The sequence below is a fragment of the Leucobacter komagatae genome (assembly GCF_006716085.1).
Classification (GTDB): domain Bacteria; phylum Actinomycetota; class Actinomycetes; order Actinomycetales; family Microbacteriaceae; genus Leucobacter; species Leucobacter komagatae.
This window is the reverse complement of record NZ_VFON01000001.1, coordinates 57,672-114,740: the sequence shown is the minus strand read 5'-3', so window position 1 is coordinate 114,740 and position 57,069 is coordinate 57,672. Positions and strand designations below refer to the sequence as shown.

At 66.9% G+C, this 57,069-nt stretch carries 50 protein-coding genes and 1 tRNA gene (1 of these 51 cut by a window edge); 22 read left to right on the top strand and 29 right to left on the bottom strand.

The window, feature by feature from the left end; genetic code table 11:
* The first annotated feature begins 167 nt into the window (after positions 1–167).
* Positions 168–1,241, top strand: a complete 1,074-nt coding sequence (locus tag FB468_RS00500) for an alpha/beta hydrolase (protein ID WP_141885619.1) — start codon at positions 168–170, stop codon at positions 1,239–1,241.
* Here the strand turns inward: FB468_RS00500 and FB468_RS00495 are convergent.
* Positions 1,219–2,865: an ATP-binding cassette domain-containing protein gene (locus FB468_RS00495; protein WP_246055663.1), complete on the bottom strand. Its 1,647-nt coding sequence runs from the start codon at positions 2,863–2,865 to the stop codon at positions 1,219–1,221. The genes FB468_RS00500 and FB468_RS00495 overlap by 23 nt on opposite strands.
* Positions 2,862–4,481: an ATP-binding cassette domain-containing protein gene (locus FB468_RS00490; protein WP_141885618.1), complete on the bottom strand. Its 1,620-nt coding sequence runs from the start codon at positions 4,479–4,481 to the stop codon at positions 2,862–2,864. The genes FB468_RS00495 and FB468_RS00490 overlap by 4 nt, the downstream gene beginning before the upstream one ends.
* Positions 4,482–4,533: 52 nt before the next feature.
* Between FB468_RS00490 and FB468_RS00485 the strand changes: the two genes are divergently transcribed.
* Genes FB468_RS00485 through FB468_RS00470 form a run of 4 tightly spaced genes read left to right on the top strand, consistent with a single transcriptional unit; the run spans position 4,534 to position 8,249 of the window.
* Entirely contained in the window at positions 4,534–5,133 is a 600-nt protein-coding gene (locus tag FB468_RS00485) for a TetR/AcrR family transcriptional regulator (protein WP_141885617.1), read from the top strand.
* A gap of 49 nt (positions 5,134–5,182) precedes the next feature.
* A complete protein-coding gene (locus FB468_RS00480; RefSeq protein ID WP_141885616.1) occupies positions 5,183–6,211 on the top strand; it encodes an ABC transporter substrate-binding protein in 1,029 nt (342 codons plus the stop codon).
* On the top strand, positions 6,208–7,218 hold the full coding sequence (locus FB468_RS00475) for a FecCD family ABC transporter permease (RefSeq protein WP_141885615.1): 1,011 nt from the start codon (positions 6,208–6,210) through the stop codon (positions 7,216–7,218). The genes FB468_RS00480 and FB468_RS00475 overlap by 4 nt, the downstream gene beginning before the upstream one ends.
* Complete coding sequence (locus FB468_RS00470; protein WP_141885614.1) at positions 7,215–8,249, top strand: FecCD family ABC transporter permease; 1,035 nt, start codon at positions 7,215–7,217, stop codon at positions 8,247–8,249. The genes FB468_RS00475 and FB468_RS00470 overlap by 4 nt, the downstream gene beginning before the upstream one ends.
* A gap of 21 nt (positions 8,250–8,270) precedes the next feature.
* On the opposite strand, the gene FB468_RS00465 is transcribed toward FB468_RS00470, so the two are convergent.
* The 6 genes from FB468_RS00465 to FB468_RS00440 all read right to left on the bottom strand — a co-directional run bounded on the left by FB468_RS00465 (position 8,271) and on the right by FB468_RS00440 (position 13,938).
* The gene (locus FB468_RS00465) at positions 8,271–9,284 is read right to left on the bottom strand and encodes a VOC family protein (RefSeq protein ID WP_246055661.1); all 1,014 of its coding nucleotides are present in this window, start codon (positions 9,282–9,284) and stop codon (positions 8,271–8,273) included.
* A gap of 59 nt (positions 9,285–9,343) precedes the next feature.
* The gene (locus FB468_RS00460; RefSeq protein ID WP_211359151.1) at positions 9,344–9,949 is read right to left on the bottom strand and encodes a DUF305 domain-containing protein; all 606 of its coding nucleotides are present in this window, start codon (positions 9,947–9,949) and stop codon (positions 9,344–9,346) included.
* Positions 9,950–9,986: 37 nt separating this feature from the next.
* The gene (locus tag FB468_RS00455; protein ID WP_141885612.1) at positions 9,987–10,661 is read right to left on the bottom strand and encodes a thioredoxin-like domain-containing protein; all 675 of its coding nucleotides are present in this window, start codon (positions 10,659–10,661) and stop codon (positions 9,987–9,989) included.
* A gap of 74 nt (positions 10,662–10,735) precedes the next feature.
* Positions 10,736–11,203, bottom strand: coding sequence for a MarR family winged helix-turn-helix transcriptional regulator (locus FB468_RS00450; RefSeq protein WP_246055660.1), 468 nt, complete (start codon positions 11,201–11,203; stop codon positions 10,736–10,738).
* A 134-nt stretch (positions 11,204–11,337) separates the two neighbouring features.
* Positions 11,338–12,255, bottom strand: a complete 918-nt coding sequence (locus FB468_RS00445) for a hypothetical protein (protein ID WP_141885611.1) — start codon at positions 12,253–12,255, stop codon at positions 11,338–11,340.
* A gap of 72 nt (positions 12,256–12,327) precedes the next feature.
* The gene (locus FB468_RS00440) at positions 12,328–13,938 is read right to left on the bottom strand and encodes a helix-turn-helix domain-containing protein (protein WP_141885610.1); all 1,611 of its coding nucleotides are present in this window, start codon (positions 13,936–13,938) and stop codon (positions 12,328–12,330) included.
* A gap of 132 nt (positions 13,939–14,070) precedes the next feature.
* Between FB468_RS00440 and FB468_RS00435 the strand changes: the two genes are divergently transcribed.
* The 7 genes from FB468_RS00435 to FB468_RS00405 all read left to right on the top strand — a co-directional run bounded on the left by FB468_RS00435 (position 14,071) and on the right by FB468_RS00405 (position 22,331).
* Positions 14,071–14,919, top strand: coding sequence for a siderophore-interacting protein (locus tag FB468_RS00435; protein WP_141885609.1), 849 nt, complete (start codon positions 14,071–14,073; stop codon positions 14,917–14,919).
* A 76-nt stretch (positions 14,920–14,995) separates the two neighbouring features.
* The gene (locus FB468_RS00430; RefSeq protein ID WP_141885608.1) at positions 14,996–16,060 is read left to right on the top strand and encodes an ABC transporter substrate-binding protein; all 1,065 of its coding nucleotides are present in this window, start codon (positions 14,996–14,998) and stop codon (positions 16,058–16,060) included.
* Positions 16,061–16,131: 71 nt separating this feature from the next.
* A complete protein-coding gene (locus tag FB468_RS00425; protein WP_141885607.1) occupies positions 16,132–17,184 on the top strand; it encodes a FecCD family ABC transporter permease in 1,053 nt (350 codons plus the stop codon).
* Entirely contained in the window at positions 17,181–18,263 is a 1,083-nt protein-coding gene (locus FB468_RS00420) for a FecCD family ABC transporter permease (RefSeq protein WP_141885606.1), read from the top strand. Before FB468_RS00425 ends, FB468_RS00420 begins: the two co-directional genes overlap by 4 nt.
* Complete coding sequence (locus FB468_RS00415) at positions 18,260–19,135, top strand: ABC transporter ATP-binding protein (RefSeq protein ID WP_141885605.1); 876 nt, start codon at positions 18,260–18,262, stop codon at positions 19,133–19,135. Before FB468_RS00420 ends, FB468_RS00415 begins: the two co-directional genes overlap by 4 nt.
* Positions 19,132–20,739, top strand: coding sequence for an ATP-binding cassette domain-containing protein (locus tag FB468_RS00410; protein ID WP_141885604.1), 1,608 nt, complete (start codon positions 19,132–19,134; stop codon positions 20,737–20,739). The genes FB468_RS00415 and FB468_RS00410 overlap by 4 nt, the downstream gene beginning before the upstream one ends.
* Complete coding sequence (locus tag FB468_RS00405) at positions 20,736–22,331, top strand: ABC transporter ATP-binding protein (RefSeq protein ID WP_141885603.1); 1,596 nt, start codon at positions 20,736–20,738, stop codon at positions 22,329–22,331. Before FB468_RS00410 ends, FB468_RS00405 begins: the two co-directional genes overlap by 4 nt.
* Positions 22,332–22,368: 37 nt before the next feature.
* Here FB468_RS00405 and FB468_RS17030 read toward each other — a convergent pair whose 3' ends face one another.
* The 10 genes from FB468_RS17030 to FB468_RS00360 all read right to left on the bottom strand — a co-directional run bounded on the left by FB468_RS17030 (position 22,369) and on the right by FB468_RS00360 (position 32,433).
* Entirely contained in the window at positions 22,369–22,539 is a 171-nt protein-coding gene (locus tag FB468_RS17030) for a hypothetical protein (RefSeq protein WP_170219588.1), read from the bottom strand.
* Positions 22,540–22,605: 66 nt separating this feature from the next.
* Positions 22,606–22,680 (bottom strand) — tRNA-Gln (locus FB468_RS00400).
* Positions 22,681–22,791: 111 nt separating this feature from the next.
* The gene (locus tag FB468_RS00395; protein WP_141885602.1) at positions 22,792–24,096 is read right to left on the bottom strand and encodes a thymidine phosphorylase; all 1,305 of its coding nucleotides are present in this window, start codon (positions 24,094–24,096) and stop codon (positions 22,792–22,794) included.
* 27 nt (positions 24,097–24,123) lie between these two features.
* Positions 24,124–24,543: a cytidine deaminase gene (locus FB468_RS00390; RefSeq protein WP_141885601.1), complete on the bottom strand. Its 420-nt coding sequence runs from the start codon at positions 24,541–24,543 to the stop codon at positions 24,124–24,126.
* Between the two features lie 5 nt (positions 24,544–24,548).
* The gene (locus FB468_RS00385) at positions 24,549–25,838 is read right to left on the bottom strand and encodes an ABC transporter permease (protein ID WP_141885600.1); all 1,290 of its coding nucleotides are present in this window, start codon (positions 25,836–25,838) and stop codon (positions 24,549–24,551) included.
* Complete coding sequence (locus FB468_RS00380) at positions 25,835–27,091, bottom strand: ABC transporter permease (RefSeq protein ID WP_246055658.1); 1,257 nt, start codon at positions 27,089–27,091, stop codon at positions 25,835–25,837. The genes FB468_RS00385 and FB468_RS00380 overlap by 4 nt, the downstream gene beginning before the upstream one ends.
* A complete protein-coding gene (locus FB468_RS00375) occupies positions 27,088–28,602 on the bottom strand; it encodes an ABC transporter ATP-binding protein (RefSeq protein WP_141885599.1) in 1,515 nt (504 codons plus the stop codon). The genes FB468_RS00380 and FB468_RS00375 overlap by 4 nt, the downstream gene beginning before the upstream one ends.
* 120 nt (positions 28,603–28,722) lie before the next feature.
* On the bottom strand, positions 28,723–29,826 hold the full coding sequence (locus FB468_RS00370) for a BMP family lipoprotein (protein ID WP_141885598.1): 1,104 nt from the start codon (positions 29,824–29,826) through the stop codon (positions 28,723–28,725).
* A 185-nt stretch (positions 29,827–30,011) separates the two neighbouring features.
* Positions 30,012–30,971 carry a Ppx/GppA phosphatase family protein gene (locus FB468_RS00365; protein ID WP_141885597.1) on the bottom strand — a complete coding sequence of 320 codons (960 nt, stop codon included), beginning with the start codon at positions 30,969–30,971 and terminating at the stop codon, positions 30,012–30,014.
* A 10-nt stretch (positions 30,972–30,981) separates the two neighbouring features.
* Positions 30,982–32,433 (bottom strand): PucR family transcriptional regulator, encoded by a 1,452-nt coding sequence (locus FB468_RS00360; RefSeq protein WP_141885596.1) that lies wholly within the window; start codon positions 32,431–32,433, stop codon positions 30,982–30,984.
* A gap of 138 nt (positions 32,434–32,571) precedes the next feature.
* On the opposite strand from FB468_RS00360, the gene FB468_RS00355 reads away from it, so the two are divergent.
* The 4 genes from FB468_RS00355 to FB468_RS00340 all read left to right on the top strand — a co-directional run bounded on the left by FB468_RS00355 (position 32,572) and on the right by FB468_RS00340 (position 36,521).
* Complete coding sequence (locus tag FB468_RS00355; RefSeq protein ID WP_141885595.1) at positions 32,572–33,684, top strand: alcohol dehydrogenase catalytic domain-containing protein; 1,113 nt, start codon at positions 32,572–32,574, stop codon at positions 33,682–33,684.
* A gap of 30 nt (positions 33,685–33,714) precedes the next feature.
* Positions 33,715–35,142 carry an APC family permease gene (locus FB468_RS00350; protein ID WP_141885594.1) on the top strand — a complete coding sequence of 476 codons (1,428 nt, stop codon included), beginning with the start codon at positions 33,715–33,717 and terminating at the stop codon, positions 35,140–35,142.
* Between the two features lie 63 nt (positions 35,143–35,205).
* On the top strand, positions 35,206–35,592 hold the full coding sequence (locus tag FB468_RS00345; RefSeq protein WP_141885593.1) for a GntR family transcriptional regulator: 387 nt from the start codon (positions 35,206–35,208) through the stop codon (positions 35,590–35,592).
* 182 nt (positions 35,593–35,774) lie between these two features.
* The gene (locus tag FB468_RS00340) at positions 35,775–36,521 is read left to right on the top strand and encodes an IclR family transcriptional regulator (RefSeq protein ID WP_170219587.1); all 747 of its coding nucleotides are present in this window, start codon (positions 35,775–35,777) and stop codon (positions 36,519–36,521) included.
* Between the two features lie 312 nt (positions 36,522–36,833).
* Here the strand turns inward: FB468_RS00340 and FB468_RS00335 are convergent, their stop codons facing one another.
* The 5 genes from FB468_RS00335 to FB468_RS00315 all read right to left on the bottom strand — a co-directional run bounded on the left by FB468_RS00335 (position 36,834) and on the right by FB468_RS00315 (position 45,155).
* Positions 36,834–37,352 (bottom strand): GNAT family N-acetyltransferase, encoded by a 519-nt coding sequence (locus FB468_RS00335; RefSeq protein WP_211359053.1) that lies wholly within the window; start codon positions 37,350–37,352, stop codon positions 36,834–36,836.
* A 21-nt stretch (positions 37,353–37,373) separates the two neighbouring features.
* The gene (gene deoC / locus FB468_RS00330; protein ID WP_141885591.1) at positions 37,374–38,063 is read right to left on the bottom strand and encodes a deoxyribose-phosphate aldolase; all 690 of its coding nucleotides are present in this window, start codon (positions 38,061–38,063) and stop codon (positions 37,374–37,376) included.
* Between the two features lie 77 nt (positions 38,064–38,140).
* Positions 38,141–40,723 (bottom strand): DEAD/DEAH box helicase, encoded by a 2,583-nt coding sequence (locus tag FB468_RS00325; RefSeq protein ID WP_141885590.1) that lies wholly within the window; start codon positions 40,721–40,723, stop codon positions 38,141–38,143.
* Positions 40,724–40,767: 44 nt separating this feature from the next.
* On the bottom strand, positions 40,768–43,950 hold the full coding sequence (locus FB468_RS00320; protein ID WP_141885589.1) for an AAA family ATPase: 3,183 nt from the start codon (positions 43,948–43,950) through the stop codon (positions 40,768–40,770).
* Positions 43,947–45,155: an exonuclease SbcCD subunit D gene (locus tag FB468_RS00315; protein WP_141885588.1), complete on the bottom strand. Its 1,209-nt coding sequence runs from the start codon at positions 45,153–45,155 to the stop codon at positions 43,947–43,949. Before FB468_RS00315 ends, FB468_RS00320 begins: the two co-directional genes overlap by 4 nt.
* Before the next feature lie 122 nt (positions 45,156–45,277).
* Here FB468_RS00315 and FB468_RS00310 point away from each other — a divergent pair, with 122 nt between their 5' ends.
* From FB468_RS00310 to FB468_RS00295, 4 genes are all read left to right on the top strand, one after another.
* A complete protein-coding gene (locus tag FB468_RS00310; protein WP_141885587.1) occupies positions 45,278–46,366 on the top strand; it encodes an NADH:flavin oxidoreductase/NADH oxidase in 1,089 nt (362 codons plus the stop codon).
* Positions 46,367–46,369: 3 nt separating this feature from the next.
* Positions 46,370–47,617, top strand: a complete 1,248-nt coding sequence (locus FB468_RS00305; RefSeq protein WP_141885586.1) for a winged helix DNA-binding domain-containing protein — start codon at positions 46,370–46,372, stop codon at positions 47,615–47,617.
* A 225-nt stretch (positions 47,618–47,842) separates the two neighbouring features.
* Positions 47,843–49,579, top strand: coding sequence for a cation:proton antiporter (locus FB468_RS00300; RefSeq protein ID WP_141885585.1), 1,737 nt, complete (start codon positions 47,843–47,845; stop codon positions 49,577–49,579).
* A 262-nt stretch (positions 49,580–49,841) separates the two neighbouring features.
* A complete protein-coding gene (locus FB468_RS00295; protein ID WP_141885584.1) occupies positions 49,842–51,278 on the top strand; it encodes an amino acid permease in 1,437 nt (478 codons plus the stop codon).
* Positions 51,279–51,308: 30 nt separating this feature from the next.
* Here the strand turns inward: FB468_RS00295 and FB468_RS00290 are convergent, their stop codons facing one another.
* Together FB468_RS00290 and FB468_RS00285 are read right to left on the bottom strand one after the other, a co-directional pair.
* Positions 51,309–51,890: an isochorismatase family protein gene (locus FB468_RS00290; protein WP_141885583.1), complete on the bottom strand. Its 582-nt coding sequence runs from the start codon at positions 51,888–51,890 to the stop codon at positions 51,309–51,311.
* Between the two features lie 120 nt (positions 51,891–52,010).
* Positions 52,011–52,493, bottom strand: a complete 483-nt coding sequence (locus tag FB468_RS00285; RefSeq protein ID WP_141885582.1) for an Lrp/AsnC family transcriptional regulator — start codon at positions 52,491–52,493, stop codon at positions 52,011–52,013.
* Between the two features lie 198 nt (positions 52,494–52,691).
* On the opposite strand from FB468_RS00285, the gene ald reads away from it, so the two are divergent.
* Together ald and FB468_RS00275 are read left to right on the top strand one after the other, a co-directional pair.
* A complete protein-coding gene (gene ald, locus FB468_RS00280; RefSeq protein WP_141885581.1) occupies positions 52,692–53,819 on the top strand; it encodes an alanine dehydrogenase in 1,128 nt (375 codons plus the stop codon).
* Between the two features lie 24 nt (positions 53,820–53,843).
* A complete protein-coding gene (locus FB468_RS00275; protein WP_141885580.1) occupies positions 53,844–54,377 on the top strand; it encodes a hypothetical protein in 534 nt (177 codons plus the stop codon).
* 133 nt (positions 54,378–54,510) lie between these two features.
* On the opposite strand, the gene FB468_RS00270 is transcribed toward FB468_RS00275, so the two are convergent.
* From FB468_RS00270 to FB468_RS00255, 4 genes are all read right to left on the bottom strand, one after another.
* Positions 54,511–55,221, bottom strand: coding sequence for a hypothetical protein (locus FB468_RS00270; protein WP_141885579.1), 711 nt, complete (start codon positions 55,219–55,221; stop codon positions 54,511–54,513).
* Positions 55,222–55,256: 35 nt separating this feature from the next.
* Complete coding sequence (locus tag FB468_RS00265; RefSeq protein WP_141885578.1) at positions 55,257–55,964, bottom strand: hypothetical protein; 708 nt, start codon at positions 55,962–55,964, stop codon at positions 55,257–55,259.
* Positions 55,965–55,998: 34 nt separating this feature from the next.
* Positions 55,999–56,610, bottom strand: a complete 612-nt coding sequence (locus FB468_RS00260; protein WP_141885577.1) for a hypothetical protein — start codon at positions 56,608–56,610, stop codon at positions 55,999–56,001.
* A gap of 92 nt (positions 56,611–56,702) precedes the next feature.
* A protein-coding gene (locus FB468_RS00255; protein WP_170219586.1) for an alpha/beta hydrolase crosses the window boundary here: on the bottom strand, positions 56,703–57,069 show its final stretch. The gene runs 1,580 nt beyond the window's last position; the window shows 367 of its 1,947 coding nt (coding positions 1,581–1,947); its start codon lies beyond the right edge, outside the window; its stop codon occupies positions 56,703–56,705.

Sequence of the window (57,069 nt, the reverse complement as noted above, 5' to 3'; positions counted from 1 at the left end):
AAGGTAAGCCTAACTATCATCTGCTGAACTGACAACTAGAAAGTTGATGCCGCGGTGCACCGCCGAGCGCTGCCTCCGTGGCGCTCCGAGCCGGTAGAGTCGAGCCGGGGGCACGCAACGACGCACGCCTCCCTGTCGCCACCGTTGCCGACCCAGGAGTCACCACCATGTCATCACCCGCGTCCCTGCCAGAGCGCCTCACGAGGGGCGCAATCCGCACGCTTGGCAGGCTGCCCGACTGGGCGCAACGGGTGATCGCGGGCAAGCCAGTAGAGGTCGACGGGCAGCGGCTCGCAACCGAGGTGCAGATGGCACTTCGCATCTTGAACAGGCTCCCCGGGAACGACTTCACGCAGCTCCCACTGCCCGAGGCCCGAGCCCAGATCGACGCCGAGGCGCGCATCTTTGGCGGCATTCACAACGTCGCCGAGGTCACGGATTTCTCGATCCCGACGCGCGCAGGAAGCGTCGCCGCTCGGCGCTACGCTCACACGGGAGGCGCGCACACGGGCGACGCGCACACGCAGGCGCGGGGCGAAGGCGGCACCGTGCTCTACTTTCACGGCGGCGGCTGGGTCGTTGGCAGCCTCGAATCGGCCGATTCCGTCTGCCGGTTCATCGCGGCCCAGAGCGGCCTGGAGGTCATCGCCGTCGACTACCGCCTGGCGCCCGAGCACCCGTTCCCCGCGGGGCTGGAGGACGCCATTGACGCGTACCACTGGGCGCGGGCCGAGCGGCCCGGTGCGCGCATCGCGGTCGCCGGGGACAGCGCTGGCGGTAACCTGAGCGCAGCGGTCTGCATCGCGACGCGCGACGCCGAGGCGGGCCCGCCTGACTTCCAGTTGCTGTTCTTCCCCGTCACCGACCTGTCGACGAAGCACCGGTCGTACGAGCTGTTCGGCGAGGGCTACTTCCTCACCGAGGCGCACATGGACTGGTATCGGGCGCACTACCTTCCGACCGAAGGCTCGGCGACCGACCCGCTCGTGTCGCCGCTGCTCGCGAGCGATGACACCCTCACCGGTCTCCCGCCCGCGCACGTCGCCGTGTCGGGGTTCGATGTGCTCCGCGACGAGGGGCTCGCTTACGCGGAGCGCCTGCGAGGGGCCGGGGTCCCGGTGACCGTGCAGCTCGTCGAGGGCCACATTCATGCGTTCGTCAACGCGACGGGGGTGGGCCGACTCAGCTCGCGGGCACTCGCCGAGTCGGTTGACCACCTCACTCGCGGCCTCGCGCCTTAGCCCCTGACACGCCCAGGTTGATCACCCGGTGCGGCTGCCAGATTTCGGGGCGCCGGTGGGTGACGACGAGCAGCGTCTTTTCGCGGCGCACGATCTCGTCGGCTATGAGCTGCTCGGTCGGTTCGTCGAGCGCTGACGTCGCCTCGTCAAGGACGAGCACGGGCGCCTCGCTCAGCAGGGCTCGCGCGATTGCAACGCGCTGACGCTCGCCGCCCGAGAGGCGCTGGCCATGACTGCCGACGTCTTGCCCGAGGCCCCGAGGGTCGCGCCCCAGCACGTCCCCAAGGCGGGCGGCGAAGGCCGCCTCACGCAGCTCCTCGTCAGACGCCGAGGGCCGGCCGATGCGCAGGTTCTCCGCAAGCGTTCCGGTGAAGACGATGGGTTCCTGCGGCACGTAGGCGATGCGCTCCGCAAGCTCACCCGGCGAGAGGGTGCGCACGGGCACACCGTCAAGTAGCACCTCCCCCTGCTCCGCGTCGTCGAACCTGAGCACGAGGCCGAGAAGCGTACTCTTCCCCGATCCGCTCGGACCCGCGATGAGCGCCCGCTCTCCACTGGGCACACTGAGGGTGATATCGGTGAGGGCGGGGGCCTGGCTCACCCGCCGCACCTCGACGCCGCCGGACACGGGCGTGGTGCTCGCTGGCTCGCCCGAGTACGCGGGCAGCACGGGGGCGCCGACAACGTGCCGGTACGCCTCGGTGTGGGCCCGCACCTCAGTGAGCGCAATGCCGACGAGCGCGAGGTCATCGATCGGAGCGCTGGCGCGGCCAACAAGCACGACCAGGGCGAGTGCGAGGGCCGGGGCCTCGAACGCCCCGGTCACACCGAGCGCGACGAGCACCCCGGCGAGGGGCAGCACGCTCGCGAGCTGCGAGATCAACGTCGCCGGGGCCGCCGCGCGATTCGTTTTCGACATTGCATCCTCACCCGAACGCCAGGCCTGCTCGGCTCGCTCGAGGGCCCTCGCGGGCCCGGCCGCCGTTCGGAGCAGCTCGAGGCGTTCCACGAGTTCAAGCGTCGCAGCGGTCGCTTGCCCTTCGGCCGCGTGACGGCTCGCGTCTGCAGCGGCGAGGAATCGCTGAGCGATGACCTGTGCGACCAGCGCGGCTGAGAGCAGTAGCAGCACGAGGCCTGCCATGGCGTATCCACCAACGATCGCGACCGCGGCGACCAGAGCGACGGGAAGGAGAAGCGAGAGCACGAGTGTCTGCAGCAGGTGCGCAGGCACCCCCATGAACGTGGGAACGCTGCGCCCCGCGGCCGTCGTCACGACCGCGCGGTTGGCCGCCGTGAACCACGAAAGCTTGGCGCGGGCAAGAACACGCCCCATCTCGGCGTAGAGGTCACCCGCGAGCCTGGCGCCCGAGAGGTACCCCGCTCGCGACACCACAACCGTCGCGACCATCGCGACGGCGGCGAGGGCGATCACTCGGAACACGGGAAGGCCGTCTCGGATCGCGAGGGCGAGCGCGAGGTAGGCGGCGGCCTCGGCAAGGGCGGCGCCCGCCCAACCGAGGGCCACGCCGCGCACCCGACGCCGCGCGACCGGTGGCATTCCCGCCGCGAAACCGGCCCTCCCGTTGCCCGGTGCCTCGCCCGAAAGGGCCTCGTTCCTGCTCATGCTGCCGCACCTTCCGTGTGGTGTTCGTCTGCGCCGGCGCCCGGCGAAATGTCGACGAGGTTGTCGCTCCTCCGCGCCAGGCCGGGGTCGTGCGTGACGACGATGACCGTTCGCCCGCAGTCGTGCGCGAGCCGCAGCAGCTCGACCCAGATCTTGTCGGCGACGCGCGAATCGAGCGCGCTCGTCGGTTCGTCGAGCAGGATCACGCGCGCCTCGGTGAGAAACGCTCGCGCCAGCGCCAAACGCTGCCGCTCACCGCCGGAAAGCAGCGTCGCGTCGCGGTCGAGGTCGACCTCGAGGTGGGCCCGCTCAAGGGCCGCCCGGCACGCTTCGTCTCGCGCGTCTGGGGCCGAGAGCAGCAGGTTGTCGCGCACCGAGGCGGCGAGCACGGCAACGCCCTGCGGGACCAGGAGAACTGCGCCCTGTCGCCCGGCCTCACTCAGTTCCGCCACGGGAGTGCCTGCGATCGCCGCCTCGCCTGCCGCCACCGGCTGCAGCCCGGCGAACACCCGCAGCACGGTCGTTTTCCCCGCACCGCTTGGCCCCGTGATGGCGGTCAGCGCGTGTGCGGGGGCGCGCAGTGAGAGGTTGGAGAGGAGGGTGTGGCCCGAAGCTCGAACCGTCACCCCCTGCAGCGTGGCACCGGCCGGCCCGGTGGTGGCGTCCACGGCACCGGAGGGCAGCGCGGGCTCGGCGAGCAGCGCGCCCAGGCGCGCCCCAGCGGCTCGCCCCGCCGTGACGAAGTCGAGGCCGTGGCCGAGACGCAGCGCCGGCGTGACGAGGGTGAGGCTCAGCGACAGCATCGCCGCGAGCGTCGCGGTATCGCGCGCGGCGCCGACCGCGTAGGCGATCGCGAGGCTCGCCGGTGCTTGCAAGAGCGCAACGGCGATCGCCGCGGGAGTCGCGACGCGCCGCAGCCAGGCCACCATGCCAGCGGTGAACCTGGCGGTCGAATCGGCGTATGTCGAGAGCGCGCCCGAGGCGTCCCCAAAGCTTCGGAAGACGTGGATGCCACGCGCGTAGTCGTCAACGGCCGAGGTGATCTCCCCCATCACGCGGCCGCGCTCGGCGCCGTGTTTTGCCGACAGGCGGGGCAACACTGCGAGGTACACGACTGCCGCTAGTGCGCCCGGCGCGAGCGCGAGCAGCGCCGCCGGGCCCGCGAGGTGGATGAGCAACGCTACGGCAGCGACCGGCACGGTGACGAGAGTCGCGACTTCTCCGGGAAGGTGGGCGACCATGTGGTGCAGCGCGGCGACGTCGTCGGCCACGAGCCTGCGCAGCGCATCGGGTGGGTACTCGCTCAGCCTGTCAGCTGGGAGCCTGAGCATCCGACCGGCGACTTCTCGCCGCAATCGCGCCTCGAAGCGAGCCTCGGCGGAGTGCGCGAGCCATGAAGCGGCCGCAGTGAGTACCGCCGCAGCGACCCACGCCACGCACACCCGAACGACCCCCGGCGCCGCCGGTTCGGCGACGAGCTGGACGATGCCCCAGGTCGCGGCGAGCGCCGCGAGGCCCGCCAGCGTCGCTGCGAAGACCGCGAGCCCGAGCGCGGGGATGGAGGGGCGGAGCGCGGGAAAGAGCGCGGGATGAACGAGAGGGTGCTTGGTTGCCACGCCTGGAAGTATACGCGTATAGTTAGGCGACCCTAACCTTCATAGGATGAATATGACGACTTTGACTCTCGAACGCATCGTTGACGAAGCGATGGCGATTCTCGCAACCGACGGCGAGGCTGGGCTCGCCATGCGCCAGCTCGCCACCCGGCTCGACGTCACCCCCATGGCGCTCTACCGCTATGTGCGCGATCGCGACGCGCTCCTCGTCGAGCTCGTCGAGCGCGTCTCAGCGGATATCGCTCTCCCCGAGCGCACCGGGAACGCGCGCGAGCACGCGGTGAACCTGGCGCTCGCCCTCCACGACTTCCTGGGGAAACATCCCTGGATGATCCGCCTGATCACGACGGGAAGGCTCGCGAGCCCAGCCGGGTTGCAGTTCTCGGAGGGCTTCCTTACCTGCGCCACCGAGTCCGGCCTCGACCGCACCGGCGCATTCGTGTTCTACCGCTCTATGTTCGCCACGGTGCTCGGTCAGGCGACGATCACGCACGCGAAGTCACAGCACGCGACGACCGGGCTTCCTGAGCGGGCAACCGTCGCGGCACCTCCGCTGGTCTCGGAGCTCTCTGGCGACTGGGCCGCGCTCGATGCCGCTGCGACGCCGGACGCGGTCTTTCGCGCGGTCGCCGCGATCCTCCCACTCACCTAAACGTTTCCTCTCACCACCACACACCTACACCAGTTAGGAAGGCACACCCATGCCCTCACCCATCCGTCGCGCCACATTCGCGGGGCTCGCAGCGCTCGCGGCAGGCGCACTCCTCCTCACCGGCTGCTCATCAAGCGCGGCCCCGGCGGGAGATTCGCAGTCCGCCGAAAGCGGGGCCGCATCGGGCGCGTTCCCCGTCACCATCCACAACGCCTACGGCGACGCGACGATTGACGCGCAGCCCGAGCGAGTCGCAGCTCTCGGCTACGCCGACGTTGCGCTCGCCTCCGCCCTCGGAGCACACGTCGTCGCCGCACCCGAGTCCTTTACCAGCGTCGCGGGGGCAGGCGACGAGAAGAACCTGCCCTACATCGACCCGCTGCCCGAGGACACAACGTGGCTCAACCCGATGAGCATCAACGTCGAGCAGGTCGCGGCCGCCAAGCCAGACGTCATTCTCGCGACCGCCGGGTTCACGCTCGACGAGGCGCTGTACGCGCAACTGAGCGACATCGCTCCGGTCGTCGCGTATGAGACCGCGCTCTACGGCTCGACAAGCGAAGAATCCGCGCTCCGGATCGGGGACGCGCTCGGCAAGACCGAGGACGCCGAGCGTCTCATCACCGAAGCAGACGCCGCCGTGGCTGCAATCAAGCAGGACCTCCCGGGTCTCGAGGGCGGCACGTTCCTCTACGGCCAAGCCAGGGACGGCGTCGTCGTCATGCTCGTCGACGAGGCGAACGTCACCGCGAAGTTCATGCAGCAGCTTGGCCTCGTCGCACTACCGGCAGTCGCCGATCTTGGCGGGCAGGGGTCCGTTCCCGGCGCCATCGACGTGAGCTTCGAGCAGGCGCCGCTGTTCAACGACGCCGGCGTCATGTTCATGACGTTCCAGTCCGACGCGCTACAGGAGAAGTTCGAGCGCGACCCGATCGTATCGAAGCAGCCGATCATGTCAGAGCGCTACGTCCCGGTGGGTCTTGAGGCCGCGACTGCGCTCCAGGATCCGAACATCGCATCGGTGCCGTGGCTGCTTGAGCAGCTCCGCCCGGGGCTCGAACTCATCCCGGCGAAGTGACCGTCGCGCTCCGAGAGGCGCGCCGCACGAGCGCCTCGCGCCTCCTCGGAGCGCAGGCCCTCGCGGCCATCGTTCTCCTCGCGCTCTGCCTGGCAAGCCTGCTCATTGGGTCTCGCACGGTCTCGCCCGCAGCGTTGGTTGAGGCGCTCGCAGGCCGCGGCGGGGACGACCTGAACACCCTTCTCTGGGAGGTACGGCTCCCCCGCACGATCGCGGCGCTCCTCGTCGGGGCGGCCCTCGCCTGGGCGGGCACGCTCATGCATGGCATGACTCGCAACCCCCTCGCAGACCCCGGCCTGCTCGGAGTCAGTTCTGGCGCCGCGTTCGCCGTGACCATCGCGATGACCTGGTTCGGGGTGCGCTCGGCCACAGGAATCGCGGGGAGCGCCGTGGCGGGCGCGGCAATCGTCACCGCCGCGGTCCTCGCACTTGGCCTGCGCGGCGCGGCAAGCGGCACGAAGCTCGTGCTTGCCGGTGTCGCCTTCAGCATGACCGTCTCCGGTGTGCAGTCTGCGGTCACCCTCCTCAACCCGCGCGCGCTCGACGCGATGCGCGCGTGGTCAGCGGGCTCACTCGCGAGCCCCAACACGAGCGTGCTCTGGGAGACGCTGCCGCTCATTGCGTTCGGCGGCATCCTCGCGTTCGCCCTCGCCCGCCCGATCGACGCGCTCGCCCTGGGCGACGACACCGCCAGGGGCCTCGGATCCCACCCGTTCTTTGCCCGAGCGGGCACCGGCGTCGCTGCGGCCTGCCTCGTGGGCGCGGCCACGGCCATCGCTGGGCCAATCGGCTTCATCGGCCTCATGGTGCCCCACTTCATTCGCCCGTTCACCGGCCCGAGCACCGGGCGCATGATCCTTTTCGGCACTCCGGTCGGGGCCGCGCTGCTCCTCACCGCTGACATTCTCGCCCGCACGGTGCTCTGGCCGGGCGAACTGCCCGTCGGCGTCATTGCGGCCGCGCTCGGCGCCCCCGTCATCCTGATCGTGCTGAGGAGGCGCGCATGACCCGCCCAACAACCACTCAGCCCTCCACGCCCGTCGCCGAGGGCACCCTCCCCGCACGCCCGGGGTCGCACTGGCGCTGGGCGGCGGGCGTCGCCCTGCTCGCCGCGGTGTTCCTCGCCGCACTTGCCGCGGGAGATCTCGCGCTCAGCCCGTCCGAGGTGTGGGCCGCGCTCACCGGCACGGCAAACGACTTCACTCAGACCGTGGTGCTCGCGTGGCGCCTCCCCCGCGCGCTCGCGGCCGTTGCGTTTGGTGCGGCGCTCGGCGCGGCCGGCTCGATCTTCCAGACCCTCACCCGCAACCCGCTCGGCAGCCCCGACATCATCGGCTTCAACACGGGCGCGTACACCGGCGTGCTGCTTGCGCTCATCATCATTCCGGCCCCTGGGTTCGCCGCCACCGCGACCGCGGCGCTCCTCGGCGGTCTCGCCGCCGCCGCACTCGTGCTGCTGTTCAGTTCGCGTTCTGGGGTCGGCGGAAACACCTTCGTGCTCGCGGGCATTGCGATGAGCGCGGCGCTCGGCGCGCTGAACACCTGGCTCGTCTACAAGACCGACACCGCGACGGCGACGGCCAGCTCGGTGTGGGCTGCTGGAACACTCGACAACACACGGTGGGAGCTGCTGCAGCCCGTGCTCGGCGCGCTGGCGGTCATCGCAGTGGCAACCGCACTCCTCGTGCCCAAGCTGCGCATCATCGAGCTGGGAGATGACCTTGCGCACGCACTCGGGCTGCGAGTGAGCACAACGAGGCTGCTGCTCGTCGCCTCAGCCGTCGGGCTCACCGCCGTGACCACCGCCGCCGCGGGGCCGATCATGTTCGTCGCGCTCGCGGCGCCACACCTCGCCCGCGCCACGCTGCCACGCACGCACCCGACACTCGCTGCGGCTCTCGCCGGAGCGCTGCTGCTGAGCATCGCCGACTGGCTCGCAGCACACGCGTTTGCCCCGACGCAACTACCCGTCGGGGCCGTCACCGTGAGTCTTGGCGGGGTGTACCTCACGCTCACAATCCTCTTCCGCAAGCACTGACGTGCCGCGCCCGCGGCCGGGCTACTGCGCCCGGGCCACCAGCCGAATCTTGTTGCCCCACGGGTCACGGACCACGGTGCCGCCCTCGACGGCCTCGCGGTCGTAACTCGCGGCATCGATGCGGCCGGCCACCTGCTCGACGTCTGCCGCTGTCGGCAGGGCGATCGTCAGCGCGCCAAGGCCGACCTCGGTGCTGCGCGGGCCAGCGCCTGCGCTCTGCCAGGTGTTCGTCGCAAGGTGGTGGTGGTAGCCACCGGCCGAGTAGAACAGGGCACCCTCGGCCTCCGACACGACGTCAAACCCGAGGGTGTCTGCATAGAACGCGCGCGCGTCTTCGAGGTTTCCCACCTTCAAGTGGATGTGCCCGATGACGGCGGTGCCCGCGGCCTCGCCGTCGAGGTGCTCTTCAATGAACGCGTTCGGGTCGAGCGGCTCGCTGCCCATCTCGACCTGGCCGTTGTTCCACTGCCAGTCCTCGCGGGGGCGGTCGACGTAGAGCTCGACGCCGTTCCCCTCGGGGTCACCGAAATAGAATGCCTGACTCACGAGGTGGTCTGCCGAGCCCTGATAGCTGCCGGGCGCGAGCTGCGCCGTCTGCAGCACCGTCTTCGCGAGCGATGCCTCATCGGCGAAGAGGATCGCCGTGTGGTAGAGCCCGGCGTCCGTTGGCTGCGGAAGGGGCTCGGCCGACCGCTCGAGCCGCATGAGCGGCACCTCCCCCATTCCGAGCGTGACCGCGTCCGGCTGCTGCTCGATGACCGCGAGCCCAACCGCGTTTTGGTAGTAGGCCTGCACGTTCTCGAGGTTTTGGACCTTCAGTTCGGTAACCCCGAGCTCTGTTTCCGCGGGCATTCCGTCTGCCCGCTCAACGGGCACCCCTGCCGCGTCGACGGCGCCCGAAGCACCTGGCGCGACACCGCGACCGCCCAGCACGGCCCACGTCACGCCGCCGGCCACCGCGACGAGCACCACCGCGGCAATCACGATGAGGAGGAGGTTCGGCGAGCGGCGAGCGGGCTGGCTCGTTCGTGTCATGGTGTGAATCCTTCGAGTGCTACGTGGTGTGTGAGAAATGTTGGTGCGGCGCGCTGTCGTCACAGACGCTCGGCGAGCAGGTCTTCCATGAGTTGGATCTCGCTCTGTTGGGCCTTGGTGATGCTGCCCGCGAGGTCGGTGACGACCGGGTAGTCGCTCCGCTCAAGCACGGCATCGGCCATGTCGACGCCTCCCTCGTGGTGCGCGATCATGAGCTGCAAGAACATCCGCTCGGCGGCAACGCCACGAAGGGTTTTCAGTTCGTCGAGTTGCTCTCGTGTCGCCATCCCGGGCATCGCCGCGGGCACCTCGCTCGTCGTCGCGGGTGCCGCGTGCGAGTGCCCCTCGCCCGACGGGAGGGGGCGGTGCATCCAGGTCATCGCCGGTTCGGGCGACGATTGCGGGAGACCCCACGTCGCGAGCCAGCCAAACATTTGCCCGGCCTGTTGCGATTGCGAGGTAGCGATGTCGTACGCAAGGAGGCGAATGTCCGGCGAGTCAGTGAGGTCGCGGACGATCATCGACATCTCGACAGCCTGGTCGTGGTGAATCTGCATGTCTCGGGCGAACCCGGCTTCGGCGCTGCGCGTGGCGGGCGTTGGCTCGGCACCACCGCTCACGCGCCCGATGATCAACGATGCCGCGACGAGCACAAGGGCGAGCATCGTCACAACGAATGCCGTGAGCCCCGCACTGCGGCCGCTATGCGACAAGACCGGGGCCCTGCAGCGCCCCGGAGCACGAGGCGCCGGGCTCTGGCGCATCCGCGGACTTCCAGTACCTGTCGATGAACTGCGTGAGGCGCTCATCGGACACGGTTTCCATCTCGATCTGGGCACCCCACGCCGACGCCATGAAGGGCGCGGGCTGGCCCGGGTAGGGAGAGAGAATCGTGTACTGATCGGGGATGGCGCCCCGCAGCGCTGCGATGTCGTCATCCGTCGCCGTCTTCGGGTCGTAGGTCACCCATACGGCCCCGTGCTCGAGCGCGTGCACCGCGTTCTCGTTCGATTGTGGCTGGTCGTACACCCCACAGTTCAGCCAGATCTGCGAGTGGTCACCGCCAGCGGGAACGGCCATGCCGTAGTTCGCCTCATAGTCGACGGGGACCGGGTCGATGTGCGTCGCAGGCAGGTTCGGGAACTCCTTGAGGCCCGCGATCTCGATGTCCTGAGGCCGCTGAGGTGGCTCTGTTGTGGTCGCGACGAAGGTGATGACGAGCGCGAGCGCCGCCGCACCGCCGACCGCGCCGCTTACCACCGCGATACGCCGGTTGCGCGCTCGCGCGGCCTCCTGCCGCTTGTGGGCTTTCACCCGCTCGGCGCGCGCCTCGGCACGCTGCTCTTTGGTGGTCTTGCGGCCTGTTGGCTCCGACATTCGATCCCCGCTCCAATTTGGTTGTTGCGACAATCATTTATCAGCGGCCTGGGAGAATCCTCCGCGACCGTGAGCTACTTACGGTGCTCGGCGAGGCGCCCACCAATCACCTCGGCGATCTCGCCGAGCGAATCCAGCTGCTCAGGAGTCAACGCATCAATCACGAGGCTGCGGACGAGGTCAATGTGAGCCGGGATCGCGCGGATGAACTCCCTCCGGCCAATTGCGGTGAGTCGGACGTTGGTGGCACGGCGGTCCGCCTCACTCGGCACACGCTCAATGAGCTCCCGTTTCTCCATGCGGGTGCACACGTGGGAGAGGCGCGGCAGCGTCGCAGCGGTCGTCTCCGCAAGCTCAGACATTCGGAGCACCGAATCGGGCGCGACGTACAGCGCCGATAGCACCGTGAACTCGAAATGGGTCATCCGCGAATCCCGCTCGAGCTGGGCGTCGAGCAGGTGCGGCAGCAGCTGCGCCACGCCAATCAGCCCGAGCCACGCTCGAGACTCCCTAGCGTCCATGCGGGGGGCAAAATCTGTCATACCGCCATTTCATCACTTTTGCGCCCGCAAGGCACCGGCCCCGCCGGAGCAACGGCCCAGCAGTTCACAGGCAGCAGTTCACAGGCAGCGACTCACAGGCAGCGACTCACAGGCAGCGACTCACAGGCAGCGGCTCACAGGCAACGGCTCTCCAGCCAAATCGTGAGCATCCCGTCGATGGTGAAGCGGTCATCAACCGAAATGGAGTACATGGCACTGTCACCACTCTTCCGCACGACGGACTCGTCGCGTCTGCCTTCTTCGACGACTTCGGCGTACCCGGCTGCGGCCCAGCTCGCCAGCACCCGCTGCTTCGTACGCCCATGATCATCGCTGGGTATCGTGAAGCCGAGCGTGAGCTGTTCCCCGAGCGACTCAGCCTGGGCGGGGGCACAGCTGCGCCTCTCGATCGGCGGGTGCGCTGCGTCCAACTCTTGGGGTGGAGCGCTCATGCGCACGCTCGTCGTTGCGGGACCATCGAGCCCAGCGAGTGCCGCCTCGATAAGCACACCCATCTCTTGTTCGGCATCGTCGACGGAAAACGCTTCACCGGCGGCGTCCTCCACGCCGTTCGTGTACGACTGCACGCCCGACCCCTTCAAATCCCCCGACTCTGGAACGAGATGCACCGGCCCGATGCGCTCGTGCGTCTGCTCGACGAGTGCGGAAAGCGTGCTCTCCGACGTAAAGTTCAGAGCAATCACAGTTGTCAGCAGCATCGCACCGCTTATAGTTCCGAAGGTCAACCAGATCTTGCTCCGAAGCACGGCAGCAACCGCGGCCATAGCTGCAAGCACCGCAATGACCAACGCCGCCTCGAGCGCTCTCCGCCGCGTCAGCTCGGCGGCATACGCGAGCGCCGAGGTCCACCGCTCAAGGTCGGTCGCGTCATTCGGGTCCCACTGCACCGAGGCGCCCGCAAAGACACCAACAAACACCAGCGACGCGCAGTACCCCAACACGACGACACCGAGAACCACCGCAAGGACAGTCTGCGCCGTGCGCCAGCGCGAACTTCGGCCGCGAGACGGCGTCGTAGAGGGATCAGCCATAACGTTACCCTCCCCCGCGCGCGCCGAGAAAGCAAGGCGGCACAGGCCACACCCGGCTGCGCCCGAGCAAGGTCACGGCACGATCAGAGGCTCGGCGGTCTGCTGCCACCCGCCACGTTGATAGGCCCGTGGAGAGAGCCCGTGTCTGCGCGTGAAGACCCGGCTGAAGCCGGATGCGTGGGCGTACCCGAGCGCCTGCGCCACCTGGGCGACGCTCAGCCCCTCTTCAAGGCGGCGCCGGGCCATTGTCATGCGAATCTGGCTCTGCCACCGGCTGAATCCCATCCCCGTGATCGAGATGATCGCCGAAGCCAGCTGAGCGGGTTCGATCTCGAAGCGGTCTGCCCACTCGCTCAGTCCTCTTCGATCGGCGGGGGCTCTATGCAGTTCGGCCGCGAGCGCCCGAACGTGCGCGGCCTTGGACGAGGTACGCGCCCCCGCGGAGACGCCCGTGACCGCGCTCTGCTGAGCAAACGCCCTCGTGATCGCATGCGGGTCGTGGACTGCGGGGCGAAGGCGCGAGTAGTTGGCCACCATTGTGTGCATGAGACATAGGCCAGCATCGTCAGAGAACCGCTGCACCAGAACATCCGGAGCGTCGGCCCGGTAGTTCACCCCCTGCGACCCAAGGGGCAGCAGGATCGACCCCGCAGGCAGACTGACGCTGTTCGAGAGGCCAGCCGGTAACCAGGCGGCGTCGCCTTCGCGCAGGTTGAACAGTTCGCCCGCGATTTCCACGCGTGCTGACCCTCGATACACCCACACGAGCACGTGGAAATCACTCACTCTGTCCCATGTCTTACTCGAGGGCACGACGGGCGGAACACGTCGCCTGTCGGCATCGGCATGGGTCTCCCCAACCGCATCGGGCAGGGCCAAGTCAATCCCTGTCTCGCTCAGGTCGACACGTTGCCCTCGGCGCTGCGCAAAAGAGCTCGGGGTGACCCCTGTCCGCCGGAGAAAGGCTTTGGTAAACCCTGCGGGAGTGGCGTACCCAACCTGCTGTGCAGTCCACCCGATGTCGTGGCCAATATCGATATACGTCGCAGCTGCCGCGATACGAACTTGGGTTCGCCACTCCGATATTGAGAAACCAGTCTCGCTCGAAAACTGCGCCTGCAGCGTTCGCGCCGAGACGCTCACCCCCGAAGCAAGTGCAGCGACCGAAGCAGAGTCGGCCGGATCCTGCATGAGGCGCAACGCGACACGTGAGGCCTCCGGTGAGCTCGGGCGCGGCGGGAGCGGCACCGATGGCGCCGGCACCGGCGTCCCTCCGGGAGTTGACCCCGGGGAACCGACGACAATGCCCGCGAGCCCCTGAGCGGCGGCCGCGCCACGCAGGTACCCGATACTCCTTGCGAATTGATAGACAAGCCAGTCGTTCCAGTCAGCAGTGAAGTGCGTTCGCGTGGGCACAGCGAGCGCAACATGGGCCCGCCGGGCTGCCGGAAAGATTGGAATAAGCACGCTGTTCGGGGAGCTTCGAATGTCGTACTCCAGGCCCGCCGGCACCCAGATCGCGTCGCCTTGGCTCAGCGCGTAAACGTCAGCCCCGATGGCGACGTGCCCCTCCCCCGCATAGGCCCAGATGAGCGAAGGCTCGCGCGAGTTGCAAACCTTGTCAGCGACCGCCGCGGCGAATTCATTCGATTCGAGCAGCACACAGTGCGTTTCTTGCGACACCGCACCTCCTCAGTATGTGATCTTTGCGCATCAGGATAAATCATCTGATGATTCCAACAATAGCCTTGCTCATTGGCCGGTGAGGTGCACCGGCCCCGGATCAGACCGGAACTCTCCGAGGGAGAACACGCTTTGCCCGTATCCGCCCGAGCGGTACAGCTCATGCCCGTTGGCGTTCGACCGCTCCGGGTCAGCAGGCTCACCGAGGTCACGCCGATGATGCGGCGCATCACGTTCACAGGCGCAGCACTTGACACCCAGACAGACCAGGCCGGGAACCTCACGCCGGCGTTCTCGAGCCCGGGCTTCGACGACGACATCAGGCTACTCTTTCCCTACCCGGGAGAACTGACCCCTGTGTTGCCTGAGATTGAGCACGGGCGAGTCACGTTTGCGCCCGGCCGCCGCCCGATCGCCCGCGCCTATACGGTCCGACGGTTTGACCCCACGACCCGCGAGCTCGACATCGATATCGTGTTGCACGGCACGGGCGTTGCCTCGACGTGGGCGTCGACAGTGTCGGTCGGAGACGTCATGTACGTCGTGGGGCCCGGCAAAACCGTCGAACCTCCGAGCGACGCCGATACTCTCCTCGTCCTCGGCGACGACACCGCGATCCCGGCCGTCGCACGGTTGCTCGAAGAGCTTCCCGATCGGGCAACCGGCGAAGTGCTGCTCAGCGTGCCCGGCGAGGAGTACCGATACGAACTTCAGGCCCCCGCTGGGGTACGTGTTCGCTGGATCTATGCGGACGCACTCGCAGCCCCTTCTAGCAGCCCCCTGCTCACAGCGCTCCAAGGGTTGACGCTGCCGCGCGAGAACCTCGCGGTCTGGGTTGCTGGCGAGCAGGCGGAGGTGCGCGAGATCCGACGCTTCCTTGTAGAGACGTGGGAGTTACCGCGCGCCGCGATCAGTTTCACCGGCTACTGGAAACGCGGGCAGTCAGGCGTCCCGGTGCCTGACGCACCAGACGCGACCTAAGACCCCTCGGGTCTCGTGCAGTCGCCACCCACACAGTCTCGAAATCGCACAACTCACCCACTCACGAAAGGCAATCATGCCCCTGCGAAGAAACGCTCATTCAACCGCCCTCGTCGGGTCGGCGCTCGCCGCGCTGCTCCTGCTCGCCGGGTGCTCGGCGCCGGCTACTTCCAGCTCGAACGACAGCGCCGCAGCCGAGGCTTCGGAGCTCGTACCCGCCGCCGAGGGAACCACCTCATACCCGCTCACCCTCGATACGCCCTACGGCGAGACGGTACTCAAGGAGCGGCCAACACGGATCGCGGCGATCGTGCCAAACGGCATCGATACCGAGCTCCTGCTGTCACTCGGGGTAACTCCCGTGCTCAACTCAAACATGATTACCGAGGGCGGATACCTCGACGCTCACGGCGCGGCTGACCTCAATACCTACGAATACGTGCGGGGCGAGGACGTGCCGATGGAGGCCGTTGCCGCGGCTAAGCCAGATCTCATCGTCACGGTGGGCTGGGTGCCGGGCTTCGGAGGGGTGGAAGACATCTACGATCGGCTCGCGAAAATCGCGCCCGTCCTCACCAGCCCAGCTTCCGATCAGCGCATCGTCCCCTGGCAAGAGTCGATCCGGCTCCTCGGCGAGGCCATCGACCTGAGTGACAGAGCAGAGGCAGTGATCGATGAGCACGAAGCCCTCTTCTCAGGGATCCGAGAGGCACACCCAGAGTTCAGTGGCAAGACGGCGACGTGGGCAATCTACTACGGCCCGGCGACCGGGCTCCAGTACTTCTCGCAGAACGGAGCAGCGCCTGAGCTCTTCCTCACCGATCTTGGGTTCGCGCCAAACCCGGGCGCAGCCGCGTTCGCGAAGGATACGACGGTGAGCGACGAGCTGATCTCACAGATCGATGCAGACGTGCTGGTGCTCGGGCAGAGCGAGGCTACGACCCTCGAGGAAATGGATGAGCGCGTGACCGGCACCGACCTGTTCACCAGTCTCGGGGCGGTGAAGTCTGGCAGGTTCATCCAGCTTCCCCCGAAGACCGACGACGGCGGTGATCTCCTCTGGGCTATCACCAGCGGCGGGCCGATCGGAAACGCGTGGGCGGCCGAACAGCTCGTGCCGCTGCTCGCCGAGAAGTTCTAGCAACTCGTCCAAGCCGGGCGCGGCGCCGCCGAGGCTCCGCGCCCAGTTTGACCCTACTTCCAGGAACCTAGATGATCTCCCCCGTTCACACCGAGAACGAACCGCGCCCACTACGTGTCGTGGGCGCCACGACGCAGCGGCGACTGCTCGGAATCACAGCCCTCATAGCGGCTCTCTGCCTCATGCTGGTACTGAGCATCACCTACGGCGCGAACCCCGTTCCGATCTCGGAGGTTTGGCGAACCGTGTTCGACGCAGACGGGAGCGAAGCCTCCTCAATCGTCTGGACGCTGCGCGCCCCGCGCACGCTCGTTGGGATCGTCGCTGGCATGGCATTCGGTGTCGCCGGCGCGCTCATCCAAGCTATCACCCGGAACCCGCTCGCTGACCCAGGAATTCTCGGCGTGAATGCCGGGGCTGGCTTCGCGATCACCGTCGGCGTCGCCGTGTTTGGGGTGACGGGGATTGCCGGGTATGTCTGGTTTTCATTCGCCGGAGCGGTCCTCGCCACCGTTCTTGTGTACCTCATCGGCGCCTCTGGCCGCGGCAGCGCATCTCCAGTTACTCTCGTCATCGCCGGTGTCGCGCTCGCGGCAGTGCTCACGGCCTTCGCGACGTTCCTCCAGCTCATCAACGAGGAGACCTTCCGCTCATTCCGAAATTGGAGCCTCGGCTCGCTCGCTCGGGTCTCCGTCTCAGACACACTCACTGTGTTGCCGCTGATTCTTCTGGGCTTGGTGCTCGCTGTTGTCATCTCAGGGTCGCTCAACGCTGTCGCGCTCGGAGACGATCAGGCCGCGTCGCTCGGGGCAAACGTCGCACGGACTCGCACGATCGGGCTCGTCAGCGTCACACTCCTCGCAGGGGCCGCGACCGCGCTCACCGGAGGCATCGCGTTCGTCGGGCTCGCGGTGCCGCACCTCGTTCGCTGGTTCACGGGACCGGATCAGCGGTGGATCATCGCTCTCACAGCCCTCGCTTCTCCGGTGCTCGTGCTCGGCGCCGACGTTCTCGGACGAGTCGTTGCGCGCCCCGGCGAGATCGAAGCCGGCGTGATGACCGCGGTTCTCGGCGCCCCCGTTCTCATCGCGCTCGTGCGGCGCAGAAAGGCATCCACACTATGAGCGCGAGTGTCTCCCCAGGCAGAACGCCCATCGACTTCGGCTACAGCTCGCGTCAGACTCGCCTCGGCACGCGACTCTCGCTTCGCTGGAGTGTTCGCAGTGTCGCGGTCAACGCCGCGCTCGTTGCCATCGCTCTCGTTGCTGCGGTGCTCGCGCTCGGCTTCGGTGACTACCCTTTCAGCCCTGCGGAAGTGGTGGCCGCCCTCGCCGGGCAGGGCGACGAGTTCCAGCGCATGATTGTCATCGAGTGGCGTCTTCCCGTCGCCCTCGCTGCGCTCCTCTTCGGCTTACTCCTCGGCATCGGCGGCGCCGTCTTTCAGTCGCTCACGCGCAACCCGCTCGGGTCGCCGGACGTTATTGGGTTTGACACCGGGGCCTACACCGCGGTCGCAATCGCCGTACTCACGCTGGGCACAAAGAACTACTGGGGCGTCGCGTCTGCCGCGTTGATCGGTGGGCTCGCCACGGCTGCGCTCGTGTACCTACTGGCCTATCGGCGAGGCGTACAGGGCTTCAGGCTCATCATTGTGGGTATCGCGGTCTCCGCAATGCTGGGGGCGGTCAATATTTACCTCGTCACCCGAGCAGACATCACCGATTCGATGAGCGTGGGGTTTTGGGCAGCCGGTTCCCTGAGCAGAGTCGGGTGGGAGGGGCTGATCCCCGCTACGATCGGGGGCCTCATCATCGTCGGTCTCATCGCGGTACTCGCCCCCTCGCTGAGGCAGCTTGAGCTCGGCGACGATGCGGCGCTCTCTCAGGGCGTGAACGCCAACCGCGCACGCCCGGCACTCCTCATCACCGGCGTCGCTGCGACAGCGCTGGTGACCGCGGCAGCCGGCCCGATCGGGTTCGTCGCTCTCGCTGCCCCGCAACTGGCCAGACGCCTTGCCGGCACACCGGGAGTCACCGTTGGCGGAGCCGCCTGTATGGGAGCAGCCCTACTCACCTGCGCCCACGCGCTTTCGCTACTCATCGCTGAACTCTACCGGCCTATCCCCGTCGGGTTGATCACGGTCTGCCTTGGCGGCCTCTACCTGATCTGGCTGCTCATCCGAGAAACGAGAAAGTCACTATGACACACACGGCCATTCCCAGCCGCGCAAGCGGCACCCCGGAGCCCCGCCCCGAGCACCGGTTGCGCGCTGAGCACCTGGCGCTCGCCTACGACAAGCGCACAATCGCCGCTGACCTCACCGTCGCGATTCCTGATGGCTCGTTTACGGTGATCATCGGCCCAAACGCGTGCGGAAAGTCAACGCTCCTACGTGGGCTATCGCGCCTGCTCAACCCCGCAGCTGGGCAGGTGATACTCGATGGACGAGACATTCACGGTTACCCCGCGAAGGAAGTCGCCCGGCGCCTTGGGCTCCTCCCTCAGACCTCGATTGCGCCCGACGGTATCCGGGTCGCCGACCTGGTAGCCCGCGGGAGATTCCCCTACCAAAAGCTCATTCGGCAGTGGAGCCCGTCCGACGAAGCCGCGGTCTCAGAGGCGATGAACGCGACCGGCGTGCACGAGCTCTCCGGTCGGCTGCTTGATGAGCTCTCCGGCGGGCAGCGTCAACGGGTGTGGGTTGCCATGGCACTCGCCCAAGAGACTGACGTGCTGCTTCTTGACGAGCCCACTACCTACCTCGACCTCACGCATCAGATCGAGCTCCTTGAACTGTTCACTGACCTTCACCGCTCGGGCCGGACGCTTGTCGCGGTACTCCACGATCTCAACCAAGCCGCACGCTACGCGACCCATCTCATCGCGATGCGAGACGGGGCGATTGTCGCGGAAGGGGCGCCAGCGGCCGTCATCACCGAAGAGCTCGTTGAGCACGTGTTCGACCTGCCGTGCAGGGTGGTCCCAGACCCGGTCGCTGGCACACCGCAGGTTATCCCGCTTGGGCGTGCCCGCGTGAGAGATACACCCGCCGAGCTCGAGGCGGTGAGGTCATGACTGCAGCTAGCGCCGCTGAAGGAATCAGGCGCGAACCATCGGTCTTTGTTGCCCTGACGCGTGGCGCGTGGCAGCTCGCCATCGCGGTGGTCGCCGCTGCCGCGAGCGGACTCGCTATGGTGGGGGCGCTGTGGTGCGTCGTCCGCAGCGTGGGCTCCCCCTCCGCGCCGCTCACTGCGATGGTATGCGGGCTGTGGGTGCTGAGTGCCCTCGGTGCGTCGCTCTCGTCATGGCTGGCACACGAGGGTGAGGCGAGGTTCTCTGCGAGCCTTCGCCGCCAGACCGCGACCCACATCGCCGCCCTGCCGAGCCGCACCCTCTCACGGTACAGCGGAAATGACCTGCGGCGGTTGATCGGAGACGATGTGTCGGCGCTGCATCACATGGTCGCTCATCTCCCTTCCGAGATCGCAACGCTTGCCGTTGTTCCCATCGCGACGATCGCAGCGCTCCTGAGCGTCGCCGGGCCAGTGGCGCTCCTCGCACTCATCCCGGGGCTCCTCGCCGCAGCGCACTTTCTGTTCGTGGTTCCGAGGCTCTCGCGCCGGCACGGCGACCGGAACGCCCGCGTCATGGGCGAGATTGTCACCGCGGTCGACGACTACTCACACGGCATGCAGACCTGTCGAGTGTTCGGCGTGACAAGCGGCGCGGCGGCGAGCTACGCCACTGCCACACGGAACTTCACCGATGGATTCGTGAGTTACGTCCGCAAGGTTGCGACGCTTTCCGCCCTAGCGACCGCGTTCATGCAGGCTGTCGCGACCTACGCAATTGCGTACGCGATCGGCTATGCAGCGGATCCAGAGGCGCTCGCGGCAATGCTCCTGTTCGGGCTTGCGATAGTGACACCCGCGATGCGTCTGGGACACGGCATTGACTACATCCGCACGGGCCGAGAAGCGGCTCACCGGGTGACCGGCCTATTCCACGAGGCCACGGTCCCAGAGAAGCCTGCGGCAGCGCTCGGCTCGAGCGCAGTCGCCGAGCTCGTCGACGTCACGCTACGCGCTGGAGATCGGACAATTGTCGAGGGCTTCTCCCACTCGTTTACTCGCGGAAGAGTGACCGCAATCACCGGGCCAAGCGGCTGCGGAAAGTCAACCCTGCTCCGAGCGATTGCCGGCCTCGACTCACCGGATCGGGGTGAGATCCGCTTCGGAACGAACCCTCTTGGAGCGACCGAGCGTGCGCTGCCGCTACTCATCCCCCAGGGGAGTGACGTTTTGCCCGGCACGATCGCGGAAAATGTGAGCCTTGGGCGTCATGACGCGCAGCAGGGTCAGGGCACGCGAGCGCTCAAACGGGCCCAGTTGACCGCAAGCCCTGACGCGCCCGCTGGCCCGCTGTCAGGCGGAGAACGGCAGCGGGTAAACATTGCGCGGGCGTTCCTCAGCGCTTCACCCCTGATCCTGCTCGACGAGCCAACGAGCGCGCTTGACGCTGCCACGGGCACGGCCGTCATCGACGAGCTCCTGCGCCTCGCACACGACGAGCATCGGGCCATCGTGCTCGTCACCCACGACGCCCGCATCGCACAACTTGCCGACGAGCGGCTCGTCCTCGGCGCCGGTCTCAGCACAGCCATAGGAGAGAACGCATGACTCCCGCACTTCAACGATCCATCCCCGGCCTCCCCGCCGTGGCACAACGAAAAGTGGTCGCGATCTCGGCCGGCTGGGTGCTGGTGGCCCTTGCCGAGGCAGCTGCATACACGACGCTGGGAGCATCGATTGTGAGGCAGCAGGGCCCAACATGGGTCCTGGTCACTGCGGCTGTCGCGATCGCTGTCACCGTGTTGGTCTCGCGAAGCGGGTACATCACCGGCGCGAGCCTGGCAGCAGACCTCTACCGCACGGTCGGCGAGGTACTCTCTCAGGCGAAGCTCTCGTGGTTCACCGACCCGAACCGAGCCCTCGCCGGTGATGTTGCCGGCCGAACCATCCCATCGCTCATGAGCGTTCCTGCCCACCAGCTCCAGTCGCTGCTTGTCTCGCCCCTGCTCCCCCTACTCCTGGTAATTGGCGTTTGGATCGTGGGTGATGGGTGGCTCGCCGCGGTCGTCGCCGTGTTGATTGGCGCTTCATTCGTGGCGCAGGTTGCCGCCCAGCGCGCGCTGGCCCGGGCTGACGCCGCGCGGGGACGAAGCGAACACGAGGCGAATGAGGCAGCTTACGAGTTCCTCGACCACCTCGAGCTTCTTCGATCCGCCCTCGGCAATCGGCACGCAGCTGACCGCCTCGCAGACCGCTGGGAGGCGCAAGAGCGGGCGCTACGGAGCACCAATCGTGCCACGGCGACCGCAACTTTTCTCTCGGCCGCGGTGAGCGTACTCCCCGTACTGGGTGTGATCCTGTGGGTGTCCGTCACGGGCGCGTACGACGCCACCGTGTTCCTCGCGACCGTGATCCTCGCGCTGCGCGCTTCTGCCCCGATCGAAGCTCTCGCGCTCGCCGGGCTCTCAGTGAATGACCTGCGTCACGCGCTCACCCGGCTTGACGCGATCGTCTCTGCCCCGGCCCTGCCAGAGCCCACGCGGGCCGGCCCCGTGACAGGTCACGTCATCGAGCTCGAAGGGCTTTCACACCCGCCAGCCCTCAGCGACGTCTCCGCCGTGGTGCCGGAGGGCGCGAGGGTCTTGGTTGAGGGCCCCACAGGAAGCGGCAAGAGCACCCTGCTCAGTTTGCTGTTGCGGTTCGACGACCCCGACGCGGGCCGGGTGCTGCTGGGCGGTACAGATCTGCGAGAACTGCAACAGGCACAGCTCATGGAGCACATCGCGTACGTCCCGCAGCACCCTGACGTGTTCTCAGGAACCCTCGCGGAAAACATTCGTCTCGGCAATCCTGCTGCCAGCGACGACGCGGTCATCGAGGCTGCGCGCAGGGCGGCGCTCGGCGAGGTGATCGCCCGGTCGCCGTTAGGCGTGCACCAGGAGGCCGGGCATCGGGGAGCCAATCTTTCGGGCGGTGAACGGCAACGCGTCGCGATCGCTCGGGCGCTGCTCAAGAATGCACCGATTCTGGTGCTCGACGAAGCCACGTCGGCGTTGGATGCTCAAGCTGAACGCACTGTCGCAGAGTCGATCGCTGCGACTCGCGGCACCGTCATCCTCGTGACTCACCGATCGCCTGAGATATGGATACCGACGCTGCGCGTCAAGCTCTCCGGCGAGCGCGAAAGACCCCTCGCGTAGCCAGAGCCCGCGCAAATCGGTTTGCGGCCCGAGACGGCTATCCGTCGCGGGCCGCAAGCGCTGCGGGCAGGATCAACCCCGACCGCGCGGCGAGTTTCGCACGCTCGTCGAGCGCACCGTCGACGTAGACGGCGCGGAGGAATCTGAGGAAGCAGGCGGCGACAATCGCGACCCCGGCCGCGGCTGGGATCGCTCGCAACAGCTCCATGCGCTCACCCTTCCCGAAAGATGCGAAAAGCCCCGGACTTTCCGAGGAAAGTCTGGGGCTTCTCTGTGGCTGGGATACCAGGACTCGAACCTAGAATGACGGTACCAGAAACCGTAGTGTTGCCAATTACACCATATCCCACTGTGGCTTTGGCCACTCTTTCGAGCGCCGCACCAAGAGATTACTTTACCCGGTTTCCCCACGGAACTCAAAACCGGCCCGGCGACGCGCGGCCGCCGGGCGCGCCGCGAGCTATCCGGTGATGCGCTCGCGAACAAGCGGGCCGGGTGCGTGCGCTCCTGGGCTGGCATCGGCGTCGATCTCCCAGGCGCCCTCCAGCGCCTCGAGAGCGCGCGGGAACCGGGCGTCGTCTTCCGCGGAGAGCGTGAACAGCGGCTGGCCCGCGACGACCGCGTCGCCGGGCTTCGCGTGCAGGTCGATGCCTGCCGAGTGGATGACGGGATCCTCAGCCCGCGCGCGCCCCGCGCCGAGACGCCAAGCCGCGATACCGAACGGAAGCCCCTCAAGCTTCGACATCACGCCCGAGACGGGGGCGGTGACGACGTGGGCCTCGCGCGCGACCGGGAGCGCCGCGTCGGGGTCGCCGCCCTGCGCTGCGATCATCGCGCGCCAGGAGTCCATCGCCCGGCCGCTGTCGAGCGCGCCCGCGACGTCGGCCTCAGGCAGACCCGCGAGCGCAAGCATCTCCTGCGCGAGCGCGATAGTGAGCTCGCGCACGTCGGCGGGGCCACCACCGGCGAGCACATCGACAGACTCGCGAACCTCGTTCGCGTTGCCGATTGTGAGGCCGAGCGGCACGTTCATGTCGGTGAGCAGCGCCGACGTCTTCACGCCGGAATCGGTGCCGAGCGCAACCATCGTCTCGGCGAGCTCGCGCGCCATCGCGTAGTCCTGCATGAACGCGCCCGAGCCAAACTTCACGTCGAGCACGAGCGCGCCCGTGCCCTCGGCGATCTTCTTCGACATGATGCTCGACGCGATGAGCGGAATCGAGTCGACCGTGCCGGTCACGTCGCGCAGGGCGTAGAGCTTCTTGTCTGCCGGGGCGAGGCCCGACCCGGCGGCGCAGATCACCGCGCCAACGTCACCGTCGAGCTGCGCGAACATCTCTTCGTTCGACAGCGCCGCCCGCCAGCCAGGGATCGCCTCGAGCTTGTCGAGGGTGCCGCCAGTGTGCCCGAGGCCGCGGCCCGACAGCTGCGGCACGGCAACGCCGAACGACGCGACGAGCGGCGCGAGCGGCAGCGTGATCTTGTCGCCGACGCCGCCGGTCGAGTGCTTGTCGACGGTCTGTTTGGAGAGGCCGGCGAAGCTCATGCGCTCGCCCGAGTCGATCATCGCGTCGGTGAGCACCCGGATCTCGTCGCGGGCCATCCCGCGCTGGTAGATCGCCATCGCGAACGACGCCATCTGCGCGTCCGACACGTAGCCCCTGGTGTAGGCGTCGACCATCCACCGGAGCGCCGGCTCTGGCACCGCTCCCCCGTCGCGCTTCGCGCGAATCACGTCTACGGCATCAAATGGCTCAACACTCACGGTGGTTCCTTCCGGTGGGATGTGGGGTCAGGTCGCCTCGGCGACGCGCTCAAGGTCGCGCGGGCCGAACGCGTCGGGCAGCACCTCGTCGATCGTGCGGATGCCCGACACGGTCTCGAGCAGCATGCCCTCGGCGGAGTGCTCGTACAGGAGCTGCCGGCAGCGCCCGCACGGCATGATCGTTTCCTTCGCGCGGTTCACACAGACGAACGCGACGAGCTTGCCGCCCCCGCCCATGTGGAGGTCGCCAACGAGGGCGCACTCGGCGCAGAGCGTCAGGCCGTACGAGGCGTTCTCGACATTGCAGCCGGACACGATTCGCCCCGAGTCGGTGAGCGCGGCCGCCCCCACCGGGTAGTTCGAGTACGGCACGTAGGCGTGGTCGAGCGCCGCGACGGCCGCGGCCCTGAGCCCGTCCCAGTCAACTCCGTGATCGTTTGCTGTCACGTCTGCTATCCCTTCACGTAGGGCTTGCCGCTCGCGGCGGGCGCCCGCGACTTGCCCGAGAAGCCAACGACCGCGAGGATCGTCACGACGTAAGGCAGCATCGACATGAACTCGGACGGGATAGGCGAACCGAGGTTGTTCAGCAGCGTCTCAAGGTTCTTCGTGAAGCCGAAGAGCAGCGCCGCGAGGGTCGCCCGCCACGGGTCCCAGCCACCGAAGATGACCGCGGCGAGGGCGATGAAGCCGAGACCGCCGGCCATCTCCTTGTCGAACGCGCCGACGGAGCCGAGCGTGAAGTAAGCGCCGCCGATGCCTGCGATCGCGCCCGCGAGCAGCAGGTTCCAGAACCTCGTCGGGTTCACCTTGATGCCCACCGTGTCGGCCGCCTGCGGGTGCTCGCCGACGGCTCGGAGGCGGAGGCCCCAGCGGCTGCGGTAGAGCGCCCACGTGACGAGCGGCACGATGATGTAGGCGAGGTAGACGATGAGGGTCTGGTTGAAGAGCACCGGCCCGAGGATCGGGATCTCGCTGAGCCCCGGAATCGCCCACCGCGGGAAGCGCGGCGGCGAGTTCAGGGTCGCCGCGTTCGGCTGCAGCAGCGCGCCGTGGAGGAAGCTCGTGAGGCCCGTGATGAGCACGTTGAGGACGACACCGACGATCACCTGGGTGACGACGTAGGTGATCGAGAACACGGCGAGGATCGCGGCGACGAGCGCGCCAGCGACGAGCGCGCCGAGGAGGCCGGCGACGTAGGATCCGGTGATCGACGCGATGAGCGCACTCGTGAACGCGGCGAACAGGAACTGCGCCTCGATCGCGACGTTGACGACGCCCGCGCGCTCGCCGATGACGCCACCGAGGGCGCCGAAGATGAGCGGCACAGACAGCGACAGCGCACCGAACAGCAGGCCCGTCACGGGGACGATGCCGCCCGCTGCCGACCAGGTGAGGAACAGGAAGATGCCCACGACCGCAAAGATCACGGTGAACCACAGCGGGATGCGCTTGTACTGGGCCGCGAACACGAACGTCAGCGCCGCCATCGCGGTCAGGATCAGCGCGCACGCGATGACGGTGCCGGCCGTCGGCAGCGCGACGTCTGGCAGCTGCAGCGACTGGGTGCGGTCGGAGAGGCGGAACGTGCTCTCTCCTGCGCGGCCCGCGGGGAACGCGAGCAGCAGGCCGAGGATCGCGACGATCGCGAACGCGATCGGCGCCTTCAGGCTGCGGGTGCGGACGACGCCAGCGCCGTCGACGACGACCTGGGTACCGGTGAGTTCGTGGACCGCGCTCATGCCGACGCCCCCTTCTGCTGGAGTGCGTGCACTCGGTCAAAACGCTTGAGGCCAAAGACCGTGCGCACGAGCGGTGGCGCCGCGATGAAGAGCACGATGAGCGCCTGCACGACGAGCACGATGTCTACGGGAATCTTCTCAGCGATCTGCATCGTGAAGCTGCCTGCCTTCAGCGCACCGAACAACAGGCCAGCCCAGACAACCCCCCACGCGCGCGAGCGGCCGAGCAGCGCGACCGTGATCGCGTCGAAGCCGATGCCGGCGTCGATGTGGCTGCCAAAGCCCGTCGTGATGGTGCCAGCGATCTGGTTCGCGCCAGCGAGACCGGCGAGGCCACCCGCGATCGCCATCGCGTAAAAGATGATCCGCTCGACCTTGATGCCCGAGGCGCGTGCGGCGTGCGGGTTCTCACCGACGGCGCGCATGCGGAAGCCGAGCGACGAGCGCTCCATGAGCCACCAGACGAAGCCAGCAGCGAGCAGAGCGACAATGAAGCCCCAGTGCGTTGTCAGCGGGGCCCCGAAGAGCAGCGGGAACTTCGCGCTCTCAGGGGTGACCGGGGAGATCGGCTGGTTGCCGCCCGGGCGCATGAGCAGCCCCGGGGTCGACAGCAGCCACGCAATGAAGTAGAACGCGACGAAGTTCAGCATGATGGTGAGGATCACCTCGTGCGCGCCAGTGCGGGCCTTGAGGAAGCCAACGAGGCCGCCCCAGATGACGCCGCCTGCGATGCCCGCGATGATGACGAGCGGCAGGTGCAGGGCGAACGGCAGGTCGAGGCCGAACATTACGAAGCCGGAGGCTGCCGCGCCCATCAGCATCTGGCCGCGGCCACCGATGTTGAACAGGCCGACGCGGAACGCGAGACCGACGCCGAGGCCGGCCATGATGAGTGGCGTGGCGAAGTTCAGCGTGTCGGACAGCGGCTTGATCGCGCGGAGGAAGCTCGGCGCCTCATAGTTGAAGATCGAGCCGCGGAAGAGCGCGGCGTAGCCGCCTGAGATCGCGTCCCAGAGCGCCACGAACGTGTCGGCCGGGCGCTGGAAGAAGTAGCCGGAGGCCTCGATGACCTTCGGGTCGGTGAACGCGATGAGCAGGCCGCCGATGAGCATCGACAGGACGATCGCGAGCACTGTCGTCGTCACTGAGCTCGACAGCAGCTCCGTGATGAGTTTGTTCTGCGGCGGGCGCTCCGCCGTCTCGGGCTTCGAACCCGAGGGCTGCCCGTTCGTGACTCTGGTCGGTGCGCTCACGCCGCGACTCCTTCGGGGGTTTCGCCGGCCATCATGAGGCCGAGGGTTTCGCGCGAAGCGTTGCCTGGAACGATGCCGATGATCGCTCCCTTGTACATCACGGCGATGCGGTCAGCGAGTGCGGAGACCTCGTCGAGCTCGGTCGAGACGAGCACGACTGGGACGCCTGTGTCACGTGCCTCAACGATGCGCGTGTGGATGAACTCGATCGAGCCAACGTCGACGCCGCGGGTGGGCTGCGACGCGACGAGCAGGTTCAGGTCGCGGCTCAGCTCGCGAGCGATCACGACCTTCTGCTGGTTGCCGCCCGACAAACTACCTGCGTGGGCGTTCGGGCCCTGCGTGCGAATGTCATACTCGGCGATCTTCGCCTCGGCGAAGTCGTTCAGTGCCCCCCGACGCACGGTCCCGGCCCGCACGAACTCGGGGTCGCTCGTGCGGTTGAGCATGAGGTTCTCTGCGACCGAGAACGTGCCGACGAGGCCGTCTTCGATCCGGTCTTCGGGAACGAAGCCGACGCCCTCGTCGATGATCTGCTTCACGGGCTTGCCGACGAGCGACTTTCCATTGAGCGTGATGTCGCCCGAGGTGAGCTGTTGGAGGCCGACGAGTGATTCGGTGAGCTCGGTCTGGCCGTTGCCCTGCACGCCCGCAATAGCGAGGATCTCGCCGGGGCGAACCTCGAGGTTCACTCGGTCCACGACAATGTGTCCCGAGCTGTCGGCGATCGTGACGTCGGTGAGCTTCAGCCCACCGTCGCCCAGATTGGGCGCCTCTTTCTGTACGGTGAGTTCGACGGCGCGGCCCACCATGAGCGAGGCGAGCTCGTTCGTCGATGACTCGGGCGACGCCTCAGCTACGACCTTGCCGAGGCGAATGACCGTGATCCGGTCGGCGACCTCGCGCACCTCGCGCAGCTTGTGCGTGATGAACACGATCGCCGTGCCCTCGTCGCGCAGCTGCCGCATGATCTGCATAAGTTCGTCGGTCTCCTGCGGCGTGAGCACGGCAGTCGGCTCGTCGAACACGAGCACCTTCGCGTCGCGCGAGAGCGCCTTGATGATTTCGACGCGCTGCTGCACTCCGACGGGCAGGTCTTCGACGACCGCGTCGGGGTCAACCTCGAACCCGAAGCGGTCAGCGACCTCGCGCACGTGGGCGCGCGCGCTCGCGAGATCGAGCGCCCCGGCGAACTTCGTGCTCTCATGCCCAAGCATGACGTTCTCGGCGACGGTGAATACCGGCACGAGCATGAAGTGCTGGTGCACCATGCCAATGCCCGCGGCCATCGCGTCGCCTGGGCCCTTGAAGCGCTGCACTTCGCCGTCGACGACGATCTCGCCCTCGTCGGGCTGGTAGAGCCCGTAAAGCACGTTCATCAGTGTGGACTTGCCGGCGCCGTTCTCACCCAGCAGGGCGTGAATTTCTCCGGGTCGCACCTCGATTGAGATGCGGTCGTTCGCGGTGAATGATCCGAATCGCTTCGTGATCCCGCGCAGTTCGAGCGTCATGCCGTAAATCTATCCAAGTTCGTTTCTCTGGGGTAGTGCCTGGGCGACTCCCCTGGTGAATCCAAGATGGCGGGCCGGTGAGCGATCAGAGATCACCCACCGGCCCGCCATCAGAGTGCCTTACGGCGAGGAGGGCGACTCGACCTTGATCGAGCCGTCAACGATGCCGGCCTTGATCTCGTCGAGCTGCTTCTGCAGGTCTGCGGGGACCTTGTCTGCGAAGTCGTTGAACCCCGAGAGGCTCACGCCGTCGTTCTCGAGTACGCCAACGAAGGGCTCAGCACTGAACTTACCCTGGGCGGCTTCCATCACCGAGTCGTACACAGCGATGTCCATGCTCTTCATGATCGAGGTGAAGAGGATGTCCTTGACCTTCGGGTCAGTCTGGTAGACGTCTGCATCGACGCCGACGAGCTTCGCGGTGCCGCCCGAGTCACGGATCGCCTCAGCAGCCGACTGGTAGATCGGGCCGCCGACGGGGAGCAGCACGTCTGCGCCCTGGTCGAGGATGCCCTGAGCCATCTGCTTTGCGGTGTCGTTCGCCGCGAACTCCCCGGTGAACTGGCCGTCCTGCTTCGCGACGTCCCAACCGATGACCTTGACGTCCTTGCTGTTCTCCTTGTTGAAGTACTCAACGCCGTCCTGGAAGCCATCCATGAAGATGGTGACCGGCGGAATCTTCGCGCCACCGAAGGTGCCGACGGTGCCGGTCTCCGAGACAGCGGCTGCCGCGTAGCCGCCGAGGAACGCTGCCTGCGCCGTGTCGAACACGAGCGGCTTGATGTTCGGCGCGTCGGTCTTACCGTCGAAGTCGTTGTCAGCCCAGTCGTCGATGATCGCGAACTGCACGTCGGGGTTCGCCTTCGCCGCGTTCACGGTCGGCTCCGAGAGCATGAAGCCCACCGAGACGATGAACGTGCAGCCTGCGTCGACAAGGCCGCTGAGGTTCGCGGCATAATCGCTCGCGCTCTTCGACTCGGTCTCGCCGAACTCGACGTCGAGCTCGTCGGCAGCCTTCTTCAGGCCCTCGTAGCCGAGCTGGTTGAATGACTTGTCGTCGAAGCCGCCCTCGTCCGACACCATGCAGGGCTTGAAGCCGGCAACGGCCTCTGCGCCGCCGCTTTCGCCGCCAGCCTCGGGTGCCTGGCCACACGCCGAGAGGCCGAGCACGAGGCCCGCCGCGGCGGTGAGGCCGAGCATCTTCTTAGTAGTTGAGATGGTCAATGGTTAACCCCCATGGATGAGCGCCCGCGCCTGCCGCGGGCGAATGAGATTCATTAGTGTATTCCTACAGCACGACAGCCTTCGACGCACCGCGAGAGTGGAAATGGTTGCGTTTTCGATATCAACCCCGCGGAAGCTACGTTAAGCGTTTGTACCTTCCGCTAAAACTACCCGATGATTGGGCGCTATCCGTCCTCGGAGACCGGGTCGGTTCCGCGGCCATCGAGGGCGTCGATGTAGCGCAGCACGATTCCCTCGCGCAGCGCCCACGGCGAGATCGTGAGCGTCGAGACATCGAACACCTTCATCGCGGTGCGCAGCACGACCGCGCCCGCCATGATCTGGTATCCGCGCTCTGGCGTAATCCCTGGCAGGTACTCGCGAACGGAGCCAGGCATATCGCGCAGCGTCGGCTCCCACTCACGCAGTCCCGCATAGTGCAGCTCAGCGAGGTCACCCGTCGCCGGGTCAGGCGGGCCGCCGATGAGGCGCGCGAGCGAGCGGATCGTCTTCGACGTCCCCACCACCCGCTTCGGCTTCGGCCGCCCCTTGAACATTTCCTTGCGAACCCGCGTGAATTCCTCGCGGGCGTGCGCGCGGAGGCGCGAGATCCCTTCCGCGGTGGGCGGATCCTCCGGGAGATAGAGAATCGTCGAGCGCCCCGCGCCGAGCGGGAGAGAGACCTGTACGTCGGGGTACTCGTCGGCGCCCTGGGCGATCTCGAACGACCCGCCGCCGATGTCGAAGAGCAGGATCTCGCCGGCAGACCAGCCGAGCCAGCGACGCACGGCAAGCATCGTGATCCGCGCCTCGTCCTCGCCCGAGAGCACGTCGAGCTTGAGCCCGGTCTCGCGCTCGATGCGCGCGAGCACTTCCTCGCCGTTCGCGGCCTCGCGGATTGCGGAGGTCGCCGTCGCGAGCAGGTCGTCGACGCCGATCTCCTGAACGGTCTTGACCGCTTCTGCGATCGCGGCGATGATCCGGGCGACGCCCTCGTCGGTGATCGCGCCGTCGTCGTCGAGGTAGCGCATGAGCCGCAGCGTCGACCGCTGCGAGTGGTACGGGTTGGGGCTCGCACCGGGATGCGCGTCAACCACGAGGAGATGAACGGTATTTGAACCTACGTCGATGACTCCGAGTCGCATGAGCACGATTCTATTGCGTGAACGCTTCGTGCCCGAGCGCCCTCAGCGCCAGCCACGCGGCGGCGCGGTCGTCAGGCCGGGCCATCGAGAGCCCCGTGAGCTCCTCGACACGGTGAATCCGCGAGACAAGGGTCTGCCTGTGGATGCCAAGCTTCGCTGCGCTGGCGCGGTGCGCCCCGTGCTCGGAGAGGAACACGCGCAGGGTGTCGAGTAGCTCCCCATGGTCGCCGTCATCGCCTCGCAGCCCATCGAGCACTCCCCCGAGCTGGGTTCGATGGTCCTCGGAGATCACGTCAAGCACGAAATCCACCGTTGGCAGCTCGGCGTAGCGCTGCGCGCTCGCCCCCGCTTCGAACGCGGCGTCGAAGGCCTGCTTTGCTTGCACGGCGCTTCGCCCGAGCGCATCGATCGGGGCGGCCGCGCCGAGCCCCAGGTGCAGCGACGTCGCCCCGAGCGGTTCGAATCCCGCCGCGAGAGCCATGAGTTCGCCGACAAGGTGTTCGGGAACGAACCCTCGGACGAGGCCGGGGTCACCAACGAAGATGTGCTCAACCCCGAGCTCGTCTAGCCAGCGCTCGACGAGCCGCTCAAGGTCGACCGTGCGGGTGCGCGTGCCGAGCGCGAACGCGGTGAGCTCGACCTCGCGCACACCCCACCGCCGAAGCAGCTCAGTCGCCTGCGCACCACCTCCGTGCAGGATTTCGACGAGTGCCTCGCGCCCGAGGTGCTCGGTAACCGATGGGTCGCGCGTGCGGAGCACCAGGTCGAAGAGCGCCGCCGCCTGCGACGCGAGGTCGCGGATACGGCTCGTCGCGCTCGACCGTGACGCAACAACGAGGTAGCCGGTAAAGTCGAGGTCTGAGCCAACCTGGTGGGTCTGCAGCCCCGGGTGCCGCACGCGCACGGGCTTCCCGAGTGCGACCGCTTTCGCGTCGTCGAGGTGCAGTCGCCCGGCGCCCGCGCTCGCAATCAGCTGGCCGTGGGCATCGAGCAGCACGGCCCAGCCGTCAATCCGATGCGCGAGCTCTGCCATAGCCGCGGTCGCTCCCCCGCGGCGCGCGACCTGCGTGAGCACCCGGGTTCCCGACGCGACGAGGCGATCGGAGGCCGCTCTGTCGTCCGCAAGCAGGGCCGCGAGTCGGTAGTGCAGCGCATCGCCAGACGCAGACGCCCCAAGCACCGCGCTCATACCGTGGGCCGCGAGTATCTTTCGGAGGCGCGGGGTGTCTGATTCACTCACGAACACCGCCCGCGAGGTGACCGCGGCCGCCTCACTCCCCTGCGCGAACCTGGCCTCGAGCTCGGCGACCGTTCCAGTCACAAGGGTCGCGAACTCGGCGCTCGCGACAACGACGTACTCGCCGACCCGCGCAAGCCCTTCGCACGGGGTGTGGTCACTCACCCCGTTGTCGAGGTAGACGCCGGCAACCACCCGGGCGACGGTTCGCAGGTCGAAACTCATGCCATAAATGTACCAAATGCCGTAGGTGCACTCTCAGGTTCGACGATTGGCACAGTGACATGTCGGATGGCAGGTACTTACGATCTCTTCGACGAACTTTTGCGCCGCCTAAGCGCACCCCAATGGAGGAGGAACATCATGAAGGCAGTCGTGTTTCGTGAACCGAACACCCGCGTCGCCGTCGCCGACGTCACGCTCGCACCGCCGAAGGCAGGCGAGGTCCGTGTGAAGATCGCAGCGGCTGGCGTCTGCCACTCTGACCTGCACGTGAAGCGCGGCGAGTGGGAAGCCCCCGCGCCGATGGTCATGGGTCACGAGGGCTCCGGCGTCGTCGTCGAGCTCGGCGAGGGCGTCACGTCGCTCGCCGTCGGCGACCACGTCGTGCTCAGCTGGGTTCCGCCATGTGGCGAGTGCCGATACTGCCTGCAGGGCCACGAGGCTCGCTGCCAGAAGGTCGCCCAGGTCATCAACGCGAAGGGTTCACTCTTCGACGGCACCTCGCGCCTGAGCATCGAGGGCGAGGAAGGCGAAGCGGAGTCGCTGCACCACTACCTCGGGGTCTCGTCGTTCGCTGAGGAGGTCGTCGTTCCCGCCTCGGGCGCGATCAAGGTTCGTGACGACGCTCCCCTCGACGTCATCGCCGTTGTCGGCTGCGCGGTCGCGACAGGCGTCGGCGCCGTGATGAACACCGCCGCCGTTGAGCCAGGCTCGACCGTCGCCGTCATCGGTTGCGGTGGCGTCGGCCTGAACGTGGTCCAGGGGGCGAAGCTCGCTGGCGCTGAGCGCATCATCGCGATCGACGTCGTGCCAGAGAAGACCGACATGGCAATGCAGTTCGGCGCGACCGACCGCATCGACGCGTCCGAGGGCAACGCCGTCGAGCAGCTGTTCGAGCTCATCCCCGACGGCGTCGACTACGCCTTCGACGCGATCGGCCGCACCGTCACCACCGAGCAGGCGATCCAGATGCTCGGCCTCGGCGGGGCTGCGGTCATCGTTGGGCTCCCGCCGACCGGTGCCAAGGCGTCGTTCGAACCGCTCGTGCTCGCGGAGGCCGACCAGCGCATCCTCGGGTCGAACTACGGCTCGGTGCGCCCCTCGATCGATATCCCCGCACTGGTGGACCGCTACATGGACGGTCAGCTGAAGCTCGATCCGCTCATCTCGGGCCGCCGTTCACTCGACGAAGCCGCTGACGCGCTCGACGATCTCGCTTCCGGCGGCGTACTCCGCACGCTGCTCATCCCGTAACACCTGAAGAACTTCTCAAAGGAGAGTTGAATGTCCCAGTCCACCACTCAGAAGGCTGACGCCGGCCTGCGCGAAGGGGTCATGTCTGGCCCCGAGCTCGCGGCCCAAGCGATCGCGAGCATCGCGCCCAGCGCGGTCATCGCGTTCACCGCAGCGTCGATCTTCCTCGGAGCTGGCAGCGGCACCATGTTCGCGTTCGTCCTCGCGACGATCGTGATCCTGTGCGTCGGCTACATCATCAGCATGTTCGCGAAGCGCCACGCTTCCGCGGGCTCGCTCTACACCTACGTCGCGCAGGGCCTTGGCCCGGCGGGCGCGTTCGCCGCGGGCGTCGCGCTCCTCATCGGCTCGTGGGGCATCGCCGCGGGCTCGCTCGGCGGCGCCATCTCGTACATGTCCGACCTGCTCGTGATCTTCGGCATCGAGTCCGCTGGTTCGACGCCGTGGCTCATCGCCCTCGCCGTCATCATCGGCGGCGGCGCGACCTTCTTCACGATCCGCGGCATCCGCATCTCGGCGCGCATCTCGCTCGTGCTCGAGCTGCTGTCGGTCGCGATCATCCTCGTGCTGCTCGTCACCGCGCTCATCGTGCTCGGCGACGCCGCGTGGGATCCGTCGCAGTTCTCATTCGAAGGCGTACCCTTCCAGGGCGTCGCCGCTGGCATGGTCCTCGGCATCCTCGGCTTCGTCGGATTCTCGTCGGCCGACGCCCTCGGGCGCGAGGCAAAGGATCCGAAGAAGGCGATCCCTCGCGCGATCATGTGGAGCGCCGTCGCCGTTGGCGTGCTCTACGTGTTCTCCGCCTACACGCAGATCGCCGTGCTCGGCGACGAGCTTGGCGAGGTCGCGAGCCCGCTGCAGGCGGTCGCAGAGAAGGTCAACATGCCGGGATGGTTCACGCCGATCCTCGTGTTCGGTGTCGCAGCGTCGTTCTTCGCCGTCGTCGTCGCGCCGCTCAACGTCGTTGGCCGCATCATCTACGTGATGGGCAAGGAGGGCATGGTGCCCGAGCGCTTCGGCCGCACCCACGAGACCCACCTCACCCCGCACCGCGTGCTGCTCATTGCCGGGCCTGCGGCGATTGTGCTCGACATCATCCTCCTGCTCGCCGGGACGCACCCGATGGACATCACCGTCTGGGTCGACACATACGGCACGTACGGGTACATGGTCGCCTACTCGCTCGTCGCAATCGCTGGTGTCGTCTACACGACCCGCGAGGGCATCAAGAACCGCCTGATCTGGGTGACGGCGACGGTAGCTGTCGTCGCGATGGCATACGTGTTCGTGGCGAACGTCTACCCCGTGCCGGCGTTCCCGCTCAACGTGATCCCGTACCTCTTCGTCATCACGATGCTCGCGGCGTTCTCGCGCTACTGGTGGATCAAGGCGAAGCGCCCCGCCGTACTCGACCGGGTCGGTAAGACCCACGTCGAGGAGATGGCGGGTATCGGCTAACCTGCCTAGCGCTCCGTGGCCCCGGCCCCACTTCGGTGGGGCCGGGGCCATATGCTTGCCACCATGACGAGCTTTGCAATCGCCATCGACCCAGCCTCAGGGACCCCGCCGTTCCGGCAGCTGCACAACGCCGTCGTCTCGGCGGTAGCTTCGGGGGAACTCGCGCCGGGATCCCGCCTGCCCACCGTGCGCGGGCTCGCAGCCGACTTGGGCCTCGCAGCCAACACGGTCGCGAGCGCGTACCGCGCGCTTGAGGAGGCTGGCGTCGTCGAAGGGCGCGGCCGCGCTGGAACCTTTGTGACGCTGGGCGACGACCCCATCCAAGCGCGGGCGAGAGAACTCGCTCACAGCACGGCCCGGGCCCTCGTGGAACTTGGCGTCGGCCGCGAGCGCGCAACCGCGCTGATCGGCGAGGCGTTCGATGCGCTGACTCCGGCAGGCAACGAATAGCGGCTCTCGCGGGGCTGCCGCGCCCACGGGCTGCAGCACTCACAGGGCTGCCGCGGCGCACCGGACCAATATTGCGCGATTTCCGCCTGTCTTCCCATCCGGCTAGCTCTGACCACTAACCTGGAAAGATTAGCGAAAGGGAGTCGATGCAAGGCACCAACCACTCGACTGACGGTTACCCCATGCGCCCCCAAACCGCGAGCGAGAAAACGCTTGCGGTGCTCGAAGCCGCACTCATGAACTCGAGGTTTACCGACATCGTCGAGGCCGCGCAGCTCCCCAAGTCGACGGTCCACCGGATCCTTGCGATGCTCATCTCCTCGGGCTTCATTACCGGAGACGCCGACCGCGGGTTCCGTGCAGGGCGCCGCTTCACGCTGCTCGCCGGGCACACTCTGTCAACGCTCGACATCGTCGCGCTGGCGGAGCCGATCGTCTCCGAGCTCGCCGCTTCAACCCAGTGCACCGTGCACATCGGAGAGGCCGGCGCCGACGAGGTCGCGTTCGTCTTTGCTACTGAGTCTCAGCGTCCGTACCGGGTGCGCTCGCGAGCTGGCAGGTCGGCGTGGCTTCACAGCACCGGTCTCGGGAAGGCAGTTCTCGCCCACCGGAGCCCCGCGGAAGTCAAAGACTACGCGGAGCAGACCGGGCTCCCAGCGCTCACCAAGGCGACGCTGACCGAGGTCGACTCCCTTGTTGCGGAGCTCGAGCAGGTGCAGTCACGCGGCTATGCCCTCGACCTCGAGGAGCACGAGGTCGGCACGGTTTGCGTCTCGGCGCCGATCTTCAACCACCGAGGCGAACCCGCGTACAGCCTCTCGATCTCTTCGCTCGTCGTCACCCATCCCGATGACTCGATTGAGCGGTTCGCCCCGAGCGCGGTCGCGGCCGCCGCGGAGATCTCCGAGCTGCTTGGCGCGCGCATCTAGCTGACCTGGCCCGCCCGGTGCGCCGCCCCGGTGCTACCTACGCCCCGTGCGGTCCGTGCTCAGCGCGCTGCGCCCCGCAGCCCAACGCCCCGCCGCCCGACACCCGCCGCCCCAACGCCCGACGCCCAACGCCCAACGCCCGACGCCCGACGCCCAACGCCCCAACGCCCGACACCCCTCAAATTCTCCATTCGGCCCCAAATATCCCGAACATTTGGGGTTGAAAGGAAAATTTGACGGTGAGGGGATGCTCGGCGGGTAGCTACCGAGAGAGCGCTGACCGCCGAAAGCTGTTCCGCGCAGCGCTGGTTACTAAGGGCCGACCTGCTTCGGGCGGGCCACGAGCATGTGCACTCGCGCCCCGTGCTCCATCAACCCGAGCGCCGCTTCGGTCTCGACAAGCCCCGCGTGAAACTCCGTATCCACGGCCTCAACCACGCGAAACCCATACCTCTCGTAGAAGGGGGCATTCCAAGGAACGTCTGCGAACGTGCGCAGCGTCACTGCCTCAAATCCTTCAGACCAGGCGGCCGACAGCACTGAACCGACCAGCCTGCCGCCGATGCCGCGCCTGCCGTGGTCAGGCGAGACTGACAATTGTTCCAGGTGGAGGTACTCCCCCGCGACGATCACCTTGGCGAAGCCGACGAGCGTCGCGCCGTCGACCGCGTCGAACACACGCTCGACATGGCCGTGCGGCGCGTGCTCGGGCGCATCCTCATCCCAAGGAAGTACGCCGAAGTGGGAACGAAACAGCTCGTCGGCTGCACGCTCGATGTCCGCGTGCGCCGCCGTCGCAGGCCCGCGACGCTCACGGATCTCAACCGTCACTTGTGCCGCCCAGCTGCGAGGCTAGTAGCCGCCGTCGGCTGCGGTCTCCGTGGAACCCCAGCCCGCAACGATCGCGCCGGTTGCCGAAACGCCAAAGCGGGTCGCCCCGGCCGCCCAAAGCTGGCGCGCGGTCTCGGCGTCACGGATACCGCCAGAGGCTTTCACTCCGAGGCGCCCACCGACGGTGTCTGCCATGACCTTGACGGCGTGCACGCTTGCTCCGCCAGCGGCATTGAAGCCGGTGGAGGTCTTCACGAAGTCCGCGCCCGCGGCCTCAGATGCGCGGCAGCAGCCGACGATCTGCTCGTCAGTGAGCGAGGCGCTCTCGATGATGACCTTGAGAACCTTGCCACTACTCGCTTCGCGCACAGCCCGGACTTCAGCCTCGACACCGGCCCAGTCACCGGCGTGGACGAGGCCGGGGTTCACGACCATGTCGACCTCGTCGGCCCCATCGCGCACGGCCTGTGCCGCCTCGAAGGCTTTGACCTCGGCCTTGTGCACGCCTGACGGGAACCCGACGACGGTCACGATCTCGAGCCCGCGCTTGTCGACAGGCAGCAGCGAAGGGCTTACGCAGACCCGCTTGACGCCGAGCGCGACCGCGTCAACGAGGAACGCTTCGAGCTCTGCAGCGGTTGTCGGCGGGGCGAGCAGCGTGTGGTCTGCGTTCGCGAGGAAGTGTTCAGGGGTCAGTGCCTGGGGAGTCATAGTCTGAGTCTAGATAGTGGGTGCCTCTGGCGCGAGTTGACCCGGCGTACTCGCAGTCACAGGGTAGCCAGCGGGCATCAGGCGGTCGGGCCGACGCGGTTCACTCGCACGACGGGTTCGCCCTCGAGTTCAGACGCGGCCAGGTCGATCTCACCCTCGATCCCCCAGTCTTTGTCCCCGTCGGGGTCGAGCAGCACTTGGCGGAACTCCCAGGTGCCCGCCTGCTCCGCCTGCTTGTCGAGGGTCAGCAGACCAGCGGCCCGAGCGTCGCCGTCGACCCGGATCTCGTCGTACTCGGTGAAGTATCCGTCGAGGGCGTCACGCCATTTCTGCACCCCAAACCCGTGCGGCGCGTCGAGCGTTTCGAGCTCGTCGTAGTGCTCAAATGCGGCAGCCTGCACCCTGCGGAAGAGCGCGTTGCGCACCATGACCATGAAGGCCCGCTGATTGGCAAGGAGCGAGCGCGCCGGTGGCGGCCCGACGAGCGCAGCATCCTCCGAGCCGTGGCGCGCGGCAAGCTCAGCAGCCACATCGGGGTTCGCGAGCTCGGTCCATTCGTCAACGAGGCTTGAGTCGACTTGGCGCACGAGCTCACCGAGCCAGTCGATGATCTCGTCGAGTTCCTCTGTCTTGGCAGCCTCGGGCATCGTTCGCTCGAGCGCCCGGTAGGCGTCACTCAAGTAGCGCAGCACGCCGCCCTCTGCCCGCCCGAGTCCGTAGTAGTTGACCAGGTCACGGAACCCGAAGGCGCGCTCGATCATGTCGCGCACGACCGACTTGGGCCGAAGCTCGTAGTCGCGCGCCCACGGCACCTCCTTGACGTACTCCTCGAAGGCTTCACCGAGCAGTTCGGCGAGGGGCTGCGGGTGGGTGATCTCTTCGAGCAGTTCCATCCGCTCCTCGTATTCGATCCCGTCAGCCTTCATCGCGCCGATGGCCTCGCCGCGGGCGCGGTGCTCCTGGGCCCGCACGATCGCGCGGGGATCCTCAAGCGTTGCCTCAATGACGGAGATCGCGTCGAGCGCGTAGCTTGGCGAATCGGGGTCGAGGAGCTCAAGCGCCGCGAGCGCGAATGGCGAGAGCGGCTGGTTGAGGGCAAAGTTCGCCTGCAGCTCAACGGTGAGGCGCAACAACCGCTGCCCTCGGCCATCGATGTACGACTCGACGATGCCGCCGCGCACGAGCGTGCGGAAGATCTCGATCGCCGTCCGGGCGTGCGCGAACTGAGCGGCCCTCGGTTCGTGGCTGTCGAAGACGAGCGTGCGGAGCGTGTCGAGGGCGTCGCCCTCGTACTGTTCGCCGCGACCGATGACCCCGAGCACCATCGAGTGAGTGATTCTCATGCGACTTACGAGCGGCTCCGGCGACGCCGCGACGAGCTTGTCGAGAGTCTGCTCAGTCCACGCGACGAACCCCTGCGGCGGCGACTTCTTCTTCGCGGGCTTGGCCTTCTTACCACCGCTCGCCTTTGCCGCGGCCTTCGCTGCCGCGCGCGCGTTCTCCACCTCGAACTCGGGCGCGAGCGCGATCACGTCGCCCTCGGTGTCAAAGCCCGCCCGGCCGGCCCGACCGGCAATCTGGTGGAACTCGCGCGCTGACAGGCGACGCATCTTCTCGCCGTCGTACTTCGTGAGCGCGGTGATGACGACGGTGCGGATCGGCACGTTGATCCCGACCCCGAGCGTGTCCGTGCCGCAGATGACCTTGAGCAGGCCGCGCTGCGCCAACTGCTCGACGAGCCTCCGGTACTTGGGCAGCATGCCCGCGTGATGCACCCCGATGCCCGAACGCACGAGTCGCGAGAGCGTCTGGCCGAACCCCGCTGAGAAACGGAATGCTCCAATGGCCGCCGCAATCTCGTCGCGCCCGGCGCGGTCGACGAGCTTGATGCTCGCGAGTGCTTGGGCCTGTTCGACAGCGTGCGACTGGTTGAAGTGCACGAGGTACGCGGGAGTCTCCCGGTCTTCCACGAGCTGTTCGATGACCTCGTGTGTGGGCGCCACGGCGTACGTAAACTCGAGCGGCACTGGCCGCTCGACGCCGGTCACGAGTTCAGTGTCGCGCCCGGTGCGGCGGCTCAGGTCGTCGGCGAGCTCCGTGACGTCGCCCAGCGTCGCCGACATGAGCAGGAACTGCGCGTCTTCCATGAGCAGGAGGGGCACCTGCCACGCCCAGCCGCGGTCGGGGTCAGCGTAGAAGTGGAACTCGTCCATCACCACCTGGGTGATCCCGTTTGCCTCGCGGTCGCGCAGTGCGAGGTTTGCGAGAATCTCGGCGGTGCAGCAGATAATCGGCGCGTCGGGGTTGATGGACGTGTCGCCCGTAATCATGCCGACCCGGTCAGCACCGAACACAGCAACGAGTTCGAAGAACTTCTCGCTCACGAGCGCTTTGATGGGCGCCGTGTACACGGTGCGTCGGCCCTCGGCGAGCGCGGCGAAGTGCGCGCCGAGCGCTACAAGCGACTTGCCGGTTCCCGTTGGAGTAGCGAGGACGACGTTCGACCCGAGTGTCATCCCGAGGATCGCTTCCTCCTGGGCCGGGTACAAGCGCAGCCCGCGCTCTTCCCACGCCCACTCCTCGAACACCGCGAACGTCTCATCCGCTGTCGCGGCACCGCCTGTGCGGTTCATCTCGTCGAGCTGGCGAGCGAGGCTCATCGCGCGTCCTTTCGGTTCCGGGTCGGTGTGGAGTCGGTCATGGGTCAGTCGTGAGGTGTTGGCGAATCGGATGGGAGCACGCCGTCGCCGCGCAGCCGGCTCACGCCTTGGCCGTCAGCGACCACTTCCAGGCCACCTGCGAGCCGCTCCTTCAGCTCCGACACGTGACTAATGAGCGCGACCGTCCGGCCGCCCTCGCGCAGCCCGTCAAGCGTTGCGAGCGCTTGGTCGAGCGCGTCGGGGTCAAGCGAACCGAACCCTTCGTCAACGAATAGCGTATCGAGTTCGAGGCCACCAGACTCAGCAGTGACGACGTCGGCCAGCCCGAGCGCAAGCGCTAGGGAGGCGAGGAAGCTCTCGCCTCCTGAAAGCGAGTCAGTTGTGCGCGCATGTCCCGTGTACTCGTCGATCACTGCGAGCCCAAGACCAGACTGCCTGCCGCGCGCGCGAGGGCCGTCGTCGTGCGCGAGCCTGTAGCGGCCGCCCACCATTGTTGCGAGGCGCCGGTTCGCCGCAGCAACGATGGCTTCGAGACGGGCCGCGAGTACAAAGACTTCGAGACGCATCCGCTTCGTGTTCGGGTCTTTCCCCTGCACCGTGTCGGCGAGGCGCCGCAGCCGCAAGAGTTCCTCCCCCGCCACCGCGAACCCCGCAATCTCGCGGTCAACGGACTGAAGCGTCGCTTCGTGCTCGGCGGCGATGCGCTCCGCAGCTGCGAAGCTCGCCAGCGATGCCTCCGCTCGCGCTTCCGCTGCTGCGGCGATCGCTGCAAGCCCGTCGAGGTCGAGCGGGCGCGTATCAAGGTCTTGGAGGTCGGCAGCCGCCAGCTCACCCGCGTTCCGCTGCGTCTCGTCGTCGTATTCCCGGACACTGCGGCGAAGCGCTTCGATCTTGGCCGCCTCGCGAACGGCAGCCTTGACCGCGACGATGCCGACCTCGATGTCAGAATGATCAAAGCCCGGGGTGATGAAGCCCTGGGCAAGGAGCGCGTCAGCAACCCGCTCGCGCGCACTCGCGGTTGCGGTCTGGGCGGCGTCACGTTCAGCACCGCTTCGAGCGCACTCCGCGAGCGCGCGCGCCAGAACCTCAAGGTGTTCAGTTCTCGCATCGATGCTGGCGTAGCTGCCCCGCGCAGAGCCAAGCTCTTCCGCGAGTTCAACTGCCTGGGCTTCGCGAGCCTGGATCGAGCTTGTGAGCGATGCGACTCTCGCCCCGAGGTCTGCGACTCTCGCGGCCCGTTTTGCTGTTTCCTCCTCGGCCAGAAGCAGCTGCGCGTCGATCTCGGAGACACGTTTGCCCGCGGCACGCGCGGCCTCGAGTGCTTCCGCTGCCACGCTGACAGCTGAAGCGGCCTCGTCAGGTGTGGCCCCCTCGCTGGTTGAGCGTTCGGCCGAGAGCTCCGCCTCGATCTGGCGCTCCGCCTCGCGGGCTGCGTCAAGGCGAGTTTGGGAGGCGGCGCGCTGCGCTTCGGCCTCTTCAACGGCTTCGGGTGTCACAGGGTCGGCGTGCGACGCGGGCGCGGGGTGCGTCGTCGACCCGCAAACTGCGCACGGCTCGCCCTCCATGAGCGCGTCGGCGAGCTCGCCCGCCATCCCCGCAATGCGACGCGTTAGAAGGTCACTGACCGCGGCAGCTGCGGTAGCGGCCTCGATCGCGCAGTTGGCGGAGCGCGTATGGGCCGCTTCGAGTCGCGTCTCGAGGCCGGTCACCGCATCCGCGGCCGTGCGTTTGGTCGTGGCGCGCCCGAGGTCGGCCACGCAGCGGTCAAGGCCTGCGGCGGTTTCCGCCGCCGGGGCTCGCTCCGTTCGCAGCTCGGCGATCCGAGCTGGTAGCGCCGCCAGCGAGACCTGTTCTTCCCTGTGGTCAGTAGTGACGGCGCCGAGTTCCTCGCGCGCTCCTGTCAGCTCGGCAAGCAGCCCGGCGTGACGTGCCTCGTCGTCGCGGGCGTCAGCGAGGGATCCGAGGAGCCTCGCGACCTGATCCTGATCATTCGCGAGCGCCTCTCTCGTCTCGGCCCAGGGCTCGTCGCCGGAGAGCCGACTTGAGCGCTGCGGAGGCAGAACCGATCGCACCGAAGCCTCGGCGTCGTTTGAACTCGCCGACGATTCTTGGGCGAACTCCTCGTGCGTTTCCTTGAGGCGCCCCCAGGTCTCCGCCCACTGCGCAGCGGCCGCAGCCTCAGCAGCGCGAGCCCCGTCAAGCTTTCGAAGCTCAGCGGCGACGATCGCCGCCCGCTCCGCGGCCTCGACCTCCGCCCTCGCAGAGCGTACGTCTTCGGCCCGCGTGGCGAGCGCAGCCCGCTTCTCCTCCGCCTGAGCGAGGCGTTCTTGCCGCGCGCGCAAGGCGCGGGCACCGTCGAGGTCTGACGCCGCGGTACGCTGCGCTGCCCGATCTTCGGCAGACCGAGAGCCCAGACCCGCGGCACGCTGTGCGAGCGCTTCGACCGCACGCCCGACGCGCTCACGCCGCTGCAGCACTGTCAAGACTTCCGGGTTTTCCAGGCCTTCCGCCAGCCCCAGGGACGACTCCACTGAATCAGAGTCGGCAGCGTCGCGCGCAATAGCGGCTTCGAGGCCTCCGATGAGGGCATCAATTCGTGCTTCGCTCTCTTTCGCGGCTCCGTCGAGGGCTTTGCGACGCTCAACGAGCTCCCCCTCGATATCCGCGTACCGCCCAGTTTGGAACAGCGTGCGCAGCGTCGCCTGCCGCTCGTCGTCTGCGGCACGGAGGAACCGCTGGAAACCGCCCTGGGACAGCATGACTACTTGCAGGAACTGGTCGTGGTTGAGCCTGAGCACTGGGCTGAGTTCTGCGGCAACGTCGACCGGTCGCGAAGCAAGGCCAAGCCAGTCTGACGAGGCGTCGTCCCAGCGCCAGAGCCGGGCCTCGGTCTTCTGCGTCGTTGTGCCGCCGCCGCGCTTGGCTGGACGAGTGTACTCAGGGCTGCGTTCGATCAGGTAGCGCTCCCCCGCGACCTCAAACTCGAGGCGCACGAGCGTTGGCTTCGCCGGCGCCGAATGGTCGGAGCGCACCCTCGATACCATGCCGTCGTATCGCGGCACCGCCCCATAAAGGGCGAAGCTCACGGCGTCAAGCAAGCTCGACTTCCCCGCGCCCGTGCGCCCAGAGATCAGGAGGATGCCGCCGCTCGCGGCGGCCACAAAGTCGAGCACCTGGCGGTCGCGAAACGGACCAAAGCCCTCGATATCAAGCTTCCGGATCCTCATTCCGCCGCCCCCGACCCCGCGGTGCCCACGTCGCCGGCAACGGCCGCGATTACCTCGCGCATCAGCTCGCGTTCGCTCTCGTCGAGGCGTTCGCCCCCGCGCACGTGCCCAAGGAACTCGTCGATAACTTCCATCTCAGACTTGCGGGCGACTCGCTCGGCGTAACTTGCGGAACCGCTCGATGCCGGAGCCGAGGGCAGAAACTCGATGTGCGCGCAGTACGCGAAGCGCTCCCGCAGCCGCCGCATCGCATCGATCGGGCGAACGGCGTCGGTCAGCGTTGCCTCGACCCAGCTCGCCTCGTGTTCGGCAAACGCCGTATCGGTGAGGAGCTCCGCGAGCGTGCCCCGCAACCGCGCAAGGGGTCGCGGAATCGGGAAGTCTGCCCAAGCCACGTCCACGAGGCCGCTCGCGTCGAGGTCGACGACCCACCCGCCGCGCGGTTTACCGGCCTCGGTGAACGAGAAGTGCACGGGCGCGCCGCTGTAGCGAATGCTGGGTGCCAGCTCAGCGCGGCCGTGAATGTGCCCGAGCGCAACGTAATCAAAGCCGGCAAACACGGAGGTGGGGACGACGTCGACGCCACCCGCCGTGAGGTCCCACACCAGCCCTTCGTTCGCGGCCGCGACCTCGGTTCCGTCAGCGGCCGCGTCGCCAAGGCCCCCCGCGACAAAGCTGTGTGACATCACAACCGACCTATTGCCCCGCTCACCGCGCAACTCACGAATCTCGTCAGTCACTCGCGCGATGAGTTCACGGTGGGTGCGAAGCTTCTCGCCCGGGTACAGCGCGGTGTGCAGCATCGGCTCGAGATACGGGATCGCGTAGAGGTCAACGCTGCCGTGGGCGTCAGTCAGCACGATCGGTCGGCGAAATGCGTCGTCGCTCGTCACGACGTGGACCCCTCCAAGCGCCGCCCACTCCGACTGAAACCCGAGTCGCGCCGCATTGTCATGGTTGCCGCTCGTGATGACGACTTGGGCCCCTGCTTCCCGAATGCCACGAATGGCGTCTGAGAGCACCCCGTAGAGCTCCGCTGCCGGAGCCGCGTGGTCAAAGACATCACCCGCCACGAGTACAACGTCGACACCCAAGTCACGGACGATCGCTGGAATCGCGCCGAGCACTTCGCGCAACTGCGGCAGCGTCGAGTTGCCGTGAAAACTGCGGCCCAGGTGCCAGTCCGAAGTGTGCAGGAGTCGCATGGCCAATCCTCTCTGTGGGCGCGTAGTTGCGGGATGAGTCAAGCCTGGCACAGGGCTCGGACATTCGTGCGCGAGTTTCCACAGGCAGTGCGAATGTCGCACGCTATCGCTAGCCTTGGGCCATGCCGAATCCGATCCTGTTCCAGCCGTTCTCGCTCCGCGGTCTCGAAGTACGAAATCGCCTCTGGGTGTCACCGATGTGCCAGTACTCGGTTGCGGAACGCGACGGCGTTCCGCGCGATTGGCACCTCCAGCACATTGGCGGGCTCGCGCGGGGCGGGGCGGGCCTCGTCGTCGTCGAGGCAACCGCTGTGGTGCCCGAAGGCCGCATCTCTCCCGAAGACCTCGGGCTGTGGAACGAGCAGCAGGAATCCGCTTTCGCTCGACTCGCGGGCATCGCGCACTCGCACGGCGCAGCGATCGCCGTGCAACTCGCCCACGCAGGCCGCAAGGCGGGCACCTACAAGTGGTGGCCGGGTGAGCCCCACGGCTCCGTTCCCGTCGACGCCGGCGGCTGGGAGACCGTCGGGCCGTCGGCCCTCCCGTTCGACGAGCACCACGCGGAACCGCGAGCGCTCACGGCCGGCGAGATCGCAGCGCTCGTCCAGTCGTTCGCTGACGCAGCGGATCGCGCGGTTCGCGCGGGCTTTGACGCGATCGAGGTACACGCAGCCCACGGCTACCTGCTGCAGGAGTTCCTGTCGCCGCTCTCGAACCAACGCACAGACGAGTACGGCGGTTCCCTTGAGAACCGTGCGAGGTTCGTGCGCGAGGTGGTGCGTGCGGTTCGGGATCGCCACGCGGAGCTACCGATCCTCGTTCGCATCTCCGGCACGGACTGGGTCGCGGGCGGCTTCGATGTTGAAGATGCCGCGGTGCTGAGCGGCTGGCTCGCCGAGGATGGCGCAGACCTCATCGACGTGTCGTCCGGGGGCAACTCGCCGAGCATCAGCATCTCGGCTGGCCCTTCGTATCAGGTGCCGCTCGCCGCAAAGGTGAGGCGCGAGGGCCATCTTCCCGTCGGAGCCGTCGGGGTAATCACGTCGGCCGCGCAGGCCGAGGGTATCCTGGTCACGGGGCAGGCCGACGTGGTCTTCCTCGGACGCCCGCTCCTCGCGAACCCGCACCTGCCGCTGCAGTGGGCGACAGAGCTCCGGGCGCCTTCTGCGGCCACGCTCCTGCCACCGCAATACCACCGAGCGAGGTTTTAGCGGATGAGCGTCTCCCTTCCTAATGCCACACTGCTCGCTGTTCGCCAGATTGCGCTCGGACTACAGCCGGAGACGGTGGATGTCTCTGCCGCAGGCAAGACCGCAACGGAGCGGGTACGCGCCGTCGTGACCCACCTGTTCGCGGCCCAGGGACAGGACTGGCGCTCCTCAAAGTGGGCCGTCGGGGTCCGCGCGCGAGGCACCACCGCCCAGGACCTCGTCAAGGCGATGAACGACCGCACCATCGTGCGGTCGTGGCCGATGCGCGGCACAGTCCACCTCGTTCCGGCGGAAGACATCGGTTGGATGCAGCGCCTCACGAACCCGAAGGTACTTGCCGGGGCGCCGAAGCGTCGCGCCTTCCTCGGCATGAGTGACGAGGCGCTCGAACGGGTGACCGAGGTCTCGCTGCAGGCGCTCAGCGGCGGCACCAGTCTGACCCGCGCCGAGCTCTCGGCAGTCTGGACGGAGGCTGGCATCGAGTGGCAGCCTGCCTGGCGATATCACCTCGTCTGGTGGCTGTGCCAGAACGGGCTCACCACGTTCGGCCCGGTCGGGGCCGGCGAGGCCAGCGGGCCCGACGCCAGCGGACCCGACGCCAGCGGGCCCGACGCCAGCACCGACGCCAGCGGGCCCGACGCCAACGCCGACGCCGAGCCGCGTTTGGTACTCGCCTCCGATTGGATCCCGACCCCGCGCTCCCTCGATGGCGATGAGGCTCTCGCCGAGTTCGCGGCCCGCTACGTCCGCGGGCGCGGGGCAGTCGGGAAGAAGGATCTCGCTTCGTGGGCTCTCCTACCCGCCGCGAGCGCGGCCCGGGGGCTCGCCCTCGCCGTGGAGTCGGGCGCCGTCGTCGAGGCCAGGCGCGACGGCGTAGCAGGGGTAGCCGGCGCTCTCTGGGTCTCGCCTCAGGCTCTCGAAGCTGTCGAGAGCTCAAGGTCGGGCGCCGATCAGGATCGTTGGCAGCTACTCCCCGCGTTTGACGAGCACATCCTTGGGTTTTCTGACAGGTCGCCCCAGTTCGACGCAGCTCATCTCCCGCAGCTCATTCCGGGGCGCAACGGAATGTTCCAGGCGACCGTGGTGCACAATGGCCGCGCGGTGGGCACGTGGCGCAGAGACTCGAAGTCTCGCAGGCTCGAGTGCGCGCCGTTCCCCGGAGAACGCATTGACCTGGCGGCTCTCGCCCCTCGTGTTGCAGAGTGGGCGGAGTTCTACGGCGAGCCCACCCCCGACGTGGCGCTCGGTTAGGCCGCCTCCGACAACCGTTTCACCCGGTTTGCACCGTTTCACCCGGAAAACCCGAGACTTTTCCGGGTGAAACCGCGCAAAGCGGGTACATCGGCCAGCGGCGGCGGAGCGTACAGCGGCGACCGGCTGCCAGCGACCCAGCGGCACCCCAGCCCACCCCACCCCGCGGCTTTGCTCTCGGCATGAACTTGCTCTCGGATTGGCCCCACGTGAGAAACTAGGGCGATGGAGCTCGCACTTGTCGCAGTAGCAGCCGTCGTCGTTCTCGTCGGGGTTTCCCTCGTGAGCGGCCGCATCGGAATCGCGGCCCCGCTCGTTCTCGTCGTGGTCGGGATCGGCATCGGGTACCTCCCCGGCGTCCCGCTCATCGAAATCGACCCCGAGATCATCCTGCTCGGTGTCTTGCCACCGCTCTTGTACTCAGCCGCAATGAACGTGCCGTTCGTTGACTTTAGGCGCAACCTGCGCCCCGTAGCGGGCCTCTCCGTGCTGCTCGTGCTCATCTCTGCCCTCCTCGTCGGCTGGCTGTTGCACCTCGCGGTCCCCGCGCTCCCGTTCCCCGCGGCCGTGGCACTCGGCGCAGTGATCAGCCCGCCCGATGCCGTCGCTGCAACCTCCATCGGCAAACGGCTCGGCTTGCCCGATCGCATCGTCTCCATCCTCGAGGGCGAGAGCCTCGTCAACGATGCAACATCACTCGTGCTCCTGCGCACGGCGCTCGCGGCGGTCTCCGGAAGCTTCGTGTTCTGGGAGGCGGCAGGAACGTTCGTGTTCTCCGTCATCGCCGCCATCGCCGTAGGACTCATCATGGGCGTCATCACCGTGTGGATCCGCGCCAGGCTGAACAACCCCGTGCACGACACGCTCGTGTCGTTCGTCGTGCCGTTCGTCGCGTTCATCCCGGCCGAGGTCATCGGCGCCTCGGGCGTCCTCTCGGTCGTCGTCACGGGCCTCTACACCGGCTACCACGCGGTCAGGCGCTTCAGCGCCATCGCCCGCACGAACGAGCGGCTGAACTGGCGAACGGTGCAGTTCATTCTCGAAAACGGCGTCTTCCTCATCATGGGGCTGCAGCTGCATGTGCTCGTGAACGAGGTCACAGACTCCCAGTTCCACCTCGGCCATGTCGCCCTCATCGCCGGGGCGCTCGTGCTGCTGTTGATCGTCACGCGCGCCCTCTTCGTCGTGCCGCTCGTGTGGCTGATGCGCGGCGAACCCCGTCGCCGCCAAGCGAAGGGTGACGAGCTCGCGCGGCTAGAAGCACGACTCGCAAAGAACGGGCGCGCAAACGACGAGCGGGCGCAGCGGCGACTCAAGCTCGCGAAGGATCGTGCGAAGGCTGACCTCGACCACGAGCTCGAGCAGCAGCTCGGGTGGCGCGACGGGGTGGTGCTTACGTGGAGTGCCATGCGCGGCGTCGTGACACTCGCGGCCGCACAGTCGATCTCGACGGACGTGCCGTATCGCCCGCAGATCATCCTCATCGCGTTCCTCGTCGCGGTCGCAACCCTTCTCCTGCACGGGCTCACCCTCCCTGCCGTCATTCGGTGGCTGTGGCCTCGCGGCGTGAAGTCTGGCACCGATGACACCGAGGTGCTCGCGCTCAGTCACGACCTCGTTGATGCAGGGCTCGACGCGATCGACGACGAGCTCACGGTCGAGAGTGAGGATCCGAACCGGCAGCTGACCCCAGACACCGTCGTGCAGCGCGCGAAGATCTCAACGAAGGCCGCCCTCGGGCCGCTCGCGCTGCGGTTCCATGAGACCGGAGCGATCCAGACCCAGGCAGCAGAAACCCCCGCCGAGGCCTACCTCCGGCTCACACGGATCGCGCTCGAGGCACAGCGGGCGACCCTCATCGAGGAGCGGGCGATTGGCCGCTACAGTTCGCAGGCTCTTAGCGCCGCCGGGCTCGCGCTCGACGCACAGGAGGCCAGGCTCTCCCCCTTCACGGAGGAATAGCCGAGCCGCGCTGCGACACACCGCTCAGCACGGAGCACCATCCTGCCCACGGCCTTCCTGTGCGAACCCCATTCCTCAAGGTTTGCTCAAGCCGAGGGTGACTGTGGCTCGGCCATTGCTAGCGTGTGTGACGCGCATGCCTGCGCGACTGGCCTGACGAGCCAGCATCGCCGGCAGCACAGTGATATGTCGGTGTGGCCGTGTGACGATGCGACTGGCGCCCGGCGAACCCGACGCAGCTCAGAGAAACGGAACACTCTCCATGGCCCGACAGGCCCCCGCAGAAGCTCACGACAACCTCGAACGCGGACTCTCGAACCGTCACCTGCAGCTCATCGCCATCGGCGGCGCGATCGGCACGGGCCTGTTCCTCGGCTCGGGTAAGGTCATCAGCCTGACCGGCCCCTCAGTGCTCTTCATCTACGCGGGTATCGGCTGCATGATGTTCCTGCTCATGCGCGCGCTCGGCGAGCTCCTGCTCTCAAATCTCAACTACAAGACGTTTGGTGACATCGCGAAAGACCTCATCGGCCCCTGGGCCGGCTTCTTCGTCTCGTGGACCTACTGGGTGACCTGGATCGTCATCTGCGTCGCCGACATCATCGCGATCACCACGTACGTCGCCTACATCAACAAGGGGATCCCGAGCTGGGTTCCGGCGCTCATCACCGCAGCGGTGCTCGTTCTCCTGAACCTGCAGCCGGTGAAGTTCTTCGGCGAGTTCGAGTTCTGGTTCTCGCTCATCAAGATCATCGCGATCCTCGCCCTCATCGCGACAGGCGTGTATCTGCTCGTGAGTGGATTCAAGAACCCTGACACCGGCACCTCCGCTTCGCTCTCCCACCTCTGGGAGCACGGCGGACTGTTCCCGTTCGGCGCGAGTGGCTTCCTGCTCGGCTTCCAACTCGGCATCTTCTCATTCATCGGCGTCGAACTCGTCGGCACCGCAGCGGCCGAGACGAAGGATCCCGCGCATAACCTGCCCCGCGCGATCAACTCGATCGTGGTTCGCGTGCTCATCTTCTACATCGGCGCGCTGACCGTGATCATGGCGATCACCCCGTGGAACAAGCTCGACCCCGAACAGAGCCCGTTCGTGACGACGTTCGCCTATGCCGGGTTTGCCGCGGCCGCGTTCGCAATCAACCTCGTTGTGCTCACCTCGGCAGCGTCGAGCGCGAACTCGGGGTTCTACTCGGGCACCCGCATGATGCACGCGCTCGCCCGCGATGGCCACGCTCCGCGCGGTTTCGCCCTCACCGACGCCCGCGGCGTCCCCCGCCGCTCGGTGTTCTTCTCGACGGTGTTCGTGCTGTCGGTCGTGCCGATCCTGCTGCTCGGAAACAGTGTCATCGAGGCGTTCACGTTCGTCACGTCGGTCGCCTCGACGTTCATCATCTTCGTCTGGAGTATGATCGCGGTCAGCTTCATTTGCTACCTCCGCAAGCACCCCGAGCGTCACGCTTCCTCGAAGTTCCGCACCCCGCTCGCGCGGGTGACCCCGTGGCTGGTACTCGCGTTCTTTGCGTTCATTCTCGTCACGCTGTCACTCGCCGAAGACACGCGGCTGCCGCTCCTGTGCACTCCCATTTGGTTTGCTGCGCTCGCGGCCGCCTGGCAGGTGACGAAGCGCAGGCTCCTGCGTACGGGCCAACCGCTCACCGCGACGGTCGACATCCCGGAGCACGCCTCGGAGTAGCGGCGGCCTCGCCCCTATCCCGCGCCGCGGTTACAGGATCTCGATGCCTGCCGACGCAAGCTCACGGATCGCGGCGACCGACGTCTCGGGGGCGACCCCCGCAATGAGGTCGCCACGCACGCGCACGCGCATGCCGTTTGCTTGCGCGTCGAGTGCGGACGCGCGCACGCAGTAGTCGGTCGCGATGCCGACGACGTCGAGTTCATCGACGCCCGCCTCGGCGAAGACCTCGACGAGGGATCGGCCGTCGCCGGCGACGCCCTCAAACGCGGAGTACGCCGGCTCGCCCATGCCCTTGCGCACGTGCACGTCGATGCAGTCGATGTCGAGCGCCGGGTGGTATTGCGCGCCGGGCGTGCCCCCAACGCAGTGCACGGGCCAGGTGCCCGCAAAATCAGGATCGGATCCCGCCGCCGCGAAGTGCCCGCCGTTGTCGTTGTCGGCGTCGTGCCAATCGCGAGAGGCGACGACGAGGGCGTACTGTTCTGCCTCACGCTCGTTTCGGAGCAGCCCGGTCACGCCCTGCGCGACGGCCGCGCCGCCGTCAACTCCGAGGGCCCCGCCCTCCGTGAAGTCGTTCTGCACGTCGACGATCAGTAGCGCACGGGTCACGGCGATCCACCCCTCTGTTGGCCACCGCAGGGCGCGGCGGGCGAAGCTTCTCCCCCAACCATACGCCGCGCCGCGGCGAGGCCGCCAGGGCGAGCGCGGCGCCTAACCCGCTGGCCCGCGCTACGCCTGGCGGACGGGGTTCTGGTGGTGGCTGAAGACGATGCTGGTACGCGTCGACGACACCGCGGGGTGGGCCGACAGGTTCTCCATCACGAAGTCGCGCACGTGGTCGGAGTCGCGTGCGGCGAGGTGAATGATGAAGTCCTCGACGCCGCCGAGGAAGAACAGCTGCATGACCTCGGGAAGCGCCCGCAGCTCCTCACTCATTTCCGCGATGCGCTGCCGAGCGCCGGAGCGCACGGTCACGCTCACGAGCACCTGCAGGTCGAGCCCCATCGCGCGCGGGTCGACCGCTGCCGTGAACCCAGTGATGACCCGGCGGGAGACGAGGTTGCGCACGCGCGCGATGCACGTCGAGGCAGCGACACCGACACGCTCGGCGAGCTCCGCGTTGGTCATGCGACCATTCGTCTGGAGCTCCTCCATAATCTTCCGATCGACGGCGTCAAGATCGGTCTCGAGGCGAAGATTCTTCGATTCCATGCGTGTATTCCCTCTTCCACTTCATGCGCGGCAGGCCCAACAACTGATTCCGAAGAGAATTCACCAAATCTCTGCGGATATCGAATATACTTCAATCCTATCGCGTCACATCCGCTGTTTCGACCCTTTTGTAGACGAACTTCAACGGATACCGCGATGCAAACTACACACCCGTTACGCATTTATTTGGAGAAGATCATGCGCGTCGGTATTCCCACCGAAATCAAGAACAACGAGAACCGCGTCGCCATCACGCAGGCGGGCGTGTTCGAGCTCAAGCGCCGCGGCCACGAGGTCCTCGTGCAGGCAGGCGCCGGCCTCGGCTCGGCCATCACCGATGATGAGTACGTCGCAGCCGGTGCGACCATCGTCCCCTCGGCTGACCAGGTGTGGGCCGAGAGCGACATGATCCTCAAGGTCAAGGAGCCCATCGCTTCTGAGTACGACAAGATGCGCAAGGATCAGGTGCTCTTCACCTACCTGCACCTCGCAGCTGACAAGACGCTCAGCGAGGCAGTCGTGAACTCCGGCACCACCGCCATCGCGTACGAGACCGTGCAGCTCGCGAACCGCGGCCTCCCGCTCCTTGCACCGATGTCTGAGGTCGCTGGCCGTCTCTCGGTTCAGGTTGGCGCGTACTCGCTCATGAAGGCAAACGGCGGCCGCGGCATCCTCCTCGGTGGCGTCACCGCTACCCGCCGCGGCAAGGTCGTCGTCATCGGCGGCGGCGCAGCCGGCGAGCAGGCAGCTCGTATCGCTTACGGCATGGGCGCTGAGGTCACCGTGATCGACATCGCGATCCCCCGCCTCAAGCAGCTCGAGGACGAGTTCAACGGTCGCATCCAGACCCGCACCTCGAACGCCCATAACATCACCGAGGCGCTGAAGGACGCTGACCTCGTGATCGGCTCCGTGCTCATCCCGGGCGAGAAGGCTCCGAAGCTCGTCACCGACGAGATGGTTGCCCAGATGAAGGCCGGCTCGGTGCTCGTCGACATCGCGATCGACCAGGGCGGCTGCTTCGAGAACTCGCGCCCGACCACGCACGACGACCCCACCTTCCCGGTGCACAACTCGATCTACTACTGCGTGGCAAACATGCCGGGCGCGGTCCCCGAGACCTCGACCGCTGCACTCACCAACGCAACCCTCCCCTACGTCGTCGCTCTCGCCGACAAGGGCTGGGTCAAGGCACTCGCTGCTGACGAGGCGCTCGCTAAGGGCCTCAACGCACACGACGGCGTCATCACCTTCAAGGGTGTCGTAGACGCGTTCCCCGAGCTGCCGTTCAAGTCGGTCGACGAGGTTCTCGCAGCAAACGCGTAATCTCACGGGAGTACTCTGGATCCTATGGATCTTAAGTTCACCTTCGGAGGGGCGTCACCCGATCAGCACGATCACGGTGGCGCCCCTTCGGGCATTCCGCTGCCCTTCGCTGGCGCCGCGTCGACCCCCGTCTCTACGTCCAACGAGCTCGACGTCTGCGTCCGCCTCGTGTCCTCTCCAGAGGGATCAACGGCCATCGCCGAGGTCATCACCGGCGACGGCGTCACCTACACTCGCAGCGAGGTTGAGCTCGCCCGGGCTCGCACTGTCGGCGGGCCGCTTCCCGTCGACTCCAGCGAACTCATCGATGCTGAAGACATTGAGGCGCTGACGCGGGCCGTGCGCTCTGCGATCTCCCGCGCCGTCGCCGGGCTCGAGGGCCCACTCGCGTCTGCGATTACCTCGATCGAGCTCGACGTTCCTGGCGCTGCCGCCGTTGTCGCTGCGCTTGGCGCGGCCCCTGGCCCGCTCAACGAGCCGAAGACCGCCGGCACCGTCACTGAGGCGCTCCAGGCCCGCTTCGGCATCTCGGCTGGAACTCGCATCCGCACGAAGTAGTGGGGTTGGGCTTGGGCCGCTCCAGGCTCACCGCCTCCCGTAGAGCCACACCACATGCAATCGACGCCGCATATGTAGAAACCTCCGCTTTTCTACATATGTGGCGTCTTTTGCATATCTAGTTGGTGACGGGTCACTCCTCGGCGACGGACGGATACTTCTCAAGCGCGTCCCACGCAGGGAACGGCCGGTAGACGCCGGGGAGAAGGGTCACGTAGTTGTCTTCGTCCGGGTCGAATGTGTCCCCGTGTGCTCGCCCCGCGTTCTCGGCGTCTAAGCGTGCATGGATCGCATCATTTGTTTTCCGGACGGACCCCCAGTAGACGGGTGAGTGCATTGCGAGGTTGAATTCGCCTTTGTTCCAGTCGCGGGCCTCATACCAATACCCGTCAGGCGCAGTGACGGTCAGACGCGTGTTCCCCGGCGCCATGGGATCCTCGGTGACGTCCCAACCGCGCTTGGCCCACATCTGCCGAACATCTTCGAGCGTCACATGCGTGGAATCGTCGTACACATAGTTCCGAAAGCTGGTGTAGTAGTAGCTGTTATCGCGGGTATCGCCCACCAGCTTCCCCCCTAAATCAAACCCTGAGCCTGGGATTACCCCGGCAGACGTCTTAGTGCGCCATTCGCCGCCGTAGATGTCTTGCTGCATCGCAGTCACCCGTTGCTGTAGCTCGTCGTAGCGTTCACCAGCGAGCGCATACTGTTCCTCGAGCGGCTTACTCAGGGATTCCTCTTCGGTCATTCCCGCGCCATCTCGCGCACCTTCATTTGCCGCACACCCAGTCATCATCACTCCTACCGTCAATACCGCCGCCACAAACCGCATCAACTCATTCATTCGACTGGGACACCTTTGCTTGGCGGGCGATGCCGCTACTCGGCGACGGACGGATACTTCTCAAGCGCGTCCCATGCAGGGAATGGCCGGTAGACGCCAGGGAGGAGGGTCACGTTGCCGTCTTCGTCGGGGTCAAACGTGTCACCGTGCGCCCGCCCCGCGTTCTCGGCATCTAGGCGTTCACGAATCGCATCATTTGTTTTCCGGACGGACCCCCAGTAGACGGGTGAGTGCACCGCGAGTTTGAATTCGCCTTTGTTCCAGTCGCGGGCCTCATACCAATACCCGTCAGGCGCAGTGACGGTCAGGCGTGTATTTGCCGGCGCCATGGGATCCTCGGTGACGTCCCAACCGCGCTTGGCCCACATCTGCCGGACGACTTCGAGCGTCACATGCGTGGAATCGTCGTACACATAGTTCCGAAAGCTGGTGTAGTAGTAGCTGTTATCGCGGGTATCGCCCACCAGCTTCCCCCCTAAATCAAACCCTGACCCTGGGATTACCCCGGCAGACGTCTTAGTGCGCCATTCGCCGCCGTAGATGTCTTGCTGCATCGCAGTCACCCGCTCATACAATGCGTCGTAGCGTTCGCCAGCGAGCGCATACTGTTCCTCGAGGGGCTTACTCAAGGATTCCTCTTCGGTCATTCCCGCGCCGTCTCGCGCACCTTCACTTGCCGCACACCCAGTCATCATCACTCCTACCGTCAGCACCGCCGCCACAAACCGCATCAACTCATTCATTCGACTGGGGCCTTTGCTTGGGTGGGCGATGCCGTTACTCGGCGACGGACGGGTATTTCTCAAGCGCGTCCCACGCGGGGAAGGGCCGGTATACGCCAGGGAGGAGCTGAACGTAGTCGTCTTCGTCCGGGTCGAATGTGTCCCCGTGTGCCCTCCCCGAGTCTTCAGCCATCAAACGGTCATAAATATCATCAGTAAGCGGGTCATAGTCCCCCCAGTAGACGGGTGAGTGCATTGCGAGGTTGAATTCGCCTTTGTTCCAGTCGCGGACTTCATACCAATACCCGTCAGGGTCGGTAACGGTCAGACGCGTGTTTCCCTGTGCCATGGGCACCTCGGTAACGTCCCAACCGCGCTTGGCCCACATCTGCCGAACATCTTCGAGCGTCACATGCGTGGAGTCGTCGTACACATAGTTCCGATAGCTACTGTAAAAATAGCTGTTATCGCGGGTATCACCCACCAGCTTCCCACCTAAAGCAAACCCTGACCCGGGGATCACTCCGTACGAGGTTTTAGTGCGCCATTCGCCGCCGTAGATGTCTTGTTGCATGGCAGTCACCCGCTCATACAGCGCATCATAGCGTTCGCCAGCAAGCGCATACTGTTCCTCAAGCGACTTACTCAGAGATTCCTCTTCGGTCATCCCCGCGCCGTCTCGCGCACCCTCATTCGCCGCACACCCAGTCATCATCACTCCTACCGTCAACACCGCCGCTACACACCGCATCACCCGAATCATTTGATGGGCTCCTCACCTCTCATGATGTCCCATAGGGCACCCACGGTGCTCGATTCTGGGTTCATGTATCCGATTTCGTCTTCCGCCCTCACACCGTCAAACGTGTCTGCCGCCCATTGCAGCGGCCCGCCTGCAACCGGGATCGATTTCCAGTCGATGGGATGCAGGAGGTTGTGCATCGTAACTTGCTTCCCCCTTTCAGTTTTTTCCGAGGAGAACACGTAGGCGCCTGGCAGCTCTCGCGGGTCTTCACGTTTCTCGTAGGCGCCGCCGCCGTCTTCTGCCGCGGAGCGAAAGTGCAAGTGCTGCCCGGCGCCTGCGGCGATGCCGTCCCCGTCCGCGTGGGTAGCATAGATCTTCGTG

What these genes read in the sequence shown, in the direction of transcription:
- FB468_RS00295 (WP_141885584.1), top strand. Translation starts at nt 49,842, where the DNA reads ATGGCCCGACAGGCCCCCGCAGAAGCTCACGACAACCTCGAACGCGGA.
- FB468_RS00360 (WP_141885596.1), bottom strand. Translation starts at nt 32,433, where the DNA reads ATGAGTTTCGACCTGCGAACCGTCGCCCGGGTGGTTGCCGGCGTCTAC.
- FB468_RS00300 (WP_141885585.1), top strand. Translation starts at nt 47,843, where the DNA reads ATGGAGCTCGCACTTGTCGCAGTAGCAGCCGTCGTCGTTCTCGTCGGG.
- FB468_RS00420 (WP_141885606.1), top strand. Translation starts at nt 17,181, where the DNA reads ATGAGCGCGAGTGTCTCCCCAGGCAGAACGCCCATCGACTTCGGCTAC.
- FB468_RS00265 (WP_141885578.1), bottom strand. Translation starts at nt 55,964, where the DNA reads ATGAATGAGTTGATGCGGTTTGTGGCGGCGGTGCTGACGGTAGGAGTG.
- FB468_RS00485 (WP_141885617.1), top strand. Translation starts at nt 4,534, where the DNA reads ATGACGACTTTGACTCTCGAACGCATCGTTGACGAAGCGATGGCGATT.
- FB468_RS00310 (WP_141885587.1), top strand. Translation starts at nt 45,278, where the DNA reads ATGCCGAATCCGATCCTGTTCCAGCCGTTCTCGCTCCGCGGTCTCGAA.
- FB468_RS00320 (WP_141885589.1), bottom strand. Translation starts at nt 43,950, where the DNA reads ATGAGGATCCGGAAGCTTGATATCGAGGGCTTTGGTCCGTTTCGCGAC.
- FB468_RS00285 (WP_141885582.1), bottom strand. Translation starts at nt 52,493, where the DNA reads ATGGAATCGAAGAATCTTCGCCTCGAGACCGATCTTGACGCCGTCGAT.
- FB468_RS00385 (WP_141885600.1), bottom strand. Translation starts at nt 25,838, where the DNA reads ATGAGCGCGGTCCACGAACTCACCGGTACCCAGGTCGTCGTCGACGGC.
- FB468_RS00325 (WP_141885590.1), bottom strand. Translation starts at nt 40,723, where the DNA reads ATGAGCCTCGCTCGCCAGCTCGACGAGATGAACCGCACAGGCGGTGCC.
- FB468_RS00415 (WP_141885605.1), top strand. Translation starts at nt 18,260, where the DNA reads ATGACACACACGGCCATTCCCAGCCGCGCAAGCGGCACCCCGGAGCCC.
- FB468_RS00405 (WP_141885603.1), top strand. Translation starts at nt 20,736, where the DNA reads ATGACTCCCGCACTTCAACGATCCATCCCCGGCCTCCCCGCCGTGGCA.
- FB468_RS00465 (WP_246055661.1), bottom strand. Translation starts at nt 9,284, where the DNA reads ATGACACGAACGAGCCAGCCCGCTCGCCGCTCGCCGAACCTCCTCCTC.
- FB468_RS00350 (WP_141885594.1), top strand. Translation starts at nt 33,715, where the DNA reads ATGTCCCAGTCCACCACTCAGAAGGCTGACGCCGGCCTGCGCGAAGGG.
- FB468_RS17030 (WP_170219588.1), bottom strand. Translation starts at nt 22,539, where the DNA reads ATGGAGCTGTTGCGAGCGATCCCAGCCGCGGCCGGGGTCGCGATTGTC.
- ald (WP_141885581.1), top strand. Translation starts at nt 52,692, where the DNA reads ATGCGCGTCGGTATTCCCACCGAAATCAAGAACAACGAGAACCGCGTC.
- FB468_RS00430 (WP_141885608.1), top strand. Translation starts at nt 14,996, where the DNA reads ATGCCCCTGCGAAGAAACGCTCATTCAACCGCCCTCGTCGGGTCGGCG.
- FB468_RS00455 (WP_141885612.1), bottom strand. Translation starts at nt 10,661, where the DNA reads ATGTCGGAGCCAACAGGCCGCAAGACCACCAAAGAGCAGCGTGCCGAG.
- FB468_RS00305 (WP_141885586.1), top strand. Translation starts at nt 46,370, where the DNA reads ATGAGCGTCTCCCTTCCTAATGCCACACTGCTCGCTGTTCGCCAGATT.
- FB468_RS00340 (WP_170219587.1), top strand. Translation starts at nt 35,775, where the DNA reads ATGCGCCCCCAAACCGCGAGCGAGAAAACGCTTGCGGTGCTCGAAGCC.
- FB468_RS00365 (WP_141885597.1), bottom strand. Translation starts at nt 30,971, where the DNA reads ATGCGACTCGGAGTCATCGACGTAGGTTCAAATACCGTTCATCTCCTC.
- FB468_RS00315 (WP_141885588.1), bottom strand. Translation starts at nt 45,155, where the DNA reads ATGCGACTCCTGCACACTTCGGACTGGCACCTGGGCCGCAGTTTTCAC.
- FB468_RS00345 (WP_141885593.1), top strand. Translation starts at nt 35,206, where the DNA reads ATGACGAGCTTTGCAATCGCCATCGACCCAGCCTCAGGGACCCCGCCG.
- FB468_RS00355 (WP_141885595.1), top strand. Translation starts at nt 32,572, where the DNA reads ATGAAGGCAGTCGTGTTTCGTGAACCGAACACCCGCGTCGCCGTCGCC.
- FB468_RS00410 (WP_141885604.1), top strand. Translation starts at nt 19,132, where the DNA reads ATGACTGCAGCTAGCGCCGCTGAAGGAATCAGGCGCGAACCATCGGTC.
- FB468_RS00480 (WP_141885616.1), top strand. Translation starts at nt 5,183, where the DNA reads ATGCCCTCACCCATCCGTCGCGCCACATTCGCGGGGCTCGCAGCGCTC.
- FB468_RS00425 (WP_141885607.1), top strand. Translation starts at nt 16,132, where the DNA reads ATGATCTCCCCCGTTCACACCGAGAACGAACCGCGCCCACTACGTGTC.
- FB468_RS00275 (WP_141885580.1), top strand. Translation starts at nt 53,844, where the DNA reads ATGGATCTTAAGTTCACCTTCGGAGGGGCGTCACCCGATCAGCACGAT.
- FB468_RS00260 (WP_141885577.1), bottom strand. Translation starts at nt 56,610, where the DNA reads ATGACCGAAGAGGAATCTCTGAGTAAGTCGCTTGAGGAACAGTATGCG.
- FB468_RS00470 (WP_141885614.1), top strand. Translation starts at nt 7,215, where the DNA reads ATGACCCGCCCAACAACCACTCAGCCCTCCACGCCCGTCGCCGAGGGC.
- FB468_RS00445 (WP_141885611.1), bottom strand. Translation starts at nt 12,255, where the DNA reads ATGGCTGATCCCTCTACGACGCCGTCTCGCGGCCGAAGTTCGCGCTGG.
- FB468_RS00270 (WP_141885579.1), bottom strand. Translation starts at nt 55,221, where the DNA reads ATGAATGAGTTGATGCGGTTTGTGGCGGCGGTATTGACGGTAGGAGTG.
- FB468_RS00450 (WP_246055660.1), bottom strand. Translation starts at nt 11,203, where the DNA reads ATGACAGATTTTGCCCCCCGCATGGACGCTAGGGAGTCTCGAGCGTGG.
- FB468_RS00460 (WP_211359151.1), bottom strand. Translation starts at nt 9,949, where the DNA reads ATGCTCGCCCTTGTGCTCGTCGCGGCATCGTTGATCATCGGGCGCGTG.
- deoC (WP_141885591.1), bottom strand. Translation starts at nt 38,063, where the DNA reads ATGACTCCCCAGGCACTGACCCCTGAACACTTCCTCGCGAACGCAGAC.
- FB468_RS00375 (WP_141885599.1), bottom strand. Translation starts at nt 28,602, where the DNA reads ATGACGCTCGAACTGCGCGGGATCACGAAGCGATTCGGATCATTCACC.
- FB468_RS00500 (WP_141885619.1), top strand. Translation starts at nt 168, where the DNA reads ATGTCATCACCCGCGTCCCTGCCAGAGCGCCTCACGAGGGGCGCAATC.
- FB468_RS00495 (WP_246055663.1), bottom strand. Translation starts at nt 2,865, where the DNA reads ATGAGCAGGAACGAGGCCCTTTCGGGCGAGGCACCGGGCAACGGGAGG.